Raw genomic sequence first — 57,671 nt, 5'->3', positions numbered from 1 at the left:
CAATTTCGTCCCCAGTTATAAAAAGCAAACGATCGATATAAAGCGTTTTACAAGCATATCTATGCCTTTTGATCAAAATCAGTTTTTTGATAAAAAAACAAGCATTATTCGAAAAATTGATTAAAATATTTTCATTTGTGCCTGATGACATGACAAACCCTGAGAAGCGCTTCACGAAAAAAAACGGTACCATCTATAAATATTCACAAAAATTGCAAGCTGTACCATTTCAACAATTTGACGAAACTTGTCAAAAAAAGAACAAAAAAAGGAGAAACAGAAAATTTATTTTAGTTATTTTTTGGATTATTTTTTTTTGCTATTAAGAATGATTTTAATTCACCGATAAAATAAATGAGGGTTTAAAACCTGGAAATAGAATTTAGGAGGACGCAACAAATGGATTTTTTCTTGCTGATCGGTATTATTTTAGGATTGATATCTGTGGTGGTTGGGATGATTGTAAAAGGTGCCAATGTGGCCGTTTTGATCAATCCGGCAGCCGCGATTATCATTTTCGTCGGTGTGATCGCAGCCGTTATCAATTCATTTCCCAGCAGTGATATCAAAAAAATCCCGAAGATCTTCGGCGTTCTGCTGAAAAATAAAGAATACGACTTAAAAACAACCATCAATACCATCGTTGAATTAGCTAACCAAGCTCGGCGCGATGGCCTACTATCTCTTGAAGGTGCTATCCAAAACTTAGAAGATCCTTTTTTAAAAAAGGGCTTGGAAATGGTGGTGGATGGCATCGCTGCCGAACAGATCCAAGAAATCATGGAAAATGAGATCTATGGGATCGAAGAACGGCATCGCATCGGCTCGGCTATTTTTAAAACCGCCGGCACGAGTTCCCCGACCTTAGGGGTGTTAGGAGCCGTGATCGGGCTGATAGGGGCGCTAGGCAATTTAGAGGATGTAGAAGCACTGGGTCATATGATCTCGGCGGCTTTTGTGGCGACCCTTTATGGTATTTTCTTCGGTTATGTGCTGTTCATTCCTTTTAGCTCACGATTAACTTTGAAATCGGAGCAAGAAGTCCAAATGATGTCGATCATCGTTGAAGGGGTCTTAGCGATCCAAGCCGGACAATCGCCGAAAAGTATTGAGAAAAAATTATACAGCTTGATCGATCCGAAAAAACGGCAAGAACAATTATAAAGGGTGAAGCGACATGAAGCGAAAAAAGAAACATGAAGAACATGTAGACGAAGCGTGGCTTTTGCCTTACTCGGATATGTTGACCTTGCTGCTGGCCTTATTCATCGTCATGTTTGCCATGGCGAAAGTCGATGATGAGAAGTTTCAAGAAATCCGAAGCGAATTCGGCACCATCCTTTCCAGCCACCACAGCAACGCCTCCGTCATCGGGTCAGTGATCGATATGGGCGAGACCACGCCGCGAAAAAAAGCCGCCACTTCTGCCGAAGCACAAGCGCAAGAAGCAGCGGTCCGGACCCAACTGGAAAATCAGCAGTTAGAAAAAATCAGTGACCAGCTATCTCAAGAACTCGCCGCTTCTGGCTTAAAAGACCAGACAGAAGTCCGCTTGGAATCCGATGGCTTGCATATCACGCTAGCCAGCAGCATCTTGTTTGCCTCTGGTAGCGCCGAGATCACGGACACCACTCGTCAGTCACTGGATCTACTATCGGACTCACTGAAAAAACTAAAAGCCAACAAAATCGTGATCGCCGGGCATACCGATAACGTACCGGAAAAAGGCAATGGCCGCTACCAATCTAACTGGGATCTTAGTTCCGCTCGTGCGATTACCGTTATGGAATACTTCATCAGCAAAGGCGCCGTTTTAGAAAAAAATGCTGCCATCCAAGCCTTTGCCGATACCGAACCGAAAGCCGATAACAACACCCCACAAGGCCGCTCGGAAAACCGCCGCGTGGAGATGATCATCCAGCGGACCGAAACGACACAATAGCCCGTAATAAGGTTTTATAAATATCATTATGAAAAGCCAAGATGAGCAACATTCGTCTTGGCTTTTTTGTAGTCTCCTCCTCAACAAACAAAAATCACTCATCAGCCATTCTTGCGAATAGCTGATGAGTGATTTTTTTGCTTGATTTATTTCTCCACTTCAAAACGATTGGTCAATCGCTTCAACTCTTCTGCAATGTCTCTGAGGTCTGCCACATGGTTGGTAAATTCATCCATGGTTGCCAAGACTTCTTCTGCATTTGCGGAAACTTCTTGTGTGCCAGCGGCATTTTCTTCCGTTGATGCGGAAATGTTTTCTAAGTTTTCCAGTACACTGTTTTGAATATTTTCGATACGGGCACTGGCTGCTTCAATATGATGGATGCCTTCGATCATATAGCTACTGCGTTGGAAAACTTCTTTTGAAGATGAGATCGCTTCTTTGATCAAGTTGGTTTGGCGAACGCCGCCTTTGACAGACGCCGACGTTTGTTTGACCATTTGACTAGACTGCTCACGAATTTCTTCAATGATCGCTTCGATCTCTTTGGTAGAAGCTTTGCTTTGTTCCGCCAATTTACGGATCTCAGCAGCCACGACGGCAAAGCCTTTGCCAGACTCGCCAGCACTTGCGGCTTCGATTGATGCATTCAAGGCTAGCAAGTTGGTTTGGTAAGAAATATCGTTGATGACCCCGATGATCGAGTTGATGTTTTGGATACTATCATTCATTCCCGTCATATTCGACATCAAGCGCTCCATCTGTGCCAACTCTTGTCGCCAACTGTCATCGACTTGATCCATGATCGTTAAGTTTTCTTGATTGATCTTCGTAGATTCTTGCGACTTGCTGCTCATGCCGCCAACATTTTCTCGTAATTCTTTCACGACTTGCGACAGATTTTGCATTTGTGACACGCTGTATTCTGTTTCTTGGGCTTGAGCACCGGTCACTTCAGCTATCCCCGTAATGGTTTGAGAGACTTCTTCTGTCGCAATATTGGTTTGTTTTGACAATTCTAATAAAGAATCCGACATTCCTGCGACACTGTTGCTTTCTTTTTGTACTTTTTGGATCAATGCACCCGTGCCTTCGATCATCACATTGTAATTGTCCGCCATTTGCTGGATCTCGTTGCCTGCTTTGTCTGGATATACAACTCGGCGTGCCAGTTGATCCCATGTCCATTTTTCGCCTTTGGCTCGTTTGGTTTTGCTCATCTTCTCTAGTTTGCCTTCACCGACTTTTCTAAAGTAGCGATTGAAGCAATCGATGATCGCTGCGACTACTTTGATCGCGGCATACGAAACCAGTCCTACAAAGAGCAGCATCAAGATCGTAACGATAATCGTGGTGCGGACTAACGCCCCTAACTCTTTGTCTAGATCACTAGCTTTGACTTCGGAGTACGCCCAAACATTGGAATCAGCAGACTTGTCATACAACACATCATTGACTTTATTCGAGTCGCCTAAGCCAACCATGCCTGTCGGATCTTTGGCGTCTTTGATTTTTTGGAACACTTCTTCTTCTTTGATATTCTTACCGATTTGCTTGGTATTTTTTGAGGTCACGATGACCCCAGATTCTGAAACTAAGGTGACATTCCCAGTCCGCCCTACGGTAAAGGAAGACAAGATGTTTTGAATGCTTTCATAGGAAACATCGACGCTTAAAACCCCCACTTGATTATGGGAATTTTTGACCCGGATCGAAGCCGACGTCACAAATTGATTCGACACCGTATCTAAATAAGGTGCTGTCCAATACACTTCTCCTTCGGCTTTCACGGCCCCTTTGTACCACGGCCGAATTGTAGGCTTGTAATCATCCGGTAAGGGATTGAAGGTCACATACTCATCATCTTCTGTCCCAAAAGTTACTGCTAAGAAGCTGTTGCTCCCAGCAATCGCTAAAGAAAGATCTGAACGGATACGTCCCATGCTGAATTCTGTTTTCATCGCTGGCAGTTCAGCCATTGATTTCAATTTGCTTTCCGTCGATCGGCGCAAACTCTTTTCTTCCGCCAAGATCAAATTGACGGCACTTTCTTTGTTCAAATCATTTCGTTCAATCAATAAGTTCTTGGTGGTTAAATAGGAACTTGTCAGCATGACAATGATCGGGATCCCCGCAACCAGCATCAAGGTGATCATCACATAAATTCCTATCGTCTTTTTTCTTTTTTTCACAACTGTGCCACTCCTTCATTTCCAATTTCACACGATCCACTGAAGACTCGTCCGTAGACGACCCTTAGTAAGGATAATCGGTCATTTCTTTGAATATTTAAGAGGATTCATTGTCAGAAACGGCTGCAAGCGCATTTTCTTTTTTGCTAAGGCTTACAGTTGCTGTTGTAACGAATAGAAAAGCTCCTCAGTCATCAAGGAGCGTTGCGACTGCATAAAAATAGCCAGTACGGAAGTTTCCGCACTGGCTGTAGGGTCCCTTTAATAGGACCGCTTCTATTGCCTATAATTCTTTGATGACGGCTTTTTCTTCCGCCGTCAAAGCGAAATCAAAGAGCGCTAAATTTTCGGCTTGATGTTTTTCTGAATGGGATTTCGGAATCACGATCACCCCACGCTCGATTTGGTAACGCAAGACCACTTGGCTCCAGGTTTTTTGATGCGCTTCCCCGATTTGGGTCAAGGTTTCCCGTGCCGCTTCCGAAATCCGGGAAAGCGGACCCCAGGCTTCTGGAACTACCTGATTGTCTAAGGAATACGAGATGATCGCATCATTCCACTTGCCTGGATGCGATTCGATCTGATTGACCGCTGGTTTGATCCGACTGTTTGCCAATAAATAGCTGAGTTCTTCTTCTTGGAAATTGGACACCCCGATCGCTTTTAAGACTCCTTTATCGACATAAGCCTCAAGAACCGCCCAGACAGCGGCGATCTCTGCCAAGTTGTCCCACGGATGATGGATCAAATAAAGATCGATCGATTCCGTCTGCAAGTCTGCTAAACTCGCTTCGACAGACGCTTTCACGGCAGCTGCATCTTGCGTATGCTCTGGTTTGCCAGGAATCTTAGAAGTCAGGAAAAATTCGCTGCGGTCAATCCCGCTTTCCTTGATGGCTTTGCCAACCACGGCTTCGTTGCGGTAAGAAATCGCCGTATCAAAATGCCGATACCCAAGCTTGATGGCAGTCAATAGCTCTGTCGTATCATCATTGATCGCACCTTGGTATTCTCGGTTTTCTTTCCCAAATGTATTCGTCCCGCTGCCGATCACTGGAATCTGAATGCCGGTATTCAATTCAATCGTTTCCATGCTGCTTCCCCCTTTGTGTTGTTTCTAGTCTATCAAAAAAGCAGGAGTAAGGGGAAGAAAAACTCTTATTGCCGCTAAAAAACGGGGAAAAGCACAAAACGCATGTTCAAGCAGCCCCTCCTCCGTTATACTGAGGGTAAGATACGAAACACCCAAATAAGGAGGGTTACTTTTGAAAAAAACACTGTTTTTTCTTTGTGGATCACTGACATTCGGTTTAGGTACTTTAGGAATATTTTTGCCTTTCTTACCTACAACCGTCTTTTACTTGCTGACGGCTTATTTCTGGCTGCGGAGTTCCGATACCTATTATCAACGCTTGGTTCAATCAGAGAATTATCAAAAATACATTGAAAAACCACTCGTACAAAAACAGCTGAGCACCAAGGCAATGGTTCGGATGTTTGCCATGATGCTGGTAGTCTTTGCAATTCCTGCACTGCTGATCCCCAATCTGCTGGTACGTTTCGTCCTCGCTGCCATCTACCTCGCCCATGTCATTGGGATCACTTGGTATTTAAAAGGACGCAAACCTGCGATCCAAAAAACGGATCAGCCCCTGTAAGGACAAAATTGTACGTACACACCGTAATCCACCAAGCAAGTGAACCTTGCTAGTGGACTGCGGTGTATTTTTTTCTCCTATTTTAGCGGGTGCTCACTGACGCCTCTTCGATAATGGGGGCTGATTGGGCGATCGCTAACCAAGCAGCAGGGATCCGGTATGGGGAACAAGAAACATAGTCGATGCCGATCTCTCGCAAAAACGCAATAGAATAGGGATCGCTGCCGACTTCGCCACAAACACCGATCGAGTGCTCTGGCTGACGATCTCTTACGCCGGCGATCGCTTGACGCATCAACGCGCCAACACCTACCTGATCTAAGTGCTGGTAAGGATCTTCTTGTAAGATCCCCGACTGCAAATAGGCTTGAATAAAGCTGCCGGCATCATCCCGCGAAAAGCCAAAGGTCATTTGGGTCAAGTCATTGGTACCAAAACTAAAGAACGCCGCCTCTTCAGCACACTCCCCAGCAATCAAGCACGCTCTAGGCGTCTCGATCATCATCCCGATCTCGATGTGCAACGGTTGCTGAAGGGTTGCTTCTGCTTGAGCGATCACCTGTGTCAACGTCTCTTTCAACACCTGCAGCTCTGCTGGCAAACTGATCAGGGGCAATAAGATCGCCGCCTCTACCTCGACTCCTTGCTGCCGCAATTCCACAGCCGCTTCACAAATCGCCGCTGTTTGCATTTCATAAATTTCTGGATAGCTGAGTCCTAAACGGCTGCCGCGATGCCCCATCATAGGATTGACCTCTTGCAGTTCGTCAATTCGCCGCTCGATCACTGCCAATGATTTTTTACTGCGGCGGGCCATCTCAAGGCGTTCATGCTCATGGGGCAAGAATTCATGGAGTGGTGGATCTAATAAACGAATCGTGCATTTTTTTCCTTGCGCGGCCTGCAGCATTTCTTGGAAATCGGCTTTTTGATAAGCCTTGATCTCAGCCAAAGCCGCCAATCGTTCCGCCTTCGTTTCTGCCAAGATGACTTCCCGCATTTTCCACAAACGCGCTTCCCCAAAAAACATATGCTCCGTCCGTGCTAAGCCGATGCCCGCTGCACCAAAGGCCAGCGCACCCTCAATGTCATTTTTCGTTTCCGCATTTGCGTAAACCTTTAGATCTGCCTGGGCTTGTGCCCACGTCAAAAGCTGATCCAGCAAAACCCGCTCCTGTACACTGGTCATAGGCAGCTGCCCTTGATACAGTTTGCCACTGCTGCCGTCTACGGAAAGTACGTCACCTTCTTCAATCAGCAGCTCGCCGCAGCGGGCCTGTTTCAAAAATGCATCGACGCTTAGTGCCTCGCACCCTACCACACAGCAGACCCCCAGACCACGGGCGACCACCGCCGCATGAGAAGTCATCCCCCCACGAGCGGTAATGATCGCTTCACTCACCACCATGCCTTCAATATCTTCAGGTGAGGTTTCCTGCCGCAGCAGCAGGACTTTTTCTCCTGTGCGGCTGGCTTTTTCCGCCGCCTCTGCAGTGAAATAGACATGTCCTGAAGCTGCCCCTGGACTAGCCGGCAAGCCCTGCGCAAAAGCTTCGGCTTGTTGCAAGGCTTCGGGGGCAAATAACGGGTGCAACAATTGATCGATCATTTCTGGTGTGATTCGGTCTAAGGCTTGCCTGATGGTGATCCGACCTTCTGCGATCATATCCGTTGCAATTTGCGCTGCCGCAGCGGCGGTTCGTTTGCCGTTTCTTGTTTGCAAGACAAACAACTGGCCGTCATCGATGGTAAATTCAATGTCTTGCATGTCTTGATAGTGATCCTCCAAACCCTCAGCCAGTTGCTTTAGTTCCTGATAAATCACAGGATGTTGTTGCGCCAACGCTTGGATCGGTTGTGGTGTACGAATGCCAGCAACCACATCTTCCCCTTGAGCACACACTAGAAATTCGCCGAAAAGTCCCGGTTCCCCGGTTGCTGGATTGCGGGTGAAGGCGACACCCGTCCCACTATTTATCCCGCTGTTGCCAAAAACCATTTCTTGAATCGTTACGGCAGTCCCTAGATCGTCAGGGATCCGATGGAGGGAACGGTAGGTCTTAGCCCGTGGGTTGTTCCATGAGCGAAAAACTGCCGTGATGGCTGCCAATAATTGCTGAAACGGGTCTTGGGGAAACGCTTCTTGGGTATGTTCCATATAAATACTTTGAAACACGCGGCAGATCATTTGCCAGTCATTGCCGGTCATCATTTGGTCTGACACATAATTCTGCCGTTTCTTATAATCTGTCAAATAGGCTTCAAAGTGTTCTTTTGCTACACCTTTCACCACATCCCCATACATCTGGATCAAACGGCGGTAACAATCATAAGCAAAGACGGGGTCCCCCGTCTGCTGAGCCAACCCTTGGACGGTTTCATCATTCAACCCAAGGTTTAAGATCGTATCCATCATCCCTGGCATGGAAAACTTGGCACCACTGCGGACAGAAACCAATAACGGCGACTGCAGTCCGCCAAATGTTTTGTTCCTGCGGACTGCCAATTCTTCGATGGCAGCTTTGACTTGCTTGATGATCGCCTCAGGAAGAACCTGTTCTTCTAAATAGGTCAGGCAAATGGTGGCCGGGACGATAAATCCCTGAGGAACAGGCAAACCCAAATTGGTCATCTCCGCAAGATTTGCCCCTTTCCCGCCTAATAATGCTTTTTGCTCTTTCGTGCCTTCTGAAAACCATACGACTGCTTTTTCCATCATGTTCCTCCTTTTAAATGTTATATACTATTTCGATTAATTAGCAGTATATAGTATGACACATTTAATCGTCAAGCCAAAAAAAGAAAACTTTTAAGGGATTTATCCTTTTTAAAAGAGAAGGATTGCCTTTTCATTCGGAAAATCATATAATCAATAGCATAGCACATAAAAGAAAGAAGGTGACACATTGGAATTAAGCCAAAGACAAATGAAAATCATTGAGATCGTCAAAGAGCATCAGCCGATCAGTGGGGAGACCATTGCGAAGCAGTTGGGTTTGAGCCGCGCAACCTTGCGGAATGACTTATCGATTTTGACCATGACCGGTTTATTAGACGCCCGACCGAAAGTCGGCTATTTCTATACAGGACAAACCGTTGAGCCTTTGCTTTTCGAAAAACTCTACCATACCAAAGTTGCAGAAGTCATGATCCCACCGTTGCTGATCTCACAAACGGTCTCCGTTTATGAAGCAGTCACGACTTTGTTTATGTACGATGTCGGTTCCCTCTATGTCAAAAATGACCAAGACGAACTGATTGGGGTACTCTCCCGCAAAGATCTGCTGCGCTTTGCGATCAGCAATGCCGCACCGGAAAAAACACCCGTAGCGATGATCATGACTCGCATGCCAAACATCGTGACCATCACACCGGAAGAAACGATCTTGACGGCTGGTACGTTGTTAGGACGACATGAAGTCGATACCTTGCCAGTGGTCGATCCACAGGAACCAAAAAAAGTCATCGGCAAAATCACGAAGACGCGGCTGATGAATTACTTTATTCAAGCAGGCAATGACAGCGACAACACACACTTTTAGGGGGAAAAAACAATGAAGAACGTTCGAATATATTTGATTTCAGATTCCGTAGGCGAAACGGCACAAAAGCTGATCGCCGCCGTTTCCGCGCAGTTTCCCACGATCGACCTTTCAGATATCCAGCTCTTTCCCTTTACTAATGATGAAGAGAGCTTAGGCGAGATCCTCAAAGATGCCTTGCTAGACAAATCGATCGTCGTTACCACCTTAGTCAATAAAGAATTAGTCGCTTTTGTTGATGCCTTTGCCAAACGGACTGGCTTGCAGCATGTCGACTTTATGTCGCCCTTGACCACGATGCTGGAAAAAACATTCGGTGTAGAAGCCGTCCAAGAGCCTGGTGCCTTGCATCGCTTGAACCAAGCATATTTCAGCCGGGTGGCCGCGATGGAATTTGCGGTGAAATACGACGACGGCAAAGACCCACGGGGATTTCTCGATGCTGACTTTGTCCTATTAGGGGTTTCGCGAACCTCAAAGACCCCATTGAGCCTATACATGGCAAATCGCGGCTACAAAGTGGCGAATCTGCCTTTGATTCCTGAAGTCGCTTTGCCAGCCGAAGTGCACCAAGTAGACCCACGGAAAATGGTCGGTTTGACTACGAATCCAGAATCCCTTACGGAAATCCGGCGGTCCCGGATGCATTCATTGGGCTTGAAAGAAGAAACCCATTACACCAATTGTGAACGAATCGAAGCAGAATTAGCCTACGCGAATGAATGGTTCAAAAAGCTGAACATTCCGGTGATCGATGTCAGCAAACGCTCCATTGAAGAAAGCGCGATGCTGATTGAAGAACAAGCCAAAGAACAGGCCCATGTTCAATAAAGACACCTTGGCAAACCTGACCGAGATCATCAACTTGGAAGCCATCCAGCAGCTGCCGAAAGCTACCGAGCATTTTGTCAGCGATCTGCATGGCGAATACGATGCCTTTGACCATATTTTGCGGAATGGTTCTGGCAGTATTCGAGAAAAAGTCGAGACTTTGTTTACCGGTGTCTTGACGAAAGAAGAACAGACCGAACTCTGTTTTGTCATTTATTATCCAGAGGAGCTATTACAAGAACAGGCCTGGACCCCTGCCGATTGGCGCTTGAAGATGGCACAGCTAGTGAAAGTTGCCCGCTTTACTTCCAGTAAATACACACGCTCCAAGGTACGCAAAGCATTGCCGACTTCTTTTGCTTACATCTTAGAAGAACTGTTGTACCAATATGATGCCGACTTCAATAAAGAAGCTTACTATCAGGCGATTTTTGATAAGATCATTGAATTAGAGGCAGCCCCGCTTTTTTGCCAAGAACTGGCGTACTTGATTCAGCGTTTCGTAGTGGACCATCTCCATGTCTTAGGCGATATCTATGATCGAGGACCGGCGCCAGACAAAATCGTCGATCGCTTGATGGCTTTGCCTTCACTGGATATTCAGCTAGGCAACCATGATATCTTGTGGATCGGTAGCTTTTGCGGCTCGCTGCCCTGTTTGGCCAATACGATCCGCATCGCTGCTCGCTACGGCAATTTGGCATTATTACAAGATGGTTATGGGATCGATCTATCAAAAGCACTGGCTTTTAGCCAAAAATATTACACAGAAAATGCCGGCTTTTATCCGCAAAAAACAGTGGACCCTTTATCAAGCCAGCAAAAAAAAGCCGCCATGCTTTTGCAGCAGGCATTTGCCATCATCCAATTCAAAGTCGAAGCAGCCGTGATCCAGCGGCGACCGGCATTTGCGATGGCAGAGCGCTGCTTATTGCATCGCTTGTCTCAAGATCGACAACAAATCCAGCTAGACCAGACCTATCCTTTGATCAACGGCTGTTTTCAACTAGTAGATCCCGATGATCCTTACCGTTTGACAGCCGAAGAACATGAAGTATTGCAAGATTTGCTGAGCCAATTTCAACGCTCGCCCCGCTTAGCTGCGCATATGCGCTTTTTGGTCGAGCATGGTACATTGTACCAGCGCTTCAACGACAACCTACTGTATCACGGCTGCCTGCCTTGTCGGGAAAACGGCGATTTCCTGTCCTTTACTTTCCAGCAGCAGCCCTTGGCAGGCAAAGCGTTGATGGACTTTTTTCAGCAATGTTTGCAGGAAAGTTTTGCCCAACCAGAAAACCAAACAGACCTTGCCACCGATATGATCTGGTATCTTTGGTGTGGCGAAGGCTCTTCCCTCTTCGGCAAAAAAGCCATGAAAACCTTTGAGCGCTACTTTATAGCAGATCGCAACACTCATAAGGAACAAAAAAATGCCTATTATTCTTTAAGGGAAAACGAAGACTTCTGCTGCCGTGTCCTAGCTGCCTTCGGTCTGCCGCCGACAGGCCACATCATCAATGGCCACACCCCTGTCAAAGTGCGTAAAGGCGAGACGCCCATCAAGGCAAATGGTCGTTTATTGGTAATTGATGGCGGACTTTCCCGCTCCTACCAATCCGTCACAGGCATTGCTGGTTACACGCTGTTGTCAAATTCCTTCGGCATGACCTTAGCAGCCCATCAACCCTTTACAGATCGCCAGCAAGCCATCCAGCAGCGACGTGACATCGTCACTCAGAAAAAAATCGTCGTGCGGCAAACGGAAAGAACAACGGTAGGGCAAACAGATATCGGCAAGCGGCTGCAGCAAGAAAGCCGAGTGCTTTTTGAAGAATTAAAAAATCATCCGATCCCTTGACGAGTCATTCGTCAACCAATCGGATGATTTTTTTTACAGTCCTTTGGAACTATGAAAGGCTTTGAGTTTTTCCAACGCCTGCAGCACAATGATCAAGACCAAGATCGCTAAGGCTAAAAAGAGCGTTTCTAACCCTTTTCCCTGCGCTAAAAGCAACTCCCTTAAAATCGCTGTGATACTGATCAAAATCAAGTAGCGCACCGGAATATGGTGACCTTCTTTTACGTAACGCAATAACATCAAAATAATTTCCAGTAAAATAAACAATGTTGCGATCTCTTCGATCAATAAAGAAAGATCGCTAACTTCATGCAGTGGGATCACATGGACAACGATTTTATAGATCGCTTCCGCCATCACCACCAAAACCAACAGAACCAACAGTCCTAACATAATATCAACCACAACACTAATCAATTTTTCGAAGTGCTTAAAATACTTTCCCATAACACCCCTCCTCGCACTTATTATAGCGAAACTACTCAGAATCACTTTATGATATGCTTGCAAGTGCAGCTTTTTTTATGGAGGCAGTGAATAAAAACGTAAGACAGCTCTTTTCTGTTCCAGCAATCCTCCAAAAAACCTTCCTCTTTGCTACTTTTTGAAGTCTCAGAGTGAGGAATCGCGCATCCTTCGTACACTTGGTGTGTTCGTGGCTCTGACCATAAGCAAATAAAAAAGCTAGGCTCAAGGCCTAGCTGAAATGGTCCCTTTAGATGAGATTGATTTTTACAGTCAGGCTCAGTGAGCCCCTTCGACTGTTAGATCAACATTTTCACTCGTATCTTCCGCAGCTTCGTCGTCGCTATTGGAGGTTTCTGAAGACGGCTCAGTCGTTTCACTGCTGGAGCTGCTTGTTGTAGTACTGGTCGAACTCGTACTGGAAGAGCTTGAAGAACTGCTGCTAGCGCTACTGCTAGAAGTATCGCTGGTGGTGGTTGATCCGCCACTCGGCGCGGTACTCGAACTGCTTTCGCTACTTGCAGAAGTGCTGACGCTAGGCTCTGTCTCTGCTTCACTTACGGAAACAGACGTGCCTTCATTTGTCGACGCTTCGATCGAGCGACTAGTCGTTGAAGGCGATGTGTAAGAACTAACACTGGCTTCATAAAAAATCTGACTGGAATCAGAGGTTTCTTCGATACTGCTGCTTGCTGTCTGGTAAGGTGGCTCGGAGGAACTACTGGAAGAATCTCGTACAAAGGGCGCGGCAACAAAGGCATTGGCATCTTGATTGATCGCCACACTCAAAAAAACCGCAACAAAACAACTGACTAATGCCGACTGCATATTGAACTTGAATTTCATCGCACTCCCCATCCTTTCCCAAAAATATGGTTGGACCTTCCGTCAATGATCTATCTCATTCTTATATTATACAAAAAAAAGCAATCGTCAACAAATTAAGTTTTATTTTCAAAGATGACAAAGACATGAATGCCCGTTGCGCAACAAAAAAAGCCCGAGGGCGACGGTCGATCACCTGCGGGCCCATCCCTTCACTAAGGGTTGGCAGGTGCGACGGATGCTCGTTCCTCTGGCTTTAATGGTTCCTTTACTTAAGAAATTCTTTTACTTATAAGTTTCGCAGATGATTCGGGTCATGGATCGGTGCTTCAATATCGCTGTCTCCCATGCGGGGCGTTGGATGGACGGACTCATCTGGCATTGCTGTTTCACCTGGTAACGGTTGATCGATGATTGGCCCAGTATCTGCATCACGATCGGTTATTTTGTCCATCGGCTGATAATCGTAGACACCGACAACGAGTTTGTCTCGTTCAAGGTCATCACGATAACCATATAACGGATCATGCTCATCATGCCTATGATCGGAATCGCCGAAAGAAAAAGCATCTTTGATTTTTTCCCAAAGCGAACGATCTTCATCCTCACTAGCTGCCTGCTCCACTTCCACATCGTCGATGGATTCTAACCCAAATTGATCGATGACTGTTTGATTCGCAAACAGCACGATATCCTCTTTGCCATAGCCTTCGTTTGTCAATTGCTCAATAACCGGTAATACTTCTGTTCGAGTGTCGTAACTGCCAATAATCGTTAGGTTTCTGTTGTGCATGTGAAATCCTCCTTATTTTGTGTACGCTTCGATCGTTCTGGTTCTGAAGCAATTCCTTTAAAACTAGCAATTTCTATTGCTTCTTTCATTCTAACGCAGGGTTCTATGATTGACCAAATAGTTTGATTGCGCTTACGGAAAACAAGCGGTTTCTTGAAAAAAAAACTAGCTGCTCCGGAAGAAGCGGATCCATCATAAAAAAACCGCGTGAGCCAATGGCTTGCACGCGGTTTTTTTGCTTGTTACTTGGAAACGATCAGTTTTTGACCGACAAAGATCGTATAGCTGCTGTTGATGTTGTTCCATGATGCGAGTTGGCTGATGCTGGTGTTATATTTTTGTGCCAGTGACCATAAGCTGTCCCCTGATTTCACCGTGTGCGTCTTCGTTGAACTGCTGCTGGTATTCGTATTAGAAGACCCACTGCTAGCAGACGTCAAGTAGGCACCACTGACCCAGCCTTTGCCAGAAACATAATACCATTTGTTCGTGCCATTGACGGTCGTCCCGGTTTTTGTTGCGGTAACCGTGACGGTTGCTCCTTTACTTAAAGAACCAGTAATACTACTGCTGGTAGAAGCATCGGAACGAACATTTAAAATCTCGGTGGTTTTCATTTGCTGATTTGTGGTTGTTGAACCGTTATTATTGGAAGAGCTGCTGGTTGTTGTCAAGTAGGCACCACTGACCCAACCTTTGCCAGAAACGTAGTACCACGTTTTATTGCCTTCCACTGAAGTGCCGTTCTTTTTCGCTGTCACGGTAACGGTCACCCCTTGACCAAGCGTTGTCACGACACGGCTGCTGGTAGAAGCATCGGAGCGGACATTCAATGCGGCCGTCGTTTTCATTTGTTGATTGATACTTGAACCATTGTCTTCTTTTTCCGCTTCAGAAGAATTATTGTTGGTCACTTCAGTAAGGTAGGCACCGCTGACCCAACCTTTGCCAGAGACATAATACCAATTTTTGTTGCCATTGACTGATGTGCCGGTTTTCATGGAAGTGGCAGTAAAGGTCGTGCCTTTGCTAAGTGACCCTACCACTGATCCGCTAGTGGACGCGCTAGAACGAATATTCATCGCTTCCGTCGTCTTCATTTGCTTGTTGATCGTCGTACCGGAATTGCCATTGTCAGAACCGGTGTTGCCTGATCCGCTATTGTTGTTTGAAGAGTCGGTCGAAACCTTCGTCAAATACGCGCCGCTGACCCAACCTTTGCCAGAAATCTTATACCACGTGGTGTTGCCATTGACGCTGGTGCCGGTTTTGGTCGCCGTTGCCGTAAACGTCGTATTAGCTGCTAACGAACCAGTAATAGAGGCACTGGTGGAAGCATCGGAACGAATATTCATAGATGACGTGGTTTTCATCTGCTGATTGATCGCTGTTTCATCACTGACGATCGTTTCATTGCTATTGCCGCCACCTGTGTTTGAGCTGCCAGTATCATATTGCGTTAAATTATACGTACTGATCAAATTGTTTAATTTGCTGGCATAAGAAGTATCGGTTGCATACCGCCCTTGTAGCCAAGCGGTTGCTTGCGTGTAAGAGGTCGTATTGCTTTTCCATGCACCGCTGTAATAGTAGTTGCCGCTAGAAAAACTCGTGTTGCGCAACACATATGCATTGTCTTCAAAAGACTCTTTTAATGATGGGTATTTCCGAAACTTAGCGCTGATCAAATAATAATTGCCGGAACCATCATCTTCATAGGTATCCATCGTCACGTATTGGCCGTTGTAGCTGCCTTTGATCCCAAACATATTGTTGGCTGTGGTCGTCAAAGTCGAGGCGCCCCAACCTGATTCCAAAATCGCTTGTGCCATCATAACAGAGGCATACAGATCGTTTGCTGCCGCCACTTCCGTTGCATAGCCGCAAATCTGACTGATAAAGGCAGCCGGATCGATCGTTGCCCGTGAAAATAATGCCCGACTAGTCAAATCAGAAAGGGCTGATGGTACTTCATCTGCTTCTAAGACTTCATCACTAGCGACTGTTGTGCTTTCTGTCGTCGCTGTTTCTGATCCCTCAGTAACTGCTTCAGCTCCTGACTCCTCCGTTATTTCCGAAGTTTCTTCGGTCACAACAGGTGCTGTCGTCGATTCTGTCGTTTCCTCAACCGGCGTGCTGTCGGTTTCTGGTGTAGTGTTTGTTGTTTGTTCAACGACCTTAAGGTCATTGCTGGTCTCTGTCGTTGCCGTTTCAGCCGCATGCCCTAAGGTCGGGATAAACGTTGATCCCGCTACTAAAGTAGTAGCCATCGTAATACTTTTTTGGGTATATTGCGTGCGCTTCAAGCGCTTTTCTAAGCGGCGTCGTTCTTTACGAATTGTCATTTAATCCCTCCGTCGTATTAGCCTTTTTTTATTGTAACACGATTTATTAAAAAATGGGGGGTTAAGATGAAAAAACAGTGAAATCAACGAGATAAATTCTTGCTATGAAACAGTTTTCTCTTTTGCTTCATCAGCCAATACTCTGTTCTAAAAAAAGAAAAAAGAGTTGTTTTAGCACCAAAAAAGCAGCCTTTATCAAAAAGACTACTTTTGGTGAATTGTTATTTAATAACAGGTGCGGGCTTTTTGGTTTTTTTTAGCATCGCATAGCCTATGTTGAGAACAAGCCCAAAAACGGCCAAGAAAATTGCCGTATAGAAGGCTTTTGTATAATCTCCTTGGTTACTTTCTGCGATTGCTGCTGCCACTCTGGGGCCAAAGAATGCCGCCGTAGAATAACCAATAAAGACGATTCCATAGTTGACCCCTTGATTGATCGGTCCGTAATTTTCCATAACGATCGATGGGAATACCCCCATCACGCCCCCGAAGCACAGTCCTAAACCGATGATCCCGACAGTGAAGATCACAGTTGTTTGACCAAGCGTCAATAAGAATAAGGACAATGCCACCACGCCATAGATGATCATCAACGTATTCGTCCGACCAATTTTATCAGAAACGGTGCCCCAAAGGACACGACCAAAACAGTTGCTCAATGAGTACAAGCTGACATAAAAGGCAGCGGCCGCTGCCGTCAAACCAAACATACTTTGCCCGATCACTGAGGCGTTGGAAGCAATCATCAAACCTGAGAAAGCCCCTACCCCTAACATAACAATAATCAAGTAAAAAGTTGGTGTCTTCAGCATGTCCAACCAATTTAGATTGATTTGAGGACCATTTTTTCCTTGATCCGCTGGTTGCCAACCTGCTGGACGGTAATTTTCTGGTGCTTTACGAATAAATAGACTAGCCACCAAGACGATCACGATATAGGCAATTCCTAAAATCCGAAACGCCGCTAAGACATCTTGTGATTCGATCAAACGATTCGCAATCGGTGCGGCAATAATCGCTGCCCCACCCATACCTGCTGTGATCAAGCCCGAAGCCAGTCCCCGTTTATCCGGGAATAACCGAATCGTATTGCTTAAACAAGCCGAATAGGCAAAGCCTTGCCCTAAACCAGCAAAGACTCCATAAGTCAGGTACAGCATAGCGGGTGAGTTGACCAAACCCGTCAGGAAGAAACCTGCTCCGAACAACACGCCTCCACCAGCGATGACCCATCTAGCGGCTCCTCGGTCTGTCAGCAAACCACCCAAAATCATGGTAATCGGGCCAACTGCGGCATTGATGGTAAAGGCTAGCATGATCTCTTCCATGGACCAACCTTTTAATTGACTAAGAGGTCCTGCAAAGACACTAAAGGCGTATACAGCGCCCGTACACAGCAACACTGCGGTCGAAGCGATCAGAATCAGCCAGCGATTGATTTTTGTTTCCATTTTTTCTCTCCTTTATTTTAAGCATGTTACTTTATTCACATGTTTTTTCAAAAGCTAGCGCGCGTGACAAGTCACAACGCGCAAGGCTTTTTATTCGAGATGTTCTGCGACTGCTGTCTTTCCAGCAATCCGGCCAAAAGTAAAGATGTCTGTCAACGAATTGCCGCCTAAGCGATTGCCGGCATGGATCCCCCCAGCAACTTCTCCTGCTGCATACAGTCCTTCAATGATTTGATCTTCCTTCGTCAACACATGGGTTTGCGGATCGATCTTCAATCCTCCCATCGTGTGGTGAACCGCTGGTTTTCTTGGTGTGGCATAGAAAGGCGCTTTTTCCACTTTCAAGTCGAAAACATCTTTGCCAAACTCTGGGTCTTTCCCAGCATCCACATAGCTGTTGTATTTCGCAACGGTCGCCTCTAAGACGGCTGGATCAACATTGATCTGCTCTGCCAGGCCAGCCAAGGTCTCACTGCGGAACAGCGTACCAGCAGCTACTTGCTTATCGATTTTTTCTTGGCTCGTATTATAAGCGGTTTTCTTGATCTCTTCATCCGCGATCAAATAGAACAATCCGCCATTATCGATCGCCGCTTGGGTCAATACATCGCGGCTTTCGTACTCATTGACAAAGCGCTCCCCCTTTTGATTGACCATCACAAAGTTAGCTGGCGGCACTTGCAGCCCACTGAATAAAGCCCCTGTGTTCGGATCAGATACGGGCATCATTTGTGAAAAGCCCATGCCAACAAGGTCCGCGCCAGCACTTTCCCCTAGTTTGATCCCGTCACCAGTGATCGCTGGTGAATTTGACGTTTTGATATCGTCTTCGATCTCTGTCCAATAGGTATTGTATTGTTTCAACATTTTGGTGTTCGCTCCGAACCCGCCGGAAGCCAAAATCACTGCTTTGGCATGGATTGTGATTTTTTGACCGTTACGGCCTTCCCCGATGATTCCAGTAACCTTACCATCTTCGATCAATAATTCTTTGACAGGCGTATCGGTTAAGATCGTTCCGCCATGTTCTTTCACGAATTGATGCAAAGCCGATACAAAGGCATACCCTTCGTTTTTAACTGGTTTATGCCCACGGCGCCATTTCGCTCCTACTGGCATATCGACATTGTTCATATCAAATTCTACGCCGATTTCTTCTAACCATTTCACTGAGGCCAATGCTTGATCCGTCAAGATTTTCACTAGCTCGTACTTCCCATAGATCGGTTGCCCATTCAAATCTTTGCGTTTTCCGCCTAGATAAGTTTGGATTCGATGCCACAAAGCAGAATCAAACAAGTATTCTTTTTCTGGCGTCGTTTCTGAAAGATACGCAGTGATTTGTGCCTTCAAAGCTTTGAAGTCTGGCAAGTATTCTGCATCGATGTCTTGTTCATCGATCGTCAGCACTTCTTCTAAAGCACTGCGTTCGCCAGGCAATGCGGAGAAGCCGTTTTGCCATTTTGGATCCGCAGCATTCATCGGTCCGCCAGTACGTACAGTATTGCCACCAATCGCTGGGAATTTTTCTACTAAGATCACGTCTTTATTGGCTTGCAGCACACTGGCAGCTGCACTTAGACCTGCGCCGCCACCACCTACGACAACGACATCGGTAGTGTACGTTTCATCTTCTGTTTGCAAAGCACTGGCGGCTTTTGGACGTTTGCGCAAGACATCTGGGTTCGCACCAGCCATTTTCACGGCTTTTGCTACGCCATCAACGACACCGTTACTAGTAACCGAAGCACCAGAGATCGCATCGACATTTAAGGTTTGCCCTTCAATGATCTCTTGAGGGATCCGTACGAAAACGACATCAGCGATCCCTTCTGATTCACCAGACGTATCGATATCGATGGCTTCGATCCGTTCTTCGCTCAATTTGACGACCATTGGTAGATCCCCGTTATGTCCTGGTGCTGTGACGGTGTATTCGCCAGGCTCATAAACGACTTCTTCTGGTACGTTCAACAAATTAGCGACTTCCGTAAACCGAACGAACTTGCGGAAACAGCTTTCCAAAAAGTCGATCGTTCGTTGATCTTTTAAATTGCCTTGTTCATCAAAGGCTTGATGCGCACGTCCCAACAAGAACTCATTTCCTGGCATGACTGTCGCATTGACACCTGGAGCGTCAAGGATTTGGCGCAAATGAAGCTGTGCTCGGGAGGAGCCTTGCACATCGTAGGATGCGCCGACGATCATCACTGGTTTGCCATCAAAGGGATGGAGATTGAAGGAGAGCCATTCCAAGACGCTTTTCAATGCGGAAGGAATCGAGTGGTTATGCTCTGGTGTCGCAATAATCACCCCATCGGCTGCTAAAATCTTGCTATTTAACTGTTGGATCACTTCGCTATTGGTTTGATCTTGTGTTTCATTGAACATTGGAACATCTTTGATTTCCAGCAGTTCAATTTCTGCTAGGGCAGCAAATTCTCGCTGCATAAACGCTACTAATTGGCGATTGGTCGATTTTTTGGCGTTCGTTCCGATTAGGCCGACAAATTTCATGACTAGTTCCTCTCTTTCTTATGCTTGTTCCCACGAAAATTTCTTTGCTCGTTCTTTAGCCGTTGAATATTCACTGACCAGACGGTTCGTGATTTCGACGAACAAGACAAATTCATTGAAACAGTCTTCTAGTTCGGCAACTTTTTCGTTATCGATCAAGTTTCCTTGTTCATCGAAGGCTTGCATGGAATGCCCTAACAAAAATTCCGCACTCGGCATGATTCGGGCTTTTACTTCAGGCGCATCTAAGATCTGACGCAAGTGGGCTTGGGCTCTCGATGAACCTAATGCACCAAGAGAAGCACCCGTGATCATCACTGGTTTATCGATCAAAGGCCGCGTCGTATAAGAAAGCCATTCGATCATGCTTTTTAACACCGCTGGGATCGAGTGGTCGTATTCTGGTGTACTGATGATTACCCCATCTGCTGCTTCGATCTTCTCTGACAAGGCTTGGACTGCCGCTGGTGCCGTCCGATCTTCTGGTTCATTAAATGCCGGCAGATCACTGATTTCGCAAAGTTCGATCTCCGCTTGGTCACTAAAATGGCTTTGAATAAATTGCAGTAAGCGACGGTTGGTCGAACGCGTCGAGTTGGTTCCTACGATTCCAATCAATTTCATTATCATCTCTCCTAATTGTGAATAATTTAACATTTGACAAAAAATAAAAAGTTTTTGACCATTGGCTTTGATTTCTTTTTTCAATCGTTTCTCAAGTTGATTTTTACGACCTACTGAGATGAAAGGCTTCTTCCTAAACAAAAAAATCTTCCCCAAGTACCCATTAAGTGTACGGCTGAATTCTTTATTTGTGAAATATTTATTTAATTATCCATCGATAACAAATTTGTTATAATGAGAAAAATGACTAGGAGGACAACGCGATGGCACTTAAAGATTCCCATCTGATGCTGCAATACCTCGATACCTTGTTAAAGCATAGCAACTACACCAAAGCCGCCAAAGATCTCTACATTTCACAGCCTTACTTGACGCAAACCGTGAAACGAGCCGAGCAAGAGCTAGGGACCCCCATCATCAATCGGCAGCCGGGACATTTTCAACTGACGGAAGCTGGTAAAATCTATTATCAATATCTAGAAACCTTGGAAACAGAATCTGCCAAATTGAAAAGTCGGCTGTCTTGGTATACCGCGACCGAGAAGCGTTCTTTGCGCTTAGGCATCTTGCCAAGCCTTGGTTCTTACCTGCTGCCGCTCTTTTTGCCTGCGTATTATGAACACTATCCCAACGTGCACTTTTTCTTGCGGGAAGACCTGCCGAAGCACAATGAAAAACGCCTGCTGAATGGGCAGCTGGACTTTTTTATCGGACAAAATCCTGAGACGATCGCACCGAATCTAACGGTCCACAGTACCAATCAAGAACGGTATCTAGCGATCATTCCGCCTTGTTCTTCCCTGTATCAACCAGGGAGGCGGTATTTAGCGCCTGATTCATTGGCCGTCAAAGACTTGCTGCAAAGTCCATTGATTTTGACCGCCAGCGGCTCGGCGATTCGGCGCCAAATCGATCAATTGCTGCAAAAATACAAAGTAGAGGCGACGGTTCTCATAGAAAGCAGCAATATTTATACAGCAGCGGCATTGGCAGAAAACAACCTTGGGATTGCGATCGTACCAGAAAGCGTGCTACAAGCAGCGACTGCGACTCCTTTTAATCTTTATCCGATGCCAGAGGAACTCTTGTCCCTCACCTATTTTATTGCCCACCAAGCCGAACGGGCATTGTCAAACAGCGAAGCCGCCTTGATCGAGGCCTTTTTGCACCACGTCTAGCTTTCCTTTTTTACAAAAAAAAACAAGCAGCGATCACCTATATTTCTAGGTGATCGCTGCTTGTTTTCATTCTGCTGTTGGCGTTTCGATCGAACGTGCTAATTCTTGCGGATAGATCAGCTCTCCTTGTTTGGTAATGACTAACCCAGTGATCCCATCTAACGGCGCCAGCTCCTGCAAGATGGCTTGTGGCTCTTTGCCGAATAAGCGGGTCGTCCAAATCTCTCCATCAACCGATTTGTCGGATAGAATCGTGACACTGGCAATGGCTGACTCTAACGGATAGCCCGTTTCTCGATCAAAGATATGATGATAGGTCTTGCCCGCTACCTGATAGGTTCGTTCATAGATCCCTGATGTAACGACTGACTGATTGTGTACCTTCAACGCGGCGACAAAATTCCCTCTTGGCAAGAAAGGATTTTGGATCCCGATCCGCCAATAGCCATCAGCATGGCTCGGGGCATCGCCGTAAGTCACCACATTGCCCCCAAGATCGATCAAAGCGGCTGTGACACCGACCTGCTTGAAATACGCCATCAACAAATCAGCAAAATACCCTTTCGCAACGGCCCCTAGATCAAGCTTCATGCCGGCAGCTAACCCAACGGTCTGCAGCGTTTCATCCAAAACGATCTTGGCGGGATCAGTCTTTGGCAGCAGTTCAGCGATTTTCTCAGGCGTTGGTAGATGGGCATCTTGAAACCCGATTCGCCATTCCTGCACTAAAGGACCGATGGCAATATTTAAGTAGCTATCTTTTGGCAAGCTATGGGTTTTCCCTAGTGCGATCAATTCAACCAATTCCGGTGTGGCGGCGATCGCTCCTTGTCCTGCCTGCTGATTGATCTGCATCAACTCAGACGTCGGGTCATTGGCACTAAAACGCTGTTCAAAGGCCACGGCTCTTTTCGCTGCTTCCTCTAAGATCACTTCTGGGGTTTCATGCTGCACCCAAATCGTGATCACCGTTCCCATTCCCTGTAACACTCGTTGACCTTCTGCCATTGTCCTTGCTCCTTTGTCCTCTTCTTTTGGCTATCATAGCAGTTTCTGGGAGAAAAAAGTAGTCTGCGGGATGCCGCCACTGCTTTTTTTGAAAAAAAAACTGCGAGGTCACCCTCGCAGTCTGCTGTCTCTATTGCTCAATGATAAAAGTCGAAGCGGCCTTTCGCCAATACTTCTTTGACCCCACCGGTTTGGTACAAGGAACGGTCCATAATGGCTTTTTTCACCACGGAAGCGGGATAGCCTTTGATGCCCATTTTCCCTACTAAGCCAAAGGCATGGGTATTGCCGATAGACGCCACTGAACCTAATGATTCAAAGTGGAAATCTGTTGGTTTTTCCCCGTTCATTTGACGTAAGATATTTTTACCCGCATGCTGCCCCATCTTCAAAGCGATTTGAGCCGTTGTTGGATACGGGCGATTGGTCGCTGGGTCCATGACTGCTGAAACATCACCGACAACATAGACGTTACTATGATCAGGGTCTGTTAGGTCTTGATTGACCATCACGCGACCACGACGAGCAGAAAAGTCTGATTCAGCCATCACATGGCTTCCGCTGACGCCTGTGGTCCAAACGATGGTTTTGGCTGATAATTCAGCTGTTGCTCCTGTATCGGCATCATCTTGATAGACAACGACACCCGGTTTGATTGATTTGATGGGTTTACCAGTCAGGAAGTTCACGCCCCATTTAACGAGATTTTTGATCCCATAATCCGATAGTTTTTCATCAAACATCGGTAATAAACGAGTCACTGCTTCGACACAATACAGTTTGATGTCTTCTGGCTTGACGCCTGCTGCTTTCGCAAAGGTTTTACGGTTTTCCACCAATGAACCTAGCAATTCGATTCCGGTAAAACCAGCACCGCAGACAACGATTTTTAGGTAGTCAGGATTTTGTGTTTCTTTGTATGCCTTCATTTGTTTCAACAAATGATGATAGATGTTTTCTGCGGAGTCGACATCCACCATTTCCAACGCATGCTGCTCGACACCAGGGATCCCAAATGATTCTGATTCAAAGCCTAACGCCACGATCAAATAATCATACGTGCACGTGGATTGATCTTTAAAAACGATCACTTGCTGGTTACGATCGATCGACGCAACTTCCTTTTGAACAAAGCTCGTCTTTTGGGGACGAACGACATCATTGATGGGATAGCAAATGCGGTCTCTTGGTTGCGTACCAGCCGCAACTTCATGAAGATCGGTTGCCTCATAATGATAATCGTTTTTGTCGATCAATGTGATGTGAAACGCTTCTTTTGCTCCTTGCAGTACGTGCAATGCTCGCAATCCAGCATACCCTGCTCCTAAAATGACAACTTCCTTCATGTTTCCTTACTTCCTTTCTTTGCTGTAAAAATTATAAAATCAAACCAATCGCAAAACTCAGCACTTGTACGCATGCTCCGACCGCAAGGATCCGAACGGCACAAATGAAGGTCTCTCTTTTGATTTGTTTTTGCATAAATCGTTTTGTCTGTTGCCAGACAAAGGGCGCCGCGAAAAAGGTCAGAACCAGTGACCAAGGCGCAATGTTGAGGGCAACTGAGGCAATGATCGCAACAAACGCCAAGACGTTCATCGCGATAAATAATTTCAACGCACGGGCTTTACCAAGGTAATGCACCAGCGTATAGCGCTCATTTTTTTCATCCTCTTCCAGATCACAAATGTTGTTTGCCAGCATCAAGTTGGCGATCCATAATGTGTTGGGCAATGAGATCAAGAAAATACTGCCAATCGTGGCAATGTTCCATTCAAAGGTTTGATAGGCATTGAGATAGACACAGATCAATGAGATCATAAAGCCCATCGTAAAGCCGGAAAAGAACTCGCCTAAAGGCAAACTAGAAAGCGGCCGTGGACCAGAGGAATAAAAGATCCCGACTAGGTAACAATACAGCCCCATCCAAAAGAGCGGCCAGCCAACCACCATTGCCAAGGCGATCCCCATGGCGGCGGAAAGTATGATCATGGAGACCATCAACCAAAAAACCAATTTGACAGACAACTGCTCCCGACCAATAATATTGGTTTTTTCTTTGTAATCATGCCCTTCTGTGGCATGATGGTAATCGTTGTAGTTATCTAAAATATCCACCGCCATATTGAAGATCAGCATGGCAATGAAATACAACAAGACATAGCCAAGATGAATCGTTTGATAATTGTACCAGCTGTAGCAGACACCAATAAAAAATGGCAAAATACTGGCGGTTTTTGCTTTAAATTCGACAAGTTCTAAAAATACAGGTAGCGTCACAACTTCACCTCCTTTAGTGAGTGCATTAAACTAGTCAATCACGCCCCTTTACGCTAGAATAAGGGCTGAATGACTGTTAGAAAGGGTTATACTATGTTTGACTTTTGGATCGATTATCCGACGATCGAACAACGATTGAAAACCGTATGTTCCATCATTGAAGAACACGTTACTGTTCGTAACAAAGAGATACAAGATGTTTTGATCGACTTTACTTATTCAGGTGGAAAAATGCTGCGGCCAGCGCTCTTTTTTTTGTTTGCTGACTTAGGCGATCCCCATTATAAAAAAACCGACCAATTAACAAAAATTGCTGCTTCTCTAGAAATTTTACACATGGCCACTTTGATCCATGACGACATTATTGACGATTCGCCGCTGCGCCGCAGTCAAGTCACTGTTCAAGCCAAATATGGCAAGGATATCGCGGTCTACACGGGTGATCTTCTGTTCACCCAATTTTTTGAGCTTTTGATCGAAAGTATGAATGGCTCCCCGTTTTTAAAAACCAACGCACAAGCCATGAAACGACTCCTTTTAGGTGAGCTTGATCAAATGCACACTCGCTACAACATCCATGAATCGATTGACGACTATCTGCAAAGCATCAACGGCAAAACCGCTGAACTGTTTTGGCTCGCTTGTCTCGAAGGCGCTCATTTTGGCGGCCTCGACACAGAAAACCAAGAACGAGCTGGTGAGATCGGGCGCAACATCGGGATCGCCTTTCAAGTATTCGACGATATTCTCGACTACACCTCTGATAGCGGCACCTTGAAAAAACCGATTCTAGAAGATTTGGCGCAAGGGGTCTATACCTTGCCGCTGCTATTTGCCAAAGAACAGGCACCTGCAGCATTCGCTCCTTATTTGAATAAAAAAGCAGCACTCTCCTTGGCAGAAGCCCAAGAAGTTGCGGATCTTGTCGTCCGTTACGGCGGTGTCGAAAAAGCGCGCGCTTTCGCGGTCACCTACACGCAAAAAGCCTTAGACGACATCGATCTGCTGCCAGAAGCACCTAGCAAGGCCAAAATTCGTTCATTAACTGAACTGCTCTTGCAGCGCAATTACTGAGCCATAGAGCAATGATAAGAAAAGCGTCCATCACTGATTGATGGACGCTCTTTTTTATCGTCGTCCTTGGTCAATGGCCAATAAGTGTTGAAAATGTTTATTTTCTGCGGCCAATTCGGCAGGTGTTCCGCTCATGGTCAACTGACCATCTTCAATAAAAAGCACACGATCCATCATCGAAATTCCTTGCAAGTGGTGGGTGATCCAAATGATCGTTTTGTTCTCCAGCACTTGGAAAAAGGTTTCAAGTACGCCTTGCTCCGTGATTGGGTCTAAGCCGACGGTTGGCTCATCCAATAAGATGATTGGGGTGTCTTTTAGCAAGATTCGCGCCAATGCCAAACGATGCCGTTCTCCACCAGAAAAACGCAAGCCGGCTTCATCCACCATCGTCGCCAAACCATTAGGCAAAGCTGCCACCATTTCTTTCAACCCAACTTGCTCCAGTACGCGCCAGACTTCTTCTTCCGAAGCCGACTCATTGCCTAGCCGAATATTATTCAAGACGGTCGTATGGAAAAGATAGGGACTTTGATTGATGACACCGATCAAGTCACTGATTGACTCACTCAATGCCGTCACTGGCACGTCATTTAAGGTGATCGCCCCTTGCGTCGGTTGCAGATCGCCTCGCAACAAGGAGGCAAATGTACTTTTCCCAGAACCGCTGCGGCCAAGGATCGCTAGTTTTTGATGTGCAGGAATCGTTAGATCCAGCCCATGAAGCACTTCTTTGCCTTCAGGATACTGAAAATGCAAGTCCTTGACTGTGATCGACACGAGGCCCGTCACTTCAGGTACTAACGGTTGCTCCATGGAGACCTCTTGGCGATTTTCTTCTGGCAATGCATTGAAGCGATCGATGGAGTCTTTGTACCGATTGGTTTCTTGAGCAGCTGACGGTAATGGCGCAAATGCATCAACTAAAGGAAAGACACACAGGACAAAGGCAGCGATCCAGTTGGCTGCTCCTCCGTGGTTACCTGGAAAGCGAATGCTGGTCCAAAGCAGCAATGCGACAGCGATCACCCCAAAGATGCTTTGTAAAAGAAAATCACGCCGGCGATCAAAGGACAGCATCTGTTCATCCACCGCCCGCAACTGCGTTTCCAGTTCCTTATGGGCAGCCACGTACTCGCTCCCTCTTTGAGAGAAGACCCAATCAGAAACCCCTAATACATTATCCGTCAGTGTCGTATACAAGTTGTTTTTCATATGTTTTTGCTTTTCTTGCCGCGCGCCGTTGATGATCACCGACCAAAGTGGCAAGACAAAGACGATGGTTCCTAATAGCAGCAGCATGACCAAAGCAAACCACCAAGAAAAATAGCCGAGTCCAATGATCAAGAACGCATACAAGATCCAAGCGATCACGGTAGGAAAGATCGTCCGCAAATACAGGTTTTGAATATGGTTGATATCTTCTGCCAATAAGCCCAAGATATCCCCCGTGCGATGCGCTTGCTTAAAGAAGATCGCATCTTTTTCTACTACGTTGTACAATTTCAAACGTAAATTAGAGGTCATGCGCAAGACCCAGCTATGACTGGTCAACCGTTCCAAATAGCGAAAGACTGGACGGCCGATCCCAAACGCTCGGGTCAGTACGATGGGGATGTAAACCAATAGAATGTTTTCTGGGATCGATGCCGAGCGGCTGATCAGGTACCCCGAATTAAACATCAGTGCACCGCCACAGAAAAAGGTCAAGAAGCCTAGGAATAAGGCCAACGCCAAAACGTTTTTGTATTTTGACAAGAAAGGCTTGACCCAGGTATCGGTTTTCAATGAGCGCAATAAGCCGATTTTATTCAAGCTGTTCCCTCCTCATTCCATTGACTAGTTCTGTAAAAGCACCTTGCTTTTGCTGCAGTTGTGTCAAGGTGCCTTGTTCCACGATTCTTCCTTGATCCATCACGATGATTTCATCCATTTCTTCCATCCAGTGCAAGCGATGGGTTGCAAAAAAGACTAACCGGTTTTCCATCAGCGGCAGCATCCGTTCCTTTAAGGCAACTTCAGTTTCAATATCCAAATGTGCCGTTGGTTCATCAAACAAAAGAATCTTTCGTTGCTGATCTAAGAAGGCACGGGCTAAAGCGATCCGTTGGGCTTGTCCACCACTTAGATGTCGTTCCCCTTCTCCTAACATCGTGTCCAACCCTTGCGGCAGCTCTGCCAAAAGCTCAGTCAAGCCTGCCACTTCAATGGCTTTCAGTACGGCTTCTTTGGTAGCTGTCGGCTGATAAAACGCGACATTTTCCTGCAAGGTCAACCGATAGATATAAGGATTTTGCGGAATATAGATCAGCTGTTCTTGCCAGCTTGCTTGGCGAAAGGCCGTGGTTTGGGCTCCTCCAAGAGTGATCTCGCCACTGTCTGGCACGAGAAAGCCACTCAAAGTATTGATCAAGGTAGACTTGCCAGAACCGCTCAGACCGATGATCCCGATCTTTTTGAAGCCAGTCACGTTCAAGTTGATATCCCTCAAAGCTGCTTTTTCCTCGTAGGAAAAAGCCAGCTGATCAATCGTTAACTGGGCGTCTTCCTGCCAACGAGGCACCGTTACTGCCGGTACTTGGGCTTCCGGCTGATGCAAGATCTCCGTCACCGCAGTCATCGCATTTTTCCCGTCTAAGGTTGCATGATAATCACTGGAAAAGTCGCGGATTGGCAAGAAATATTCTGGTGCTAAAATCAAGATAGTTAACGCCGGAAACAGCAAGATCCCTTCATTGATCAGCCGCAAGCCTAGCAAGACTGCCACGACGGCAATCGATAAGGTCGTGAAAAAGTCTAAGGCGAAGGTCGATAAAATACCGACTTTTAATGAAGCCATCGTCGCTTTCCGAAACCGTTCGCTGGAAGCAAAGATACTTTTGCCATATTTTTTACTGACCCCAAACAATTTCAGCGTGTCGATCCCTCGCAAAGAATCGATGAAATGATTGGACAATAATTGAAACGTCCGGTATTGTTTTTCCGCTTTGCTTTGGGCGGCATAGCCCAAGATGATCATAAAAATGATGATCAAGGGGAACACCAACAGCAAGACCAAGCCGGATTCCCAATCCAGATAAAAAACGAGTGCCAAAATGACCCAAGGAATGATCGACATATTCATGATTTTGGCAAGAATCAATTTCAAGTAGTTTTCAACTTGATTGATCCCTTCCAAGACCATCGTTGTTACATTTCCCGTCCCTTGCTGTTGTGCGATCTGAGGACCGACACGAAACAATTTCTCCAATAATTGATCCCGCAGATCGGCAGCTTGCTGGTAACTGTAATCATCGAGTCTTTTGGAACGGAAATAGATAACGGCTTGCCGGGCGATAAACGAACAAAAGAACAGTAGAATCCAGCCCCACTGTTCCTCTAATGGTCGTCCTTCCCATAAGCCAGTGATGGCACGTGCCAATCCATACGCCTGCCCAATAATGAAGAGCGCCTGCAGGAACGAAAGTCCCGCAAGCAGCCCTAAAAGTTGTTTCATTCCTGGGAGCTTCATGATTTGTTTATCAATCATTTATACCCCTCCAACGCCTCCGTATGACTGATCCGCTTACGGAAGATATAGTAACTCCAAGCCGTATAGGCCAAGACGAAAGGCAAGATCGTCAGTGAAAGATAACTCATGATCTTCAATGTGTAGCGGCTTGAAGACGCATCAGCGATCAACAGGTCATAGCTTGAATCGATCGAACTGATCAAGACTCTTGGGAATAACCCTGTGAAGATCAATGCCACCAAAGCGATCAACGTCAAGCCGCTCGCAATGAAAGCCATCATTTCTTTGCCTTTAAAGACGCCGATATTTGCAATCAGTGTCAGTACAACGATCACCAGCAACAAACCAAGCGTTGTCGCAAAATGATTCTCAAAGAAATCCGTTTGGAAGTAAAGCATCACAGCAAAGACGATTAAGCCTGCATATAGGATGCCATAAAAAATACTTGCATAGTTGCGTGCCCGTGCCCGAATCGGACCTTCCGTTTTCAAAGCGATATAGTTTAATCCGTGCAAGTAGCACAACAAGGTCAACGCGATCCCGCCAACGATTGAAAAGGGATTGACGTAATCCGTAAAGGTTGCGGTCATGTTGCCATCTTCACCCAAAGGCATTCCTTGGATCATGCTGACAAACATCAGACCGAAGAAAAACGGTACGATCGTACTGCCGATCGTCAACGTCCAGTTCCAAATGTTTTTGTGCTCTTTCGGGAAGTTCGCTCGAAACTCAAAGGAGACACCACGAATGATCAACCCAACTAAGATCAACAGCAAAATCAAATAAAACCCGCTGAACAAAGAAGCATACCAGTATGGAAATGAGGCGAACATCGCTCCGCCGGCGGTCAATAGCCACACTTCATTGCCATCCCAGACAGGCCCGATCGTTTTAACGATCTGGTCTTTTTCCTCTTCATTGTGAGCCAATGTCTGCACAGACATCCCCACACCAAAGTCAAACCCTTCTAAGAAGAAGAAGCCAGAAAATAAAAGCCCAATCAACGTGAACCATAGTAATTGCAGACCGGTCATCCTTCAAACGCCTCCTTATCAAATGGGTCTTCGTACCCATCTTGGTTGTCTCCTTGGCTGATTTCACCAAAGGCTTCTTTTTCAGGTCCATGATCCATTTCCCGTTTCACAAGATAGACCATTGTTCCGCCTAAGCCAGAGAATAAGAGGAAGTAAACGATATTTGAGATCAAGAGAGAGGTCACGGAAACGTTTGGTGACACACTATCTTCGATCGTAAACAAGCCGTAAACCGTCCATGGGTAACGCCCTAACTCCGTGATCAGCCAACCAGCTGTATTGGCAATAAATGGGGTGAACAAAGTGATTGCCACTACCCAAAGTAACCAGCGTTTTTCAAAGAGCCACGGTTTCTTCTTACGCGTAAAATACAACCCCAGACCAGAAACCAACAGCATCAAGGCACCAAAACCAGCCATGATCCGAAAGCTCCAAAAGAGTGTGTTGACCGGCGGGTAGTAATTACGGTCGCCGTAGGTTTCAATCAATTGCTGATTGACCGTATCCATCCCATCGATTGAGCCGAAGGGTTCATTGAAGGCTAAGATACTCAACATATATGGAATCGAAATACCGAAGACTTGGTGATGTTCCGCTTCATTCGCCCAAGCAACGACAGTCCAAGCCGCAGGACTCCCGGTATCTTCATAAGTTCCTTCCATTGCGGCAAATTTCATTGGTTGTTCTTCAACCAAGTATTTCATTTGTTCATCCCCGGCTAGCAAGACGGTGAATGAACCGAACAATGCCACCGCAAAACCGATCCGCATTGATTTTTTGAAGAAATCGCGGTCAATGTCTTTGTCTTTCTTCAATAGACGAAAGGCTGATAAACCAGCAACAATGATTCCGCCCATCGTGATGGCTGCGGTGATCACGTGTAAAAACTCATACCACACTTGTGGATTTGCCAATAAAGCACCGAAGTCAGTCATTTCTGCCCGGCCATTGTTCAAGGTATACCCCACTGGATGCTGCATAAAACTATTGGCAGCTAAGATCCAAAACGCCGATAGCATCGAACCAAGCGTCACCAACCAGAAAAAGGTGGCGTGCAGCTTCGGACTGACCCGATCCCATGTAAAGATCCACAGTCCTAAGAACGTCGATTCTAAGAAGAACGCCAACAAAGCCTCCAAAGCCAAGGGCGCACCAAAAATATCCCCGACAAAACGAGAATAGTCTGACCAGTTCATCCCAAATTGAAATTCTTGAATGATCCCTGTCACGACCCCGACAGCAAAACTTAATAGAAAAATATTTCCCCAAAACTTCGTCATCCGGCGATATTTTTCATCTTTTTTGATCACATAAAGTGTCTCCATAATTGCAACGACGACACCAGTTCCGATCGAAAACGGTACAAAGAAAAAGTGAAAAATCGTCGTCATCGCAAACTGGATTCGCGCTAGTGTCACAATATCCATCCTACATCCTCCTATTTCATAAAAAAGTGCATTAAAATAATTCTAAAGAAAGAAAAATTCCAACTTCGAATATACTCCTCTAATCAGTAAAAAAGAAGCAAATTGCTTGCATTTACTGATTTTTAATCACTTCCTCTCCGATTCTTAAACATAAGGCGCTTTCATCAGCGGAATATAGCTTTTTAGGGCTCTTCCCACCCGTAACGAGTTCCCTCAGAAAGCAAAGGATCACTCAATAAAATTCCCGGGAAATCCTCCTTTAAAACAAACATGCTTAATGACTGATACATGGAAAACGTGGTCTTCATCCCTAATCTTTCCAATTGATCTAACGTTTGTTGCATTAAGTCCGCCGCTTTTGGCTTATTTTGTTTTAATAGACATGTCCAGCCTTCAAAAAACGGCATAAAGATCGCTTGCTCAATGTGTTCTTTTTCATAAACATGATCTCGCCATAAATGAAAGGTCTTTTCCGCATAATCCACCTCATCAAAAACAGCAAAGACGGAAAACACCGTCTCAAACGTGTTGTATAGAATATCTTTGTTGCCGGGGATTTTTGCAAAGCGCTGACTCTTTTTGATGGCGATCGTCAAACAGCGCCAAAGCAAAGCTGGCTCCATCGAAACTGCTACGCGGGCAAATAGCCGCAGCTCATAAACACCCCATGTATCGGTATTCAGCAAGTAATGTTTCGCAGAGTCCAAACAATAATTGTGTTTCGGGTACGCCTCCTGGATGGGCACCCCTTTAAAAAGCTCCTCTTTCATCAAGTAGTCAAAACGGATCAGTTGTAAGAAGTGGTCCAGCTCCAAGGAGTAATGTCGTTGAAAGTAGGCGGTCAGCTTTTGATATTTCTTTTTTAGTTTAGGTACTTCATCAATAGATTCGATCCCCATCGAACGGACATAGTCGACCATTAGCTTTTGAGCCTCCGAATGATGCTCCCCCGTATGCAGCAGTTGAAATTCGGCAAAACTCACTTCTAGTTTATCTAGCAAACGATGAAATCGTTCGCAGGAAATCGTCGTTTTGCCATTTTCAAATTGCGATAACAAAGACATCGACAATTGTTCGTCCACTAATTCCTTCAATAGTAAGCCTTTGCTTTTGCGAAGCTCTTTCACTGTCGCACCATAATTGTTCATTTTTTCACCTTCTTTTTCAATATATTGAAATAAGCAGTTGCTTTTCCCGAAGAGCCTTTATAGTTGAATTATCTTATAGAAACGAGGGAAAAGCTATGGATACCCATGTAAAAAAGAAAATGCTTCACGTGAAACATTTACAAAAAAGTTTCAAAGACAAAACCGTTTTGAAAGAGGTCACTTTTGACGTCACTCCTGGCGAAGTATTTGTCTTACTAGGATCAAACGGCGCTGGAAAAACCACTTTAGTCAAAATTTTGTCCACTATCCTGCCTTTTGATCAAGGAACCGCGCTGATCGCCGGGATCGACTTGACTAAAGATCCAGCAGCGATTCGCGAAAAAATCAGTCTGACGGGGCAATTTTCCGCCGTCGATCAAGAACTAACCGGACGAGAAAACTTGCTGATGATTGCTGCCTTGCGCCATGTCAAAAACAAACAGTTGATCGTCCAACAGTTGTTAGAGCGTTTTGATTTGGTGGATGCCAGCAACAGACTCGTCAAAAATTATTCTGGTGGCATGCGACGGCGCTTAGACATCGCCATGAGTTTTATCGGCGAACCTGACCTGCTCTTTTTAGATGAACCGACGACCGGGTTAGACCCGCAAAACCGCTTAGCCACATGGCACATGATCAAAGAAATCGCCGCTCAAGGACGAACGATTTTCCTGACGACCCAATACCTAGAAGAAGCTGAATTTTTAGCAGACCAAGTCGCCATTTTGCATGAAGGGAAAATCATCTTGCAAGGAACACCAACAGAAGTCAAAGCACTGCACCCTTCGCAAACGATGGAAATCAGCGTATTGACAAAAGAACACTTGCAAACCGTGCGTCAGTATCTGTCTGATTTTCCGCTGCAAGTCAATGAGTCCAGTCTCTCTCTGGCATTTCCCGTCAGTCAAGACTTCCAGCATTCCTTCACGCTGTTGCAGGAACTCAATCAACTACCGATCACCATCACCAGTTTTAATCAAAAGAATGCTTCTTTAGAGGATATTTTTCTAACACTTGTCCAAGGAGGAAACCAATGAAAGCAATTATAGAAACCAACACCTTATTCAAGCGCAATCTCTTGCTATCGATTCGCAGTATGGAGACTCTGCTAAGTGGAATTTTGACCCCAGCGATTTTAATGATCCTCTTCGTCTATGTTTTTGGTGGAGCTATGAACGTCGGCGATACTTCTTATGTCGATTTTGTCGTTCCCGGTGTCCTCGTCCAATGTATCGCCCAAAGTGCTTCCTCCGTTGGGGTAACGGTGACGGAAGATTTGAAATCCGGCATGGTGGAACGGCTGATGACCTTGAATATTTCTAACTCAGCCTTTTTAAACGGCCATGTCTTCGCCGCGACCCTTCGGAGCTTGATCAGTACCTTGGTCGTATTGATCGTTGCCATGGTCATCGGTTTTCGCCCTCAAGCCACAGTTGCTGGCTGGGGGCTCGCCTTCCTATTGATCTTTTGCTTCACCTTCGCTTTTACTTGGGTCTCAGTTCTGGTTGGTCTCATCGCCAAAAGCCCCGAGACAGCTACCTTGTTTACTGTCTTGATCACCCTGTTGCCCTACTTAAGCTCTGGTTTCGTCCCTACGGAAACCATGCCGCGCCCGTTAGCCATTTTTGCTGAATACCAACCAATGTCGCCGATCATCCATTCTTTGCGAGGGCTTTTGTTAAACTTGAAAGATACCACCTTGATCAGTGCCTTTAGCTGGTGCGGCGGTATCGTAGTCGTGAGCTGGTTCTTGGCACGAATGCTTTATCAGAAACGGATACGCTAATGACGCCGGCTACCTTTTCTGACTCTCTTATAAAAAAAGCGGCAACGATCAAGCTTCTGCTTCGTCGTTGCCGCTTTTTTTTTAATCGAGGACTTCTCCGTTAGAAGCCGTCACTTTCTTATACCAGTCAAAGCTGGCTTTTTTGTACCGTTTTCCTGAACCATTGCCCCAATCATCTAGATCCACGTAAATGAACCCATACCGCTTGCTCATTTCTGATGAGGAGCAGCTAACAAGATCGATCGGTCCCCAAGGATAGTAGCCGATCAGTTCTACGCCATCATAGATTGCTTCTTTCATTTGTTCAATGTGCTGTTTCAGAAAATCAATGCGATACGTATCATCGATCGTTCCTTCTTCATTCAATGTCTCATAAAAACCCATACCATTTTCTGTGATCATGATCGGCAATTGGTACCGATCATAATACTCATTCAAAGCAATCCGTAACCCAATTGGATCAATCGCCCAGCCCCAGTCATTGGCTTCTAAATAAGGGTTAGGCGAAGCTGCGTCTTCTTTCCCGTAGTTTTCACTATGAATGATTCGCGTGTAGTAATAGGAGAAAGAAACAAAATCGACCGTATGCTTGAAGTCCGCTTCATCGTTTTCCCCAAATTGAATCTCGATGCCGTTTTCTTCAAAAAAGCGATAGGCATAATTTGGATAAGTTCCCCGCGCAAGTACATCTGAATAATAATATTCCATTTGATTATTTTTGAGAGCACTCAGAACATCCAACGGTTTACAAGTAGCTGGATAAACATTGCCATAATAAGACATCATACCAATTTGAAAAGAAGGATCAATTTCTTTCCCTACTTTGATCGCTCTCGCACATGCTACCAATTCATTGTGAACCCCTTGGTACTTAGCTTGCTTCAGATTGTCGACTCGGTCAGCGGGAATACCAAGGTGGTTAAATGATTCATGGGTAATCAAGTTCATTTGATTGACTAAGATCCAATATTTGACTTTTCCTTGGTATCGCTTGAATACGACTTGCGCAAAATGAACAAAGAAATCAATCAGTTTACGATTTGACCAGCCATCATAAGCCATCGCTAAATGGATCGGCATTTCATAATGAGACAAGGTGATCAAGGGTTCCATACCGTTTTCAAGGATACAATCGATCAATTCGTCATAAAAGCGCAACCCTTCTTCGTTGGGCGTTTGTTCGTCTCCCTTTGGAAAAATTCTCGCCCAGCTAATAGATGTTCGAAACGAATTCATGCCTGTTTCGGCTAAGAGTGCCAGATCCTCACGAAATGTATGGTAAAAATCGATCCCATCCCGTTTGGGGTAACGCCCTTCTTGATCATTTAAAGCAAATTCAACGTCTGCCGTCGTTATTTCTTTGTTGCTTTTCTTTTTTATATCGATATCATTACGAAAGCGATTGATGTCTGCCACGCTCCAGCCTTTTCCCCCTTCAAGATAGGCCCCTTCTAATTGATTTGCGGCAACTGCACCTCCCCAATAAAAATCGGCAGGAAATTGCTTCTTATTTTTCTTCATGTCATTGCTCCTCTTCTAAAAATTTGATTGCTCATCTCATAGACTTATGCTTCGGTTTGACCTTCTTCAAGCACTAATTTGCGCTCGTAGGCCTTGAAGAAAGGATAATAAATACCCAAATAAATCAAGAAATTCACCACAACTAAGACAGCACCGCGAATGCTGGCTGTTGCGATCACTGCTGAAAAAATACTCGGAACCGTCCACACAGCCGCTAATGGATACGCCATTCCGGGAACAAGATTGGACACAAACGCGAAATAGGTCACGAAAGTGGTCACGATTGGTGCCACGACAAAGGGAATCGCCAGTGCTGGATTTAAAACGATCGGCAACCCAAACAACAACGGCTCATTGATGTTGAAGACCCCAGGAATAAAGCTGAGACGACCAAGCTGTTTTAAAAATTTTGATTTGGAGAAACACATCATTGCGCAAAGTGCTAAGGTTCCTCCGCCACCACCGATCCATAAGAAAGTAAAGATAAACGGCTGTACCCCCAGATTAGGAATCGCTTGTCCGGCTTGTGCTGCTGCCATATTTGCTTCAGAATTGACTAGCCAGATCGGCAACATCACCGTCGCTAATATTTGCGGATGAATCCCGAATAGCCACATGATACAAGTCAATCCTACATAAACCAAGGGTGCTGCTAACGAGTTGGAAGAAACACTTAATAAGGGTGTGATCAAACTTGCAATCAGGGCATTGATGTCAAAGCCGATCAAGTGAACAATGATCCAAACGATCGTCATTGAAAAAAACACGGGAATAATCACTTCAAAACTGCTGCTGACATTCGTAGGTACTTGCTCTGGCAGTTTAAACCCGATATTGTATTTTTTACAAAGGCGCATGCACTCGACTGCTAATATAGCGGTCAAAATACTGGCGAACATGCCTTCTCCTCCAAGATATTGCGTAGAGATAAACGTTCCTTCATCTAAAGAAGTGAAGGTCAATGTAGTAAAAAAGGTAAAAATTGCAGAAACGCCCCCTGCCAAACTATCCAGTTGGTAGCTTTGCGCTAATCGTGCGCCGATGCCAAAAGCTGCATAGATCGAAAGCAGTCCCATACTCATATTGAAGGGAATGATCAGTTTTGCCACTAAGTCGGGATGATTGCCCATAAACGATACATAGGATTGAGGCCATGGAATGTACGGTATCAATAAAAAGATCGACCCGATCACTGTGATTGGAATCGTTGCGATCAATCCATCGCGAACAGCACTCAAGTGACGTTGATTAGAAAGTTTCATCATTGGCGGCATCACTTTGGTTTCAATAAATTGCATTAATTTATCCATCAGTAAATCCTCCTAAATTTTTTAAGATATATCTTAACTTGAATATAAGCGCTTTCTCATAAGGAAACAATAAAAGCTATTTTCCAAAAATGGAAAATAGCTTTTTACGTTTACTCTTTTCTCATATTCATAATCATAAAAATCATCCATAGATGAAGCACTTTTTGCGAGTAATAATTCGATGACATCAATGGAACGACCTCTTTAAACAAGACACGCTCTTCAAAGAGATTACTTTGAGCGGCTTGCTCGCTGAACGTCAATAAAACTTTCTGACAGGCCGTTTTTTCAAGCAAATAGGCCTTTTTATCGATCCAGCTGCCGGTTAGATTGATCACAAAACAAATATCTGTTTCCCGCAATACTTGATCAATCAGCTGATCTTCCGCATTACGGTTTACTTCAAAAACGATATAGCCCATTTGACTAAGCAGTTCCCGCAGGAGATTAACAACCGAAAAAGAATAGCTGTTACCCAAAATCGCCACTCGTTTTTTTCGTTTCATTTCTTCTGCGATCCGTGTGCATTGGTGTTGATCAAATTGGTCAAAAATCTGTTTTTGGACCATGTACTCTCGGGCTAAAAATTGGTCAACCATTTCAGATACTTTACTCTTTGTATCGAGATTCGCTAGCATCCCTTCAAACATCGTATTTGCTAAATGGTATTCTTGTTCAAAATAAATCGTGAGGTCATTACGCATTTCTTTAAAACTAGCATAACCAAGTTTCTTACAAAATTTAGTGATACTGGCAGGGGTCGTCTGTGCAGCATAGGCGATTTCTTCAATATAGATCGCAGGAAATTCATCGATTCGCTCAATTAAAAGTTTTGTTATCAAAAAATTCAAATCGTATTTTTTGCATTTAAATAGATGTTCATTTAAACGAATGTATACTTGACTTGTCGTTTTCATAGCGACCACCTCACTTGCTTATTTACGCTGCCGGTTTCTTCTATCTTAGCATAGGCATCCATTTCTTAGAACCTTTCACTTATTGTACTTTTTAATAGAAATCAAAAAAAGAGTCCGCCTACGCGCAACTCTTCGATTCAGGCCCCCAGTTATTTCATTAACTGCTTTAACTGTTCATAAAAATTTTCATGGGTGCCACATAACAAGACTGGAATCACTTGGTCATCGATCACATCATAAGCAATACGATAGGTTGTCCCTGCATACTTAAAACCCTTCGACCAGATTTCAGCTAAATCGCCTGTTTTTTGATCGCCGCTATACGGTTCGACAGCTATTTCATCATAAATGACATGAAGAAACTTTTGTTTCAGCGGTTTCTCCTTCAACTTTTTTAAATAATTCACTACTACTTGTCTAGATGGAATCCCCTCATAAGCCAATTTCAGTTGCCAACTCCTCTTTGGTCATTGCTTTCCCGTCGGTAGCAGTATCCTTTGCAATTGTCTTAAATGAAGAAATCAGCTTACTCTTACGCGCTTTAAACTCGGATAAAATATCTTCGTGTTCGTATCCCTCATTAATAATATCAGTCAAGATATCTTCACTGAAATCATCGAATGGTTTTACCGGTTCAATAAATTCATACAAGATTCCATTTTCTACTAGCTTTGCTTCTACTTCCACACCATTGGGAATACCAAAGTCTTTGGGCACCGTCAACATAATGGAATTCCCTTGTTTTCGTAATCATCGCTGCACTCCTCTCTCAGTTTTTGTAATTACTCTGTAAGAACATTATATTGTAATCGAATGTAATGACAAGTAATGCCGAAAGCTGAGTGTCAAATTGAGAAAATAAACCGCCTGCTACTTTGCCTTATTTATTACTATCGATGCAGCAGGTGATACGGCTCATTAAACCAAAGAGCCCAATCTCCTTTTCCAGCGAAATATTGGCAAAAATACAGTATACTGGAGTTGAATGAATAAAAAGGCAGGGATACCCATGGATCTTAAAAACCGTCTGATCGCATTCGCTCAGACCTTCAATGATGTTCAGATCGACCATCCATTTGCAAAGTTTCCCGAGTACCAAGTCTTGCGGCACCGTAAAAGCGGCAAATGGTTTGGCTTGCTGATGACTGTAGAAAAGCAGAAATTAGGCCTGGAAGGAACGGGAATGATCGAGATTTTAGATGTCAAAGCAGCGCCCGAAATGGTTTCGATCATCAATCAAAGTCACGGCTATTTACCCGCTTATCACATGAATAAAAACCATTGGCTCACCGCATTACTAGATGGCTCTGTATCAGAAAAACAACTCCAATCTTTGTTACGAGACAGCTATGAACATACCCGTTAAACCCAAATATCACAAAAAACCGATCAACGATGCGCCAGTATAGGAGCACCGTTGATCGGTTTTCTTTTATAACGGATCCTGCGTCATCCGTGAGTCTAACGAAACACTTAGGCCAACTCTTCTCCGTTTGTTGCAATAACTTGTTTGTACCAATCGAAGGATTTTTTCTTGGAACGATCCATCGTGCCGTTGCCTTCGTCATCAAAGTCAACATAGATAAAGCCATAGCGTTTGCTCATTTCGCCTGTTGAAGCACTGACAAGGTCGATACAGCCCCATGGCGTGTAGCCGATCAAGTCTACGCCATCAGCAATCGCTTCCCCCATTGCTTCAATGTGGCGGCGCAAGTAATCGATACGATAGTCATCTTCGATCTTACCTTCTTCGTTAAAGGTATCAATGGCTCCTAAGCCGTTTTCCACGATAAACAACGGTTTTTGATAACGATCATACAATTCATTCAACGCGATGCGCAGCCCTTCTGGGTCGATTTGCCAGCCCCATTCACTTGCTTCTAAGAATGGATTGCGGACGCCGCCTAACAAGTTTCCTTGCACTTCATCGGCTTCTTCTGTGGTGATATCCACGGCAGAAGACATGTAGTAGCTGAAGCCAACATAGTCAACAGTATGTTCAGCAATCAAGGCTAAGTCTTCTTCGGTAATCTCAAGATCCTCTTTATTGACGCCGTGTTCTTTGTACAAACGATCCGTAAAGGATGGGTATTTTCCACGTACCTGCACGTCGGCACAGTAGTAGTTGAAGGCTTGATTATGGATCATCGTCGCCACTTGGTTGACTGGGTTCGCATCAATGCTGTAAGTCGTTGCATAAATGATCATACAACCGATCTGTAACTCTGGGTTTAATTCATGGCCGATTTTGACTGCTTTACTGCTGGCAACAAATTGGTTGTGCCACGCTTGGATCACGTTTGTAAAGTCGCTGGCACCCGTGCTGTTGACCATTCCTTGACTCAATGCAGAGAAATGGAAAGCAGAGTTGATCTCATTGAAGGTCATCCAGTATTTGACTTTGCTGTGGAACCGTTCCAAGACGACTTTTGCAAAACGCTCATAGAAATCGATCAATGCTCGATTTTTCCAGCCACCGTATTCTTTGGCTAAATGCAAAGGCATTTCATAGTGGGAGATCGTAACCACTGGCTCGATCCCGTATTTCAAACATTCATCGATCAGCGCATCGTAAAATGCTAGCCCAGCTTCGTTTGGTGTCGTTTCATCGCCTTTTGGAAAGATACGTGTCCAAGCGATAGAAAAACGATAGCTCTTGAAGCCCATCTCTGCAAACAACGCAATGTCTTCTTTGAAACGGTCATAATGGTCGATCCCGCGATGATTTGGATAAGTGTATTTGTCCTCATCGATCGTCCAATCAAACGTATCACTACCTAAAATCGCTAAACGCTGTTTGCCGCCAGGCATTGCATCCGCCACTGACAATCCTTTGCCATCGCGATCGAACGCCCCTTCTAATTGATTCGCTGCGGTCGCGCCGCCCCATAAGAAATTTTCTGGAAATTTTGCCATTTGCTCGTTCTCCTTTTGTTTTCTTTTGATAAACCTACCTAGCTGGTTACTGAAAAATCTCCGATAAAAAACAAAAAACCTAAATAAGAGCCGCTGCTAAAACGAGAATAGCGCTTTCTTATTTAGGTCTTGCCTGATCGAGTCAGTAACAATCCACGTGGGTTTTCTTTCTTTAACTATAGCACTAACTCGTTGGCTTGTCATCATAAAATCGGTTTCTTTTAAACCGTTTCCCCCGTTGCATCGATACTTTCAGTTTGTGGGTGACCCTCCGCTTGCGCAGCTTCTGCTTCGGTTTTTAATTTTCCTTTATCTAAGACTTTAACAAAAGGAATGTACAGCAAGCAGCCTGCCAAAACGCAAACGACTTGTAGAACTGCGACCTGCCAGCCTCCAGCTAGAAACCCATTTAGAAAAATCGGTGTGCCAAAGGGAACTTGTACGCCACTAAGTCGTGGAACGATCCCACTCCAGATCGCTAGGTACGCCACAAGCACTTGAACCAATGGTGTTAATATGAACGGAATCGCCATGATTGGATTCAAAATCAGCGGTAAGCCAAAAATCACCGGCTCATTAATGGTGAACAATCCAGGAACGGCACTTAGGTTAGCGACTGTCCGTGATTGTTTTGATTTCGCCAACAGCAAAATAACGATAATCAATGACAATGTTCCCCCAGCCCCACCAATACCAGCAAACAAATCATAAAACGACTTGCTCAAAATATTTGGCAGCTCGGAACGAGCAACACCGCTAGCTAAAGCATCCATATTTTCTACATCCATTGGTAAGTACAAAGCGGTGACAAAGCTACCCACCACCAACGAACCATGGATACCGAAGAACCATAGCACCATTTGGATCAGTACAATAAATAGCAACGAACCGACACTAGAAGACAAGCTTTGCAGCGGCATTGCCAAGATTTGATAGATGAAATCTGAAAATGAGCCATAAGAAGTAAAACTGAATGCCCAGCTAATGACGATCGCGGTAAACCCAGAAATAATTGCTGGAATCAAACCGGCGAAGGTATCCGTCACAAATTGCGGCACGCCTGCTGGCATTTTGATGGCGATATTTTTTTCTAAAATAAAGCAGTACAAACGAGCAAAAACTAAGCCGCAGATCATAGCGGTAAACAAGCCTTGAGCGCCGAGTTTGCTCATGTCGAGGGTCGTTGTTTCCTCCAAGGTGACCATTGGCGTCATCATCAAAAAGGCAAACAACGAAACGATGCCGGCAGGGACTGCCGACTGCTTAAATTCTGTCGCTAAACGGTGACCGACAAGAAAGGAAGCGTACACTGAGATAACCCCAACGGTCATACTGTAACCGACGGAAAAATAACCGCCAATATTGATCGAGTTGATAAAATCTGTCCACCCTTGAATCGGCAAAACTGCTAACAACAAGGCGATCGAGCCAATAATGTTGATCGGCAGCGTCGCCATCAACCCGTTTGAAATTGCCTTTAAATACCGATTGTTGGAGATTTTATCTGCAAATACTAATACCTTATCCATATATTTATCCATTTTCTTTTCACTCCTTTATTTGGATGACGAACAATACATCTTCGTGACAATTGTGGGGATGGAAAACAGTGATACCATCAGTAACTGTCAGTTTTGGTTTCAAGAAACGATTGGTGTTCAAATCGATCAATGTGACGGTCGCTGTAGAAAGATCTCCTTGCAGGCGAACTGTTGTATTGCTTGGCAAGTAAAGCAAGGCATCCTTCCTTCCTGCGATAGCTGCCATACGAATCTGTTCATCTGCATCGATCAAGCGCTCTTGGCAAGGCACAAGCTCCTGAATATTTAATAATTCAAATAATTGCTTGATAAAGCCATAATCATCTGCCCCAGGAAAAGACAAAGCTTCTGGCCAAATCATCGGACGATCAAACGCTTCCCCGATTTCTTCCGCAAAGGTTGCCGTCGGGGTTTGCCAACTCCAGATGCCGTGGGCACCGTACGTGATCCCAGCCGAGCCGCCGGCTAACAATGATTGCCATGCTGCTTTGCGGACATCTTTTTGACCAAATCGACCGTATACGTGACGGGCATAGCCCATTTGTTCATAGCAAGGTTCTGAGTTGATGATCGGCAGTTGCGGTTCTCGTTGATAAAAACGCTCTGCCAAATAATAAGGCATATTCAAAAAGGCGCTGTTATGACCTGATTGGTATAAAAATAAGTCCAAATGTTCGACGATAGGTTCAGGGATTTCTTCAAAACGTCCCTTGATATGAATCGTTTTCAAGGTATTGGGCGAATGCTTTTCAAAGAAAACAAAGGCTTCTAGATACGTATCGATGGTTGGCTGTGTTGGGAAGTCCGTATCGCCACCAATAAAGTAGATCGGATGGAAGGCATCAAACGTCTTAATCACTTTTTGATAGTAGGCCTGGCGGCAATCCTCCGGCAACACGTTGCGTTCTTTGTCCAACTGGCTAGCCCAAGTGCCAGCGACATAGTTTGACCACAAGACAACCAATGCTAAATTAAAGCCTTTTTCATCGGCAATTTTACAAAGACGCTGAGCCCGTTCGAAATAGGCATCCTCCCAAACCGTAAAATCAAAGACACCCGCATCAAGGGGAAACGGCAAGCAGTCAAATTGACCACGGCTGCGATCCCATTGCGGTAACACATTGATTTGAAGGGTGTTGAATCCCTGCTCTTTGCGTTTGTCTAAGTAGGTGATCCAGTCATTTTCTTGAATACTAGTAAAAGCACTCCAGCAAGTATCGGCTAAATAAAAGAAATGCTGTCCGTCTCGCAATAAGGTGCGTTTGTTTTGGTTTACGGTGATTTTCACGGTGGAGCTCTCCTTTCATCGGCACAAGTTGTGCACTGGCGGTTATTAATCAATATAACTACTGAGCCAGCCTTCGCACAGCTCAAACCATTTGGCGACATGGGCATTGAGGTGACTTGACTTGCGTGCCGTTGTTCGATCCGCTAATGCCAGTCCGTGTTCGCCTTTTTCAAAAATATGCAGTTCGAATGGAATTTCTGCTTCTCTTAATTTGACCGCCAACTTCAACGAGTGCGCCACATCGACTAAGACGTCTTCCGTCGTATGCCAGAGAAACATCGGAGGTGTCCACTGATCGACATGATGCAAAATGTTCATGGATTGAATGGCTTCTTCCGTCGGTTGTTTACTCCCAAAAAAGCGCTCGTTGGCAGTTAAAGGTGTTTCGATTAGACGAGCGGCAAAGCCTAGCTCATCGATTGGGAAAGCATGCTCTTGATAAACCAATGGGTAGCCAGCGATCGCCAAATTCACTTTCAGTAAGTCACTGCTGACGCCCAACGCTTCTGCCAGCTCAGCATCGTGCCAGCGCGTCGCTAGCTGCAACGCTAGATGTCCGCCTGCTGAAAAACCGCAAACGATGATTTGCTCCTCATCCACCAACCATTCGTGAGCATGCTCATGAATGATTTTGACGGTTTGGGCGGCTTCCATCAAGGCATTGTGGGGAACGTTTTTCACCTGATCACCGGTGGTGTACCATAAAACAACGCTATTTAGCCCGATACTATTGAATTTCAAGGCAATGACTTCCGCCTCTCGATCACTGGTAAAGGCGTAGCCGCCGCCTGGACAGACGATCACTAGCGGTCGTTTCTTGCCGACATTGTACTCTTTGGATTGGTGCAATAAATAGGTATCCACGTAAGCCGTTTGATTCAGTTGAATTCGTTGAATCTCCATATAGTTCCTCCTTTATCCTTCACTAAAAGCAGCTGACTTCTCAATGAACCGTTTCCATTTTTCATATTTCAAACGGATCACGGCCTGTTCGGCTTGCGGAACGATCGTGGTTTGCTGAATAGCTGGTTCATTCATGGTTGGTTTGGCAACAAGCATTGTGCCGATGGCTGAAAATTCTTCGACTTCGCTGACGATGACGGGTTTATTGATCAAAGTCGCCAATAAGCTCATCAAGGCGCGGTTTTTCGAAACACCGCCATCGATCATTACCTGATTGATCAGTCGTTCAGCGACTTCTTCCATCACATCGATCACTGCTTTGATTTGAAAAATGATGCTTTCTAAAACGGCTTTCAACAGCTCATGAGTCGTCGTTGTGCGTTTCATGCCGACAAAGCTGGCAGTCATCGTATTATCCCAAAAAGGGGCACCCATTCCTTGCAATGCTGGGATAAAATAGATGTCTTCTTGACTGTCACTGGTCAGCACTTCTTGACAGATCTCAGCTACATCTGGCAGCGGAGCCACTTGCTCACTGAACCAGTTGATGGCGTCACCACAGGAACGGATGATGCCTTCTAGCGCAAACGCTGTTTCCTGGCTAGTTTGCCAGCCGACCGTCGTCAAAATGCGGCGATCCCGCAACGTCTGCTCCTGCTGCACTTGCATCATGATCGAACAACCGGTGCCCATCGTGATTTTTACATCCCCAAGGCTTTGACAACCTTCCCCAAATAATGCCGCTTGTGAATCGGCTAAGATCCCTTTGATAGGGATTCCGTGATAGCTACCGAAAACCGTATCAGCAGGTTTGATCGCTGGCAAGTCTGCTAAATGGATGCCAAAAAGTTTGACGAGTTCTGCATCCCAACGGCCCTCTTCAATATTGTAAAACAATGTTCGGCAAGCGTTGCTGGCTTCTGTCGCAAATACTGTCCCTTGCGTTAAATTCCACAACAGCCAGCTGTCCATCGTACCGATCGCCAATTCGCCAGTCCCCGACTTTTCTTTGATGGCTGATAATTCTTGGGCCAACCATTTCACTTTGGTGCCGGAAAAATACGGATCTAAACGCAAACCGGTCTTTTGATTGATCGTCTTTTCCCAGCCTTGTGCCGTCAATTCTTCACAAATCGTAGCGCTGCGGTTGCATTGCCACACGATCGCATTGTACAGGGGATTGCCGGTCAATCGATCCCAAGCAACGATCGTTTCTCGCTGATTGGTCAATGACAAGGAAACGATTTGATCTGCAGTGATCGCTTGTTCTTGCAACACTTGTGCCAGCAATTCTTGGACATTTTGCCAAATCTCAAGGGGATCATGTTCGACCCACCCGACTTTTGGATAAATTTGGCGATGTTTTTTATCGTAACGCTGCAGGATTTTCCCTTCTTGAAACAGTAAGAGCTTGGTACCGGATGTACTCTGATCTAAAACAAGCTGATAGGTCTTGTCCATCTTAAGCTCCTAGAAACGCAACCGCTGTTTTCGCTATGGAGCCACCGTCTAAGCCATAATGGGCAAACAGTTCTGACGAAGAACCAGTAATCAAGGCTTCATCCGGAAAAGCAATGATTTTTTGTCGAATGCCCGTTTCTTCTGCCAGCGTTTCCGCCACGGCAGCTCCTAAGCCGTTGTATCGGCTGTGTTCTTCCACAGTGATCACGGTGCCTGTTTCTTTCGCCACTCGTTTGACCGTTTCTGAATCAAAGGGCTTCAAGGAATGAACATTTAAAACGGTAGCAGTGATACCTTGTCTTTCCAATAGCTCAGCAGCATCCAACGCTTGGCGCACGGTTTCGCCAGTGGCGAGCAATGCGACATCTTGACCGCTTCTCAGCTCAATGGCTTTGCCGATCTCAAAAGGATAATCTGCAGAATCATAACAATCTTCAACAGGATTGCGACCGAGACGGATATAGGCTGGTTCATTTGATGCCGCTAAGGCTTTAAACATTTGGATCGTTTCAAAGCGATCTGCTGGCAACAGCACTTGCAAATTAGGGATCGCTCGTGCCACTGCGATGTCTTGCAAGGAATGATGACTCATGCCTAATGCCCCATAGCTGACACCGCCGCTGATGCCTACGAGTTTGACATTTTTATTCGAATACGCGACATCGACTTTGATCTGCTCGATACTGCGCATGCTGAGAAAACAAGCAGGGGATGCAACGAAAGGGCGTTTGCCCATATGGGCTAAGCCGGCCGCAATACTGACGATGTTTTGCTCTGCGATCCCTACTTCCACCAATTGTGTCGGTAATTCCTTGGCAAAAGGTGCTAACGAAGCGGAACCACGAGAATCACTGGTCAACACCGTGATCGCAGGATTCTTTTTTCCTTCTTCAATCAATACGTCGCACATCGCTTGGCGATTGGCAATATTATTTTTTCCCATGAGTCAAAACCTCCATTTGCTGATCAAGTTCGGCAATAGCTTGTGCAAGCTCTTCTGCCGTTGGCACTTTATGATGCCATTGCGCTTGATTTTCGGCTGCAGAATAGCCTTTGCCTTTGATGGTTTTAGCAATGACCAGCTTCGGTTGATTGGGCTGATGCGGTTTTTCTAATGCAGCCACCAAGGCAGCCATATCATTGCCATCAACGATATGCACATCCCAACCAAAGGCACGCCATTTTTCATCTAACGGCTCCACTGCCATCACATCTTCCGAGGCTCCAGTGATCTGCAAGCCGTTGCGATCAATGATGGCGGTCAAATTGTCCAGCTGGTAGTTGGCAGCCGCCATGGCTCCTTCCCATACCGAGCCTTCTGCTAATTCGCCATCTCCCAACAACGTATAGGTTTGATACGTGCGGTGATCCAGTTTGCCTGCCAAGGCGATCCCTACTGCGACGGGTAAGCCGTGACCTAGCGAACCAGTATTCATCTCAACCCCAGCTACTTTATTGTTTGGATGACCGATCAGTCGTGAACCAAATTGCGAAAAGGTGGCTAATTCTTCTTTCGGCAAAAAACCTTTGTCCGCTAAAACGGCCCATAGTACTTCTGCAGCATGTCCTTTACTTTGGATATACTGGTCACGATCTTGCTTTTGGGGATCTTTCGCATCCACATTCATTATCTGATAATACAGGGCCACTAAAATATCGGTACAAGAAAGATCCGAACCAGTATGACCCGTTTTTGCTTGATAGATCAGCTCTAACACGGATTTTCGAATCGTTAAAGCCTTCATTTCCAGCTCGTTTATTTCCATGATTGATCCCCTCTCAAGTATGCTTTAACGTCTTCTTCGATCGGATCATAAAAATCTGGCTGCACGCCGATGTATTTGCACGCTTCGTACAAGATCGGCACCACATTTTTTCTGACCGCCGCAACATGATGAATATAAGGGCCTTCAACGAGTTTGAATTCCAAGCGATTCAAATTCGCAAATTCTAGATAGAGATAGGTCCCTTGATTGTATGGTCCATCGATCCCTTTGCCGGTGCCCATCAGCAACGAATACTCGCCGTTGTCTCCATCAAAGCGACACAACGTATACTCGTCTTTGATTGCCCGAAAAGCGACTGATCCCGGATAGTTAAAAACAAAATGTCGTTGCGGCAAGATCGGTTTGGTCTCCGCGGTGGAATAAGCAAAAACCCCTAAGTGCTGTAGCAATTCGCCATTCTCGTTTTCTGGATGGCGGCAGTTGACATCCGCAAAGATCGCACGGTGTTCCCCCAACGAAGCGGCTTCGACCAACAGTTCCGAGATCGCCCCATGAACATCCGTCTCACAGACAAAAGGCAGACCTTCTTCTTGTAAAAGCGACAGGGAGGCATACGGTAAAATACCGATTTCGTCTTGTAAAGCCGTCCAACACTGGATGACCCCTGCATTGCAGCCATAGCTTTCACATAAGTTTTGCAAGGCCACTTTAAGGGCTGCCACCATCTCCAAATCTTTCGCCGAAATTTGGACTTCCGTATTGGTTTCGAAATAATCAATGACTGCTTGCAATTTATCTGGCTGCTGTTCTTTGACTTTCTTGATTTCTTGCACCACTTCTTGGATCGGTACTGGTGATAGCGAGATATTGAAACGCTCCAATAGTTCGCCTTCGTTGCAGATCACGGTCCAAAAATCAAAGGGGCGTGGGCCAACTTGCAAGATTCGTGTTTGTTTGAAGGTCTTGACGACATTGCAGGCTTTGATAAAGTCTTGCAAGCCGCGGGCAAATTCCGGTGAATCAATATCAGAATTTTTGACATAGGTGAAAGGTACCTTGAAACGGCGCAAGACTTTCCCGATAGCGAAAAGACCGCATTGCGTATCCCGCAAACGTGAACCATCGGCGGCTGGTGTCTCGTCTTTGGGTCCCCATAGTAAGACGGGGACATTTAGTTTTTTGGCTAGACGAGCACAGGCATATTCCGTACCAAAGTTTTCATTGGCTAGAAAAAGACCGTCGATTTTTGCTGCTTTGAATTTTTCGGCGATTTTTTCAACCCCTTCATCATCGTATAGCAAGCCATCTTCGTTGATATCTAAAATATCTACATAATCAATGGCCAGTTCGTCCATTTTTTGTCGTGTCAGATTGGCGTACTCAATGGCTGCTTCTGCACTAAATAAATTTCTTCTAGTCGGGGCGAACCCGATTGTCACTTTATCCATAAAACCACCCTTTGCGTTTTAGTATATTTAGCTAAATTTTTATTTCTTCGACGATTCGTGCTACATTTCTGCTCAGAAATTCCTTATCCGTCAGTAAAACGATTTTTTTATTAGGAAAGGCTGTTGCGACTTTCGCTTGATTGAAGCGGGTTTGAGGAGCTAAAATCAAAAAATCATAGTCATTTCCCACCATAAATATTTCTGAAAAAGGCGCGGAATTCACTTGGTAATGCTGATCATCCGCTAGTTGTTCTTTGAGCGCTTTGACGAGCAGTGCGCTGGAGAGCCCAGTTGCACAAAAGAGACCGATCTGTGTCATCTATTCACTTCCTCAAAATGTAATCCCTTACTTTTTACACCTTAAATATAGCATAAGCTAAATATTTTGCAATAGTTTTAGATAAATATTTTTGTTTAATAACTAAAAAAAGACAAAACGCTTGCTAAACGTTTTGTCTTCTTCTTATTTTTTTCTTATTTGATGCTTTCGCGTTCGACGATCGTCGTGGCGACCAGCATTTTCAGATGGTTTTCATCTTCACTGGTGATTTTCTCGATCAAGCGTCGCACGGCTTGGCGACCAAGGTACACTTTATCTACTTTGACGGTGGTCAGCGGTGGGTTGCAAAATTCCGCCAAAGGAATATCATCGAACCCAACGATGGCCAACGGATGATCGGGGAACACTTCGCGAATGGCTTTCATTGCACCGATGGCGATATTGTCATTGACCGCAAAAAAGGCGCTTGGTAACGGCCGCTGATCGGCACGCAAGGATTCCAAATAGACCTTCATGTCTTGATATGAGCCCTCCAAGGTGGGTTCTACTAAGGCTTCCGTCTCTTCATAATGGATCAGATCATGCTCTTGGATCGCTTGAATAAACCCTTGCTTGCGTTCACGGAAATTGTTGATTTGAAAGGTTGAGTTGATGATGCCAATGTCTCGGTGGCCTTTTTCGATCATCTTTTCAACGATCTCATAGGCGCTGTCACGATTATTGATGGCGACAAAATCAAAGTCCTGCGAATTAAAAATCGTATCTAAAATCACTAAGGGTACTTCCAAATGACGGAAGACTGCTAAATCTTGTTTTTCCAATTCCGTTCCTAACAATAGCAAACCATCTACTAATTCTGGGCGGATCTTTTCGATCGGGTCTTCCTCTGGCGCCAATGTGATATGGGAAATGACCAATTCATAGCCTAACGCGCTGCATTCCATTTCGATCCCCCGGATCAATTCAGAAAAGAAAGGCGTATCCCCTACGACATTTCCTTGTTTGTTCATTACAACAAATTTGATCTTTTGGCTTTCCGTTTTTTTAATTTCTCGCTGATCAAAATACCCCATCTCACGAGCGATCTTCAAGATCGCTTGCCGTTTTTGTTCACTGATCCCCTTACGATTGTTGATTGCATTAGAGACAGTTCCGCTGGAAACGCCAGCTTTTCGGGCAATATCAGAGATCACAACTTTCATTTGCTCACCGCTTTCTGCTTCTCATTCTGTTAAAAGTATAGCAAAAGAATTGTTTTTTTACTACCAAAAAAGCTAAAACAAACTAAAATTTTTAGTTTGTTTTAGCTTCTACTTTGATTAGTTACTTTGTTCCGCCAAAATGCAGAAGGATAAGGGGTCGATGGTTATTCTTGGCGCTGCTACGCCGCGAGAAGTGATCCCAGCTCCTTTGGGGTCAGCAATGATGTGCCAAGAAGCATTTTCTGTTGCCGTCGGTAAGCCAAAGGACCAGCTTTCTTCCGTGCTGTTGAGTAAAACGAACAAGGAACGCCATGGATGCTGTTTGTCACGATTGGGTACTTGATACGCCAAGCGATTTTCATTCTTTGTCTCATAAAAGACCATGCTTTCAGCCGTTTGGGTCGTGGCATCTCTCAATGGTGCATAGGACTGCCGCAATGCCCACAAGCCCCGATACAGCTCGCGCAACTCTTTGAAGGTTTTGGCACGTGACCAATCCAGCTGATTGACTGCCAGTGGCGAACGGAAGGAATTTTCATCGCCTTCTTTGGTACGGCCAAATTCTTCCCCAGCTTGAGTCAGCACTGCTCCTTGGCTAGTAAACAAAATGGCTGCTGCTAGTTTATTGCGGGCTAAAAGCTCAGGATCAAACTCATAATTTCTTTCCTTCACTGAAGCCTGCATGGTTGCCACCAGCTTGTCCCATAAGGTCAAATTATCATGGACTGAAGCATAGGCGATCACTTGGCGGGGCGATTTTGCCCAGCGCTCGGCGCCTTCTTGTGCGGCAACTTTCGTATTTCCTTGAATCGCCGTTGCCAAATTTGCTGCATAAAAGGTTTGCTTGACTTGCGGTTGACCATTCATTCCTTGAATAAACGCGCCGTCTGTTTCTTCAAAGACATCGCCTTTGATACTGTCTCTTAAATCATTGCTAAAAACAGCAACGCCTTCTGACAGTGCCCAAACATTACTTTTATTTGCTGGGATATTCGGCTGAATAATTTGATTGCTGCCGGCATCCCATGGCTCGCCGTATAAAATCACATGGCTGAAGCCGGCATCATCTAGGCGTTGCCGCAACTGGTTCATGGTTTCCACATCGATCAGGCCCATCAAATCAAAACGAAAGCCGTCGATTTTGTATTCTTGCGCCCAATATAAAACTGAATCAATGATAAATTTACGCATCATTTTCCGTTCAGAAGCCACTTCATTGCCGCAAGCAGAACCGTCCGCAAAATTCCCTGCATCATCTTGACGGTAGTAATAATCAGGCACCGTCAAATTAAACCATGATTCTTCCGTGATCGCAGTGTGATTAAAGACCACATCCATCACAACGCCGATGGCTTCTTCGTGCAGCGATTGGATCATTTGCTTGCATTCACGAATCCGCGCCTTGGGATCACTAGGATCAGAAGCGTATCGTCCTTCAGGTACATTGTAATTTTTCGGATCATAGCCCCAATTGTAGGCAGACGAAGTTTCATCATTGTCAAAATCGAAGATCGGCAGCAGATGAACATAATTGATCCCCAGCTCTTTTAAATAGGCCATGCCAGTTGGTTGACTTTCATCTCCCACCAGATGGGTCTTTTTTTCAGTGAAGGCTAAATATTTTCCGCGATTTTCTGGTGAAATACCGCTGTTTTCGGCACCACTGAAATCTTCGACATGTAATTCCCAAATATAGGCATCTGTGATCGACTGCTGACCGACGCCGTGACTTTCCTGCCAACCTTCAGGATCTGTTTCCTTTAAATCAATGATCGCACCGCGGTTTCCGTTGATCCCTACTGCCTTGGCATAAAGATCCATCGCTTCGATTTTCTGCCCATCTCGTTGAAACTCAAAGGTATAAAACAGCTCCTTGACGTTTTCTTCCGTCGTGACTTGCCAACAGTTGTCTTCTTGAACCATTGGCAGCGTCAGCAGACGATCGTCAGTCCCAGCAACACCGCTTTGATAAAGCAATACTGAAACGGCCTCTGCCTCTGGTGACCAGCATTTGAACGTGGTTTGCTGTCCTTGAAAAGTCACACCAAGATCATTCCCGTGATACGTATGTTCTTCTAAAAAACCGATCCTGCGATCGATCGCAATCTTTTTTTCTCCATACTGCGTGTTTTGTCCCATCAAAATTCCTCCATTCAACGTTTCTAACTATAAAAGCCAGTTACTTTTCTGCTATTTCTACCTTCTCATATTTCTTGAAAATTGCCAACAATAACTGACAGCGTGCATACAAAAAACAGCTAAGACCAAAAAAGCAGGCAATGTACATGCTGAAAACCAGCGCATAGGGTGAAAGAAGCATGATGACAATAGGGGCTGCAGTCAGAATATGAAGACTAAGTATTTTAAAAGGGTGCTTTGCGGCGACTTTTATGCTGTTCAAAAGGATCGTTTTGATTCCGCTATCGTAACGTGCGAGTAAGAAAAACGAAACTTGGAAAAATTGAAGCCACATGAACGTACAAATTACTAAGCCTACGGTAAAAAGATCAGGCGTCCCTTTTAGTTGGAAATAATACAACCAATCAGCAGTCAAAAGCCACAAAGAAAAAAGTAGACTGAGCCAGATAAGAGTGCTCTTTCGAAAGCTTTGGCAAAAGACCGACCAAAACTGCTGAACAACAGCCGGTGCTTTTCCTTCTATCAGATCAGTCGCCACTTTAGAACCCGCAGTAATGGCTGCACCGATCGTGAAGAGCGGCAAACTAAAAAACAAGAGTAGTACATTTAATAGGAGCAACTGGCTGAATTTCCAAGCGATTCGTGCGAAGAAGTTTTCTGAATGAAAAAAGTGTATCATGTGGGTTTACTCCTTTACTGATCCGACAACGATTCCTTGAACGAAATATTTTTGTAGAAGCGGATAAATAATCAATAACGGCACCACTGCCACCACGATCTTCGCTGCATTCAAGTTTCGATCAGAGACCGCTAGCAGACTTTGTAGCTGCTCGGAAGTCAAATTCCCGGCTTGTTGCATTGTTTCAGCAATGTTGACTGATAGTGTTTGGATATAGGTCATTAAAGGATAGTTTTCAGTCTTGGTCATATAGATCAGTCCACTGAAAAAATCATTCCAACTACCGACAATACTGAATAGAGAAACGGTTGCCAAACACGGCAAAGACATTGGAATATAGATTCGTCCCAAAATCTGCAGTGGGTTGGCCCCATCGATCCGAGCAGATTCTTCCAATGATTTGGGAATTCCCCGAAAGAAATTCATCACCAAGATCACACTGCCGATAGGGACTGCACTAGGTAAAATCAGGGACCAAATCGTATTCAATAATCCTAGATTGCGAACGACCAAATACGTTGGAATCATGCCACCACTGAAGAGCATAGCGAAAACCATCACACTCATGAATAATTTTCTCGTTCGAAATACTTTTTTTGATTTAGATAGCGGATAAGCCATCGTTACGATCATCACCAAATTCAGCAATAAAGAGATCACCACACGAATGACTGAAATACCAAAAGAACGCCAAAACTGCTGATCGCTCATGATGCGCTCATAAGCCGCTAAGGTCAGATCCACTGGCCATAGCCCCACAGCATTTGCAGCGACCGCACTGCTGCTGCTTAAAGAAAGTGCCACGACATTCAACATCGGTACTAAACAAGAAAGTGCCAAAACAATGACGATCAAATAAATTACTGCATGCCGTATACTAAATTTTTCTTTCATCTCTTTTTTCCTTTCCTTAAAACATCACTCTGTCAGTCTTCTTCTCCGCAATTTTGTTGGAAGACCAAATCAAGAATAGACCGATCACCGATTTGACCAGACCAACGGCGGTTCCTAAGCTATAGTCTCTACCGATCAGACCGATTCGGTAGACATAGGTATCGATAATATCGCCGCTTTGATACACAACCGGAGAATACAGGTTATAAATTTGGTCGAAGCCGGCATTCAAGATATTAGGCAGCGACAAAATCGTCATCAGCAAAATAAAAGGCATCATCCCCGGCAGGGTTACGTGCCAGACTTTTTTTGACCAAGAAGCACCATCCATCGTTGCTGCTTCATATAATCCCGGATCAATCGAGGTAATGGCAGCAAGGTACACGATTGAACTGTAACCAAAACTTTTCCAAACATCGGTCCCGATCAGCAAACGAGGAAACAGCTGATTACTACCCAAAAAGTTTAATGGTTCTACACCAAAGTTTTGTAAAATCTGATTCACCGTTCCATCAAGACTGAATAAATTGACCACTACTGAAGCCAATATGACCCATGAAAGAAAATGGGGCAAATATACGATGGTCTGAATGGAGCGTTTCATCCACTTTACACGTACTTCATTTAATAGAATCGCAAAAAGAATCGGTACGATCGTATTAAAGACAATTTTCCAGAAAGCGATGAAAATCGTGTTTTTAGTTACTAAGAAAATATCCGGTAAACTGAACAAATAGCGAAAGTGCTCGAATCCCACAAATTCAGAACCAAATACACCTTTCGCTGGCACATAATCTTGAAATGCCATCAACAACCCAAACATAGGACCATAAGAAAAAATCAAAATAAAAATTATGCCTGGTAAAATCATCCCTAGAAAGAAAAGCTGATCTCGAGAAAACCACTTTTTCTTTTCTTTTTTGCTTTCTTTTTCAACAGAAAGTTCCATTTACTTACTCCTCCATAAATTTTTTGCCTCACCAGCCGCTTGATGAAAAAATTCGAACAAAGAAAAGGCACCTGCAGTCGGTTTTCCTGCATACAACCTTGCTTTTCTTTGTTCGAAAGACGAGTGTCAGAACCGCTGGAGTGGCCGCTTAATTATCTGCTCGCTGATCTACTACTTCTTGCATTTCTTCAAGTATGGCTGTCCCACCTTGGCTATTCCAGGTTTCAACATAGTTGTCGAAGTTTTCCAGGGGTTCTTCTCCAGTGATAAACTTAATGAAGGTCTCTTCCTCCAGTTTCCCTACTTGTGCGCCGTTTCGTTCATTGGCTTTGATCGAATCAAAACGCGGTGGTTTCACTTCATTCAAGCGTCCTTGCTCTCTGATACCGCCCATCACATTATTGACGGCTAAATAGCGGGAGGCATAGCGGGTCCAGTCCACCGGATCAGTTTCTTCAGGGCTATCCAGATATTGCTTGATTTTTTCGGCGTTTTCTTTGATGAAGAAGTTGGAGATATCCTCGATAGATGTTTCGCCAACCGCCGCCTTGGAAGCTTCTACTGCATCATCAATCTCACTATAGGCTTTTAAGAAAACAACATTCCATGGACGAACCGTCCCATCGACATCCACTTTCGCATAGTCATAAATTTCCGGAAACTCGGCTTCAATATCTTCCGAGTTGGCAACTTCACCATAAATCAGATTGATCATCTCCATGATTTTTTCCGGCTCAGAAAAACCTTTGCGCACCACGATGTATTGCCCAGTGCCGCGGTTAGCCACGGCATTGACCCCTCCATCGCCGTTAGCATTTTCAAGGGCATAAGGAACAAATTCAGCATTTGGATCATTTTGTTTGGCTTGTACTAAGCCCCAGTCAGGCATGTGCCAAGGACCAAAAGCGATGCCCGTTTCTCCATTAACCATCATGGCATGGATATCGTCATACGTGCGGGTACCAAATTGCGGATCCATGAACCCTTCATCTTGCCAGTCCTTC

49 protein-coding genes (1 of these 49 only partly in view) are annotated in these 57,671 nt (G+C 45.1%); 11 read left to right on the top strand and 38 right to left on the bottom strand.

The window, feature by feature from the left end; all coding sequences use genetic code 11:
* Positions 1-399: 399 nt before the first annotated feature.
* Entirely contained in the window at positions 400-1,164 is a 765-nt protein-coding gene (gene motA / locus IGK63_RS00505) for a flagellar motor stator protein MotA (RefSeq protein WP_005232810.1), read from the top strand.
* A 13-nt stretch (positions 1,165-1,177) separates the two neighbouring features.
* Positions 1,178-1,942: an OmpA/MotB family protein gene (locus tag IGK63_RS00500; RefSeq protein WP_008376629.1), complete on the top strand. Its 765-nt coding sequence runs from the start codon at positions 1,178-1,180 to the stop codon at positions 1,940-1,942.
* A gap of 146 nt (positions 1,943-2,088) precedes the next feature.
* On the opposite strand, the gene IGK63_RS00495 is transcribed toward IGK63_RS00500, so the two are convergent.
* Complete coding sequence (locus IGK63_RS00495) at positions 2,089-4,134, bottom strand: methyl-accepting chemotaxis protein (RefSeq protein WP_016611618.1); 2,046 nt, start codon at positions 4,132-4,134, stop codon at positions 2,089-2,091.
* Positions 4,135-4,417: 283 nt separating this feature from the next.
* Positions 4,418-5,227, bottom strand: coding sequence for an aldo/keto reductase family protein (locus tag IGK63_RS00490; RefSeq protein WP_016611619.1), 810 nt, complete (start codon positions 5,225-5,227; stop codon positions 4,418-4,420).
* Between the two features lie 172 nt (positions 5,228-5,399).
* Here IGK63_RS00490 and IGK63_RS00485 point away from each other — a divergent pair, with 172 nt between their 5' ends.
* A complete protein-coding gene (locus IGK63_RS00485; protein ID WP_005232815.1) occupies positions 5,400-5,792 on the top strand; it encodes a YbaN family protein in 393 nt (130 codons plus the stop codon).
* An 82-nt stretch (positions 5,793-5,874) separates the two neighbouring features.
* On the opposite strand, the gene ppdK is transcribed toward IGK63_RS00485, so the two are convergent.
* The gene (ppdK, locus tag IGK63_RS00480) at positions 5,875-8,508 is read right to left on the bottom strand and encodes a pyruvate, phosphate dikinase (protein ID WP_429972417.1); all 2,634 of its coding nucleotides are present in this window, start codon (positions 8,506-8,508) and stop codon (positions 5,875-5,877) included.
* A gap of 190 nt (positions 8,509-8,698) precedes the next feature.
* Here ppdK and IGK63_RS00475 point away from each other — a divergent pair, with 190 nt between their 5' ends.
* Genes IGK63_RS00475 through IGK63_RS00465 form a run of 3 tightly spaced genes read left to right on the top strand, consistent with a single transcriptional unit; the run spans position 8,699 to position 12,026 of the window.
* Entirely contained in the window at positions 8,699-9,334 is a 636-nt protein-coding gene (locus IGK63_RS00475; protein WP_005232817.1) for a helix-turn-helix transcriptional regulator, read from the top strand.
* 12 nt (positions 9,335-9,346) lie between these two features.
* On the top strand, positions 9,347-10,165 hold the full coding sequence (locus IGK63_RS00470; RefSeq protein ID WP_005232818.1) for a pyruvate, water dikinase regulatory protein: 819 nt from the start codon (positions 9,347-9,349) through the stop codon (positions 10,163-10,165).
* Positions 10,155-12,026: a fructose-bisphosphatase class III gene (locus IGK63_RS00465; RefSeq protein ID WP_016611621.1), complete on the top strand. Its 1,872-nt coding sequence runs from the start codon at positions 10,155-10,157 to the stop codon at positions 12,024-12,026. The genes IGK63_RS00470 and IGK63_RS00465 overlap by 11 nt, the downstream gene beginning before the upstream one ends.
* 33 nt (positions 12,027-12,059) lie before the next feature.
* Here the strand turns inward: IGK63_RS00465 and IGK63_RS00460 are convergent, their stop codons facing one another.
* The 7 genes from IGK63_RS00460 to IGK63_RS00430 form a co-directional block, all read right to left on the bottom strand.
* On the bottom strand, positions 12,060-12,473 hold the full coding sequence (locus IGK63_RS00460) for a phosphate-starvation-inducible PsiE family protein (protein WP_005232820.1): 414 nt from the start codon (positions 12,471-12,473) through the stop codon (positions 12,060-12,062).
* Between the two features lie 297 nt (positions 12,474-12,770).
* Positions 12,771-13,337, bottom strand: coding sequence for a hypothetical protein (locus tag IGK63_RS00455; protein ID WP_005232821.1), 567 nt, complete (start codon positions 13,335-13,337; stop codon positions 12,771-12,773).
* 268 nt (positions 13,338-13,605) lie between these two features.
* Complete coding sequence (locus IGK63_RS00450) at positions 13,606-14,109, bottom strand: general stress protein (RefSeq protein ID WP_008376644.1); 504 nt, start codon at positions 14,107-14,109, stop codon at positions 13,606-13,608.
* 242 nt (positions 14,110-14,351) lie between these two features.
* Complete coding sequence (locus tag IGK63_RS00445) at positions 14,352-16,454, bottom strand: SH3 domain-containing protein (protein WP_016611624.1); 2,103 nt, start codon at positions 16,452-16,454, stop codon at positions 14,352-14,354.
* Positions 16,455-16,675: 221 nt separating this feature from the next.
* Positions 16,676-17,905 (bottom strand): L-lactate MFS transporter, encoded by a 1,230-nt coding sequence (locus IGK63_RS00440; RefSeq protein WP_016611625.1) that lies wholly within the window; start codon positions 17,903-17,905, stop codon positions 16,676-16,678.
* Positions 17,906-17,995: 90 nt separating this feature from the next.
* Positions 17,996-20,422 carry a flavocytochrome c gene (locus IGK63_RS00435; RefSeq protein ID WP_016611626.1) on the bottom strand — a complete coding sequence of 809 codons (2,427 nt, stop codon included), beginning with the start codon at positions 20,420-20,422 and terminating at the stop codon, positions 17,996-17,998.
* An 18-nt stretch (positions 20,423-20,440) separates the two neighbouring features.
* Positions 20,441-21,046 carry an NADPH-dependent FMN reductase gene (locus tag IGK63_RS00430; protein ID WP_008376652.1) on the bottom strand — a complete coding sequence of 202 codons (606 nt, stop codon included), beginning with the start codon at positions 21,044-21,046 and terminating at the stop codon, positions 20,441-20,443.
* Between the two features lie 263 nt (positions 21,047-21,309).
* On the opposite strand from IGK63_RS00430, the gene IGK63_RS00425 reads away from it, so the two are divergent.
* Positions 21,310-22,224, top strand: coding sequence for a LysR family transcriptional regulator (locus IGK63_RS00425; protein WP_016611628.1), 915 nt, complete (start codon positions 21,310-21,312; stop codon positions 22,222-22,224).
* A 66-nt stretch (positions 22,225-22,290) separates the two neighbouring features.
* Here the strand turns inward: IGK63_RS00425 and IGK63_RS00420 are convergent, their stop codons facing one another.
* From IGK63_RS00420 to IGK63_RS00410, 3 genes are all read right to left on the bottom strand, one after another.
* A complete protein-coding gene (locus tag IGK63_RS00420; RefSeq protein ID WP_016611630.1) occupies positions 22,291-23,232 on the bottom strand; it encodes an FAD:protein FMN transferase in 942 nt (313 codons plus the stop codon).
* 137 nt (positions 23,233-23,369) lie between these two features.
* Positions 23,370-24,578 (bottom strand): NAD(P)/FAD-dependent oxidoreductase, encoded by a 1,209-nt coding sequence (locus IGK63_RS00415; RefSeq protein WP_016611631.1) that lies wholly within the window; start codon positions 24,576-24,578, stop codon positions 23,370-23,372.
* 31 nt (positions 24,579-24,609) lie between these two features.
* Complete coding sequence (locus tag IGK63_RS00410; protein WP_008376658.1) at positions 24,610-25,512, bottom strand: prenyltransferase; 903 nt, start codon at positions 25,510-25,512, stop codon at positions 24,610-24,612.
* Positions 25,513-25,605: 93 nt separating this feature from the next.
* Between IGK63_RS00410 and IGK63_RS00405 the strand changes: the two genes are divergently transcribed.
* On the top strand, positions 25,606-26,586 hold the full coding sequence (locus IGK63_RS00405; protein ID WP_005226544.1) for a polyprenyl synthetase family protein: 981 nt from the start codon (positions 25,606-25,608) through the stop codon (positions 26,584-26,586).
* A gap of 54 nt (positions 26,587-26,640) precedes the next feature.
* Here IGK63_RS00405 and cydC read toward each other — a convergent pair whose 3' ends face one another.
* The 5 genes from cydC to IGK63_RS00380 all read right to left on the bottom strand — a co-directional run bounded on the left by cydC (position 26,641) and on the right by IGK63_RS00380 (position 33,706).
* Positions 26,641-28,401, bottom strand: coding sequence for a thiol reductant ABC exporter subunit CydC (gene cydC, locus IGK63_RS00400; RefSeq protein ID WP_005232834.1), 1,761 nt, complete (start codon positions 28,399-28,401; stop codon positions 26,641-26,643).
* Complete coding sequence (gene cydD, locus IGK63_RS00395; protein ID WP_016611632.1) at positions 28,394-30,115, bottom strand: thiol reductant ABC exporter subunit CydD; 1,722 nt, start codon at positions 30,113-30,115, stop codon at positions 28,394-28,396. The genes cydC and cydD overlap by 8 nt, the downstream gene beginning before the upstream one ends.
* Positions 30,112-31,131 carry a cytochrome d ubiquinol oxidase subunit II gene (gene cydB / locus IGK63_RS00390; RefSeq protein ID WP_005232836.1) on the bottom strand — a complete coding sequence of 340 codons (1,020 nt, stop codon included), beginning with the start codon at positions 31,129-31,131 and terminating at the stop codon, positions 30,112-30,114. Before cydB ends, cydD begins: the two co-directional genes overlap by 4 nt.
* Positions 31,128-32,558 carry a cytochrome ubiquinol oxidase subunit I gene (locus IGK63_RS00385; RefSeq protein ID WP_005232838.1) on the bottom strand — a complete coding sequence of 477 codons (1,431 nt, stop codon included), beginning with the start codon at positions 32,556-32,558 and terminating at the stop codon, positions 31,128-31,130. The genes cydB and IGK63_RS00385 overlap by 4 nt, the downstream gene beginning before the upstream one ends.
* 182 nt (positions 32,559-32,740) lie before the next feature.
* Positions 32,741-33,706, bottom strand: a complete 966-nt coding sequence (locus IGK63_RS00380; protein ID WP_016611633.1) for an Rgg/GadR/MutR family transcriptional regulator — start codon at positions 33,704-33,706, stop codon at positions 32,741-32,743.
* Between the two features lie 95 nt (positions 33,707-33,801).
* Between IGK63_RS00380 and IGK63_RS00375 the strand changes: the two genes are divergently transcribed.
* Complete coding sequence (locus tag IGK63_RS00375; RefSeq protein ID WP_016611634.1) at positions 33,802-34,743, top strand: ABC transporter ATP-binding protein; 942 nt, start codon at positions 33,802-33,804, stop codon at positions 34,741-34,743.
* Complete coding sequence (locus IGK63_RS00370; RefSeq protein ID WP_016611635.1) at positions 34,740-35,492, top strand: ABC transporter permease; 753 nt, start codon at positions 34,740-34,742, stop codon at positions 35,490-35,492. Before IGK63_RS00375 ends, IGK63_RS00370 begins: the two co-directional genes overlap by 4 nt.
* An 81-nt stretch (positions 35,493-35,573) precedes the next feature.
* On the opposite strand, the gene IGK63_RS00365 is transcribed toward IGK63_RS00370, so the two are convergent.
* From IGK63_RS00365 to IGK63_RS00345, 5 genes are all read right to left on the bottom strand, one after another.
* On the bottom strand, positions 35,574-37,013 hold the full coding sequence (locus IGK63_RS00365; protein WP_016611636.1) for a glycoside hydrolase family 1 protein: 1,440 nt from the start codon (positions 37,011-37,013) through the stop codon (positions 35,574-35,576).
* Between the two features lie 44 nt (positions 37,014-37,057).
* Positions 37,058-38,323: a PTS sugar transporter subunit IIC gene (locus IGK63_RS00360; protein WP_008376678.1), complete on the bottom strand. Its 1,266-nt coding sequence runs from the start codon at positions 38,321-38,323 to the stop codon at positions 37,058-37,060.
* A 110-nt stretch (positions 38,324-38,433) separates the two neighbouring features.
* Positions 38,434-39,240, bottom strand: a complete 807-nt coding sequence (locus tag IGK63_RS00355; protein ID WP_008376679.1) for a MurR/RpiR family transcriptional regulator — start codon at positions 39,238-39,240, stop codon at positions 38,434-38,436.
* A gap of 149 nt (positions 39,241-39,389) precedes the next feature.
* A complete protein-coding gene (locus IGK63_RS00350; protein WP_275626452.1) occupies positions 39,390-39,683 on the bottom strand; it encodes a type II toxin-antitoxin system RelE/ParE family toxin in 294 nt (97 codons plus the stop codon).
* Positions 39,673-39,966 carry a toxin-antitoxin system, antitoxin component, AbrB family gene (locus IGK63_RS00345; protein ID WP_016611639.1) on the bottom strand — a complete coding sequence of 98 codons (294 nt, stop codon included), beginning with the start codon at positions 39,964-39,966 and terminating at the stop codon, positions 39,673-39,675. The genes IGK63_RS00350 and IGK63_RS00345 overlap by 11 nt, the downstream gene beginning before the upstream one ends.
* 283 nt (positions 39,967-40,249) lie before the next feature.
* On the opposite strand from IGK63_RS00345, the gene IGK63_RS00340 reads away from it, so the two are divergent.
* Positions 40,250-40,606: an MmcQ/YjbR family DNA-binding protein gene (locus IGK63_RS00340; RefSeq protein ID WP_005232842.1), complete on the top strand. Its 357-nt coding sequence runs from the start codon at positions 40,250-40,252 to the stop codon at positions 40,604-40,606.
* Positions 40,607-40,713: 107 nt separating this feature from the next.
* Here IGK63_RS00340 and IGK63_RS00335 read toward each other — a convergent pair whose 3' ends face one another.
* The 15 genes from IGK63_RS00335 to IGK63_RS00265 all read right to left on the bottom strand — a co-directional run.
* Positions 40,714-42,156 carry a glycoside hydrolase family 1 protein gene (locus IGK63_RS00335; protein ID WP_005226517.1) on the bottom strand — a complete coding sequence of 481 codons (1,443 nt, stop codon included), beginning with the start codon at positions 42,154-42,156 and terminating at the stop codon, positions 40,714-40,716.
* A 221-nt stretch (positions 42,157-42,377) separates the two neighbouring features.
* Entirely contained in the window at positions 42,378-43,697 is a 1,320-nt protein-coding gene (locus IGK63_RS00330; protein WP_016611642.1) for a PTS sugar transporter subunit IIC, read from the bottom strand.
* Between the two features lie 7 nt (positions 43,698-43,704).
* Positions 43,705-44,985 (bottom strand): DUF4038 domain-containing protein, encoded by a 1,281-nt coding sequence (locus IGK63_RS00325; RefSeq protein WP_005232856.1) that lies wholly within the window; start codon positions 44,983-44,985, stop codon positions 43,705-43,707.
* A gap of 45 nt (positions 44,986-45,030) precedes the next feature.
* A complete protein-coding gene (locus tag IGK63_RS00320; RefSeq protein ID WP_008376693.1) occupies positions 45,031-45,888 on the bottom strand; it encodes an alpha/beta hydrolase in 858 nt (285 codons plus the stop codon).
* A 12-nt stretch (positions 45,889-45,900) separates the two neighbouring features.
* Positions 45,901-47,349 carry an FGGY-family carbohydrate kinase gene (locus IGK63_RS00315; RefSeq protein ID WP_008376697.1) on the bottom strand — a complete coding sequence of 483 codons (1,449 nt, stop codon included), beginning with the start codon at positions 47,347-47,349 and terminating at the stop codon, positions 45,901-45,903.
* A gap of 1 nt (position 47,350) precedes the next feature.
* A complete protein-coding gene (locus tag IGK63_RS00310; RefSeq protein WP_008376699.1) occupies positions 47,351-48,292 on the bottom strand; it encodes a transketolase family protein in 942 nt (313 codons plus the stop codon).
* Positions 48,279-49,115 (bottom strand): transketolase, encoded by an 837-nt coding sequence (locus IGK63_RS00305; protein WP_005232864.1) that lies wholly within the window; start codon positions 49,113-49,115, stop codon positions 48,279-48,281. The genes IGK63_RS00310 and IGK63_RS00305 overlap by 14 nt, the downstream gene beginning before the upstream one ends.
* On the bottom strand, positions 49,106-50,524 hold the full coding sequence (locus tag IGK63_RS00300; RefSeq protein ID WP_016611645.1) for an L-fucose/L-arabinose isomerase family protein: 1,419 nt from the start codon (positions 50,522-50,524) through the stop codon (positions 49,106-49,108). The genes IGK63_RS00305 and IGK63_RS00300 overlap by 10 nt, the downstream gene beginning before the upstream one ends.
* A 31-nt stretch (positions 50,525-50,555) precedes the next feature.
* Positions 50,556-50,843: a PTS Lactose/Cellobiose specific IIB subunit gene (locus IGK63_RS00295; RefSeq protein ID WP_016611646.1), complete on the bottom strand. Its 288-nt coding sequence runs from the start codon at positions 50,841-50,843 to the stop codon at positions 50,556-50,558.
* A gap of 155 nt (positions 50,844-50,998) precedes the next feature.
* Positions 50,999-52,006 (bottom strand): LacI family DNA-binding transcriptional regulator, encoded by a 1,008-nt coding sequence (locus tag IGK63_RS00290; RefSeq protein WP_016611647.1) that lies wholly within the window; start codon positions 52,004-52,006, stop codon positions 50,999-51,001.
* A 117-nt stretch (positions 52,007-52,123) separates the two neighbouring features.
* Complete coding sequence (gene pulA, locus IGK63_RS00285; protein ID WP_016611648.1) at positions 52,124-54,145, bottom strand: type I pullulanase; 2,022 nt, start codon at positions 54,143-54,145, stop codon at positions 52,124-52,126.
* Between the two features lie 40 nt (positions 54,146-54,185).
* A complete protein-coding gene (locus tag IGK63_RS00280; RefSeq protein WP_016611649.1) occupies positions 54,186-54,824 on the bottom strand; it encodes a DUF624 domain-containing protein in 639 nt (212 codons plus the stop codon).
* 6 nt (positions 54,825-54,830) lie between these two features.
* Positions 54,831-55,718 (bottom strand): carbohydrate ABC transporter permease, encoded by an 888-nt coding sequence (locus tag IGK63_RS00275; protein ID WP_005232877.1) that lies wholly within the window; start codon positions 55,716-55,718, stop codon positions 54,831-54,833.
* A 16-nt stretch (positions 55,719-55,734) separates the two neighbouring features.
* Entirely contained in the window at positions 55,735-56,667 is a 933-nt protein-coding gene (locus IGK63_RS00270; protein ID WP_008376715.1) for an ABC transporter permease, read from the bottom strand.
* 148 nt (positions 56,668-56,815) lie between these two features.
* Positions 56,816-57,671 carry the 3' portion of an extracellular solute-binding protein gene (locus tag IGK63_RS00265; RefSeq protein ID WP_016611650.1) on the bottom strand. The gene runs 815 nt beyond the window's last position, so 856 of the gene's 1,671 nt are visible here — the last part of the coding sequence; its start codon lies beyond the right edge, outside the window — the gene reads right to left on this strand; its stop codon occupies positions 56,816-56,818.

Source organism: Enterococcus sp. AZ040 (assembly GCF_050499185.1).
Lineage (GTDB): Bacteria > Bacillota > Bacilli > Lactobacillales > Enterococcaceae > Enterococcus_D > Enterococcus_D entomosocium.
The sequence above is the reverse complement of the archived record's forward strand: the minus strand, read 5'-3'. Positions and strand labels throughout refer to the sequence as shown.

Coding starts and splice junctions, on each gene's coding strand:
- motA (WP_005232810.1), top strand. CDS start 400: ATGGATTTTTTCTTGCTGATCGGTATTATTTTAGGATTGATATCTGTG.
- IGK63_RS00500 (WP_008376629.1), top strand. CDS start 1,178: ATGAAGCGAAAAAAGAAACATGAAGAACATGTAGACGAAGCGTGGCTT.
- IGK63_RS00490 (WP_016611619.1), bottom strand. CDS start 5,227: ATGGAAACGATTGAATTGAATACCGGCATTCAGATTCCAGTGATCGGC.
- ppdK (WP_429972417.1), bottom strand. CDS start 8,508: ATGGAAAAAGCAGTCGTATGGTTTTCAGAAGGCACGAAAGAGCAAAAA.
- IGK63_RS00470 (WP_005232818.1), top strand. CDS start 9,347: ATGAAGAACGTTCGAATATATTTGATTTCAGATTCCGTAGGCGAAACG.
- IGK63_RS00465 (WP_016611621.1), top strand. CDS start 10,155: ATGTTCAATAAAGACACCTTGGCAAACCTGACCGAGATCATCAACTTG.
- IGK63_RS00460 (WP_005232820.1), bottom strand. CDS start 12,473: ATGGGAAAGTATTTTAAGCACTTCGAAAAATTGATTAGTGTTGTGGTT.
- IGK63_RS00455 (WP_005232821.1), bottom strand. CDS start 13,337: ATGAAATTCAAGTTCAATATGCAGTCGGCATTAGTCAGTTGTTTTGTT.
- IGK63_RS00450 (WP_008376644.1), bottom strand. CDS start 14,109: ATGCACAACAGAAACCTAACGATTATTGGCAGTTACGACACTCGAACA.
- IGK63_RS00445 (WP_016611624.1), bottom strand. CDS start 16,454: ATGACAATTCGTAAAGAACGACGCCGCTTAGAAAAGCGCTTGAAGCGC.
- IGK63_RS00440 (WP_016611625.1), bottom strand. CDS start 17,905: ATGGAAACAAAAATCAATCGCTGGCTGATTCTGATCGCTTCGACCGCA.
- IGK63_RS00435 (WP_016611626.1), bottom strand. CDS start 20,422: ATGAAATTTGTCGGCCTAATCGGAACGAACGCCAAAAAATCGACCAAT.
- IGK63_RS00430 (WP_008376652.1), bottom strand. CDS start 21,046: ATGAAATTGATTGGAATCGTAGGAACCAACTCGACGCGTTCGACCAAC.
- IGK63_RS00425 (WP_016611628.1), top strand. CDS start 21,310: ATGGCACTTAAAGATTCCCATCTGATGCTGCAATACCTCGATACCTTG.
- IGK63_RS00420 (WP_016611630.1), bottom strand. CDS start 23,232: ATGGCAGAAGGTCAACGAGTGTTACAGGGAATGGGAACGGTGATCACG.
- IGK63_RS00415 (WP_016611631.1), bottom strand. CDS start 24,578: ATGAAGGAAGTTGTCATTTTAGGAGCAGGGTATGCTGGATTGCGAGCA.
- IGK63_RS00405 (WP_005226544.1), top strand. CDS start 25,606: ATGTTTGACTTTTGGATCGATTATCCGACGATCGAACAACGATTGAAA.
- cydD (WP_016611632.1), bottom strand. CDS start 30,115: ATGATTGATAAACAAATCATGAAGCTCCCAGGAATGAAACAACTTTTA.
- cydB (WP_005232836.1), bottom strand. CDS start 31,131: ATGACCGGTCTGCAATTACTATGGTTCACGTTGATTGGGCTTTTATTT.
- IGK63_RS00385 (WP_005232838.1), bottom strand. CDS start 32,558: ATGGATATTGTGACACTAGCGCGAATCCAGTTTGCGATGACGACGATT.
- IGK63_RS00380 (WP_016611633.1), bottom strand. CDS start 33,706: ATGAACAATTATGGTGCGACAGTGAAAGAGCTTCGCAAAAGCAAAGGC.
- IGK63_RS00375 (WP_016611634.1), top strand. CDS start 33,802: ATGGATACCCATGTAAAAAAGAAAATGCTTCACGTGAAACATTTACAA.
- IGK63_RS00370 (WP_016611635.1), top strand. CDS start 34,740: ATGAAAGCAATTATAGAAACCAACACCTTATTCAAGCGCAATCTCTTG.
- IGK63_RS00365 (WP_016611636.1), bottom strand. CDS start 37,013: ATGAAGAAAAATAAGAAGCAATTTCCTGCCGATTTTTATTGGGGAGGT.
- IGK63_RS00360 (WP_008376678.1), bottom strand. CDS start 38,323: ATGGATAAATTAATGCAATTTATTGAAACCAAAGTGATGCCGCCAATG.
- IGK63_RS00355 (WP_008376679.1), bottom strand. CDS start 39,240: ATGAAAACGACAAGTCAAGTATACATTCGTTTAAATGAACATCTATTT.
- IGK63_RS00345 (WP_016611639.1), bottom strand. CDS start 39,966: ATGTTGACGGTGCCCAAAGACTTTGGTATTCCCAATGGTGTGGAAGTA.
- IGK63_RS00340 (WP_005232842.1), top strand. CDS start 40,250: ATGGATCTTAAAAACCGTCTGATCGCATTCGCTCAGACCTTCAATGAT.
- IGK63_RS00335 (WP_005226517.1), bottom strand. CDS start 42,156: ATGGCAAAATTTCCAGAAAATTTCTTATGGGGCGGCGCGACCGCAGCG.
- IGK63_RS00330 (WP_016611642.1), bottom strand. CDS start 43,697: ATGGATAAATATATGGATAAGGTATTAGTATTTGCAGATAAAATCTCC.
- IGK63_RS00320 (WP_008376693.1), bottom strand. CDS start 45,888: ATGGAGATTCAACGAATTCAACTGAATCAAACGGCTTACGTGGATACC.
- IGK63_RS00315 (WP_008376697.1), bottom strand. CDS start 47,349: ATGGACAAGACCTATCAGCTTGTTTTAGATCAGAGTACATCCGGTACC.
- IGK63_RS00310 (WP_008376699.1), bottom strand. CDS start 48,292: ATGGGAAAAAATAATATTGCCAATCGCCAAGCGATGTGCGACGTATTG.
- IGK63_RS00305 (WP_005232864.1), bottom strand. CDS start 49,115: ATGGAAATAAACGAGCTGGAAATGAAGGCTTTAACGATTCGAAAATCC.
- IGK63_RS00300 (WP_016611645.1), bottom strand. CDS start 50,524: ATGGATAAAGTGACAATCGGGTTCGCCCCGACTAGAAGAAATTTATTT.
- IGK63_RS00295 (WP_016611646.1), bottom strand. CDS start 50,843: ATGACACAGATCGGTCTCTTTTGTGCAACTGGGCTCTCCAGCGCACTG.
- IGK63_RS00290 (WP_016611647.1), bottom strand. CDS start 52,006: ATGAAAGTTGTGATCTCTGATATTGCCCGAAAAGCTGGCGTTTCCAGC.
- pulA (WP_016611648.1), bottom strand. CDS start 54,145: ATGGGACAAAACACGCAGTATGGAGAAAAAAAGATTGCGATCGATCGC.
- IGK63_RS00280 (WP_016611649.1), bottom strand. CDS start 54,824: ATGATACACTTTTTTCATTCAGAAAACTTCTTCGCACGAATCGCTTGG.
- IGK63_RS00275 (WP_005232877.1), bottom strand. CDS start 55,718: ATGAAAGAAAAATTTAGTATACGGCATGCAGTAATTTATTTGATCGTC.
- IGK63_RS00270 (WP_008376715.1), bottom strand. CDS start 56,667: ATGGAACTTTCTGTTGAAAAAGAAAGCAAAAAAGAAAAGAAAAAGTGG.